The sequence below is a fragment of the Paracidovorax oryzae ATCC 19882 genome (assembly GCF_000687165.1).
In the GTDB taxonomy this organism is placed as follows: Bacteria; Pseudomonadota; Gammaproteobacteria; order Burkholderiales; family Burkholderiaceae_C; genus Paracidovorax; species Paracidovorax oryzae.
Genome location: NZ_JMKU01000029.1, coordinates 1 through 55,386 on the forward strand (window position 1 = coordinate 1; position 55,386 = coordinate 55,386).

At 68.5% G+C, this 55,386-nt stretch carries 49 protein-coding genes and 1 pseudogene; 21 read left to right on the forward strand and 29 right to left on the reverse strand.

The features are described from left to right. The 4 genes from T336_RS0118960 to T336_RS0118975 form a co-directional block, all read right to left on the reverse strand. A partial coding sequence (locus T336_RS0118960; RefSeq protein WP_026433729.1) for an electron transfer flavoprotein subunit beta/FixA family protein occupies window positions 1-281 on the reverse strand: 281 nt, incomplete at its 3' end. Window positions 282-446: 165 nt separating this feature from the next. Then, window positions 447-1,760, reverse strand: coding sequence for a mechanosensitive ion channel family protein (locus T336_RS0118965; RefSeq protein ID WP_026433730.1), 1,314 nt, complete (start codon window positions 1,758-1,760; stop codon window positions 447-449). 165 nt (window positions 1,761-1,925) lie between these two features. Next, window positions 1,926-2,765: an enoyl-CoA hydratase gene (locus T336_RS0118970; RefSeq protein ID WP_026433731.1), complete on the reverse strand. Its 840-nt coding sequence runs from the start codon at window positions 2,763-2,765 to the stop codon at window positions 1,926-1,928. 42 nt (window positions 2,766-2,807) lie between these two features. Further along, on the reverse strand, window positions 2,808-3,764 hold the full coding sequence (locus T336_RS0118975) for a histone deacetylase family protein (protein WP_035226569.1): 957 nt from the start codon (window positions 3,762-3,764) through the stop codon (window positions 2,808-2,810). A gap of 42 nt (window positions 3,765-3,806) precedes the next feature. On the opposite strand from T336_RS0118975, the gene T336_RS0118980 reads away from it, so the two are divergent. The 5 genes from T336_RS0118980 to T336_RS0119000 all read left to right on the forward strand — a co-directional run bounded on the left by T336_RS0118980 (window position 3,807) and on the right by T336_RS0119000 (window position 11,047). After that, window positions 3,807-4,727: an AAA family ATPase gene (locus T336_RS0118980; RefSeq protein ID WP_011795277.1), complete on the forward strand. Its 921-nt coding sequence runs from the start codon at window positions 3,807-3,809 to the stop codon at window positions 4,725-4,727. Window positions 4,728-4,945: 218 nt separating this feature from the next. Then, window positions 4,946-5,965 (forward strand): DUF58 domain-containing protein, encoded by a 1,020-nt coding sequence (locus T336_RS0118985; RefSeq protein ID WP_051647328.1) that lies wholly within the window; start codon window positions 4,946-4,948, stop codon window positions 5,963-5,965. Between the two features lie 52 nt (window positions 5,966-6,017). Beyond that, window positions 6,018-8,072, forward strand: a complete 2,055-nt coding sequence (locus T336_RS0118990) for a transglutaminase TgpA family protein (protein ID WP_026433734.1) — start codon at window positions 6,018-6,020, stop codon at window positions 8,070-8,072. A 42-nt stretch (window positions 8,073-8,114) separates the two neighbouring features. Further along, window positions 8,115-9,212 (forward strand): lytic murein transglycosylase B, encoded by a 1,098-nt coding sequence (gene mltB, locus T336_RS0118995; RefSeq protein ID WP_019701677.1) that lies wholly within the window; start codon window positions 8,115-8,117, stop codon window positions 9,210-9,212. A 410-nt stretch (window positions 9,213-9,622) separates the two neighbouring features. Continuing rightward, window positions 9,623-11,047, forward strand: a complete 1,425-nt coding sequence (locus tag T336_RS0119000; protein WP_026433735.1) for a glycoside hydrolase family 43 protein — start codon at window positions 9,623-9,625, stop codon at window positions 11,045-11,047. Between the two features lie 159 nt (window positions 11,048-11,206). On the opposite strand, the gene T336_RS0119005 is transcribed toward T336_RS0119000, so the two are convergent. After that, window positions 11,207-12,748 (reverse strand): MFS transporter, encoded by a 1,542-nt coding sequence (locus T336_RS0119005; protein WP_026433736.1) that lies wholly within the window; start codon window positions 12,746-12,748, stop codon window positions 11,207-11,209. Window positions 12,749-12,854: 106 nt separating this feature from the next. Between T336_RS0119005 and T336_RS0119010 the strand changes: the two genes are divergently transcribed. Both T336_RS0119010 and T336_RS0119020 read left to right on the forward strand, forming a co-directional pair. Beyond that, window positions 12,855-13,397, forward strand: a complete 543-nt coding sequence (locus T336_RS0119010) for a TetR/AcrR family transcriptional regulator (protein WP_026433737.1) — start codon at window positions 12,855-12,857, stop codon at window positions 13,395-13,397. A 264-nt stretch (window positions 13,398-13,661) separates the two neighbouring features. After that, window positions 13,662-15,245: a choice-of-anchor Q domain-containing protein gene (locus T336_RS0119020; protein WP_026433738.1), complete on the forward strand. Its 1,584-nt coding sequence runs from the start codon at window positions 13,662-13,664 to the stop codon at window positions 15,243-15,245. Between the two features lie 131 nt (window positions 15,246-15,376). On the opposite strand, the gene T336_RS0119025 is transcribed toward T336_RS0119020, so the two are convergent. The 3 genes from T336_RS0119025 to T336_RS0119035 form a co-directional block, all read right to left on the reverse strand. After that, entirely contained in the window at window positions 15,377-16,276 is a 900-nt protein-coding gene (locus tag T336_RS0119025; RefSeq protein WP_244883991.1) for a hypothetical protein, read from the reverse strand. 98 nt (window positions 16,277-16,374) lie between these two features. Then, window positions 16,375-17,727, reverse strand: coding sequence for a branched-chain amino acid ABC transporter substrate-binding protein (locus T336_RS0119030; RefSeq protein ID WP_026433740.1), 1,353 nt, complete (start codon window positions 17,725-17,727; stop codon window positions 16,375-16,377). 83 nt (window positions 17,728-17,810) lie between these two features. Then, on the reverse strand, window positions 17,811-18,689 hold the full coding sequence (locus T336_RS0119035) for a DUF2242 domain-containing protein (protein ID WP_026433741.1): 879 nt from the start codon (window positions 18,687-18,689) through the stop codon (window positions 17,811-17,813). 247 nt (window positions 18,690-18,936) lie between these two features. Between T336_RS0119035 and T336_RS0119040 the strand changes: the two genes are divergently transcribed. Continuing rightward, a complete protein-coding gene (locus T336_RS0119040; RefSeq protein WP_026433742.1) occupies window positions 18,937-19,311 on the forward strand; it encodes an Hsp20/alpha crystallin family protein in 375 nt (124 codons plus the stop codon). 104 nt (window positions 19,312-19,415) lie between these two features. On the opposite strand, the gene tsaD is transcribed toward T336_RS0119040, so the two are convergent. Then, window positions 19,416-20,456, reverse strand: coding sequence for a tRNA (adenosine(37)-N6)-threonylcarbamoyltransferase complex transferase subunit TsaD (gene tsaD / locus T336_RS0119045; RefSeq protein ID WP_026433743.1), 1,041 nt, complete (start codon window positions 20,454-20,456; stop codon window positions 19,416-19,418). 216 nt (window positions 20,457-20,672) lie between these two features. Here tsaD and T336_RS0119050 point away from each other — a divergent pair, with 216 nt between their 5' ends. Continuing rightward, entirely contained in the window at window positions 20,673-23,054 is a 2,382-nt protein-coding gene (locus T336_RS0119050; RefSeq protein WP_244883992.1) for a S53 family peptidase, read from the forward strand. A gap of 40 nt (window positions 23,055-23,094) precedes the next feature. Here the strand turns inward: T336_RS0119050 and T336_RS0119055 are convergent, their stop codons facing one another. Then, window positions 23,095-24,258: a branched-chain amino acid ABC transporter substrate-binding protein gene (locus T336_RS0119055; RefSeq protein ID WP_026433745.1), complete on the reverse strand. Its 1,164-nt coding sequence runs from the start codon at window positions 24,256-24,258 to the stop codon at window positions 23,095-23,097. 188 nt (window positions 24,259-24,446) lie between these two features. On the opposite strand from T336_RS0119055, the gene T336_RS0119060 reads away from it, so the two are divergent. The 8 genes and pseudogenes from T336_RS0119060 (at window position 24,447) to rbp (ending at window position 30,731) form a co-directional block, all read left to right on the forward strand. Continuing rightward, entirely contained in the window at window positions 24,447-25,073 is a 627-nt protein-coding gene (locus T336_RS0119060) for an ANTAR domain-containing response regulator (RefSeq protein WP_019701849.1), read from the forward strand. 366 nt (window positions 25,074-25,439) lie between these two features. Beyond that, a complete protein-coding gene (locus T336_RS0119065; RefSeq protein WP_026433746.1) occupies window positions 25,440-26,684 on the forward strand; it encodes a CmpA/NrtA family ABC transporter substrate-binding protein in 1,245 nt (414 codons plus the stop codon). A gap of 39 nt (window positions 26,685-26,723) precedes the next feature. Next, a complete protein-coding gene (gene ntrB, locus T336_RS0119070; protein WP_026433747.1) occupies window positions 26,724-27,671 on the forward strand; it encodes a nitrate ABC transporter permease in 948 nt (315 codons plus the stop codon). A gap of 38 nt (window positions 27,672-27,709) precedes the next feature. After that, window positions 27,710-28,522, forward strand: a complete 813-nt coding sequence (locus T336_RS0119075) for an ABC transporter ATP-binding protein (protein ID WP_026433748.1) — start codon at window positions 27,710-27,712, stop codon at window positions 28,520-28,522. Window positions 28,523-28,646: 124 nt separating this feature from the next. Further along, window positions 28,647-29,188 (forward strand): annotated as a pseudogene (locus T336_RS25390) (dihydrofolate reductase family protein). A gap of 35 nt (window positions 29,189-29,223) precedes the next feature. Next, window positions 29,224-29,775: a TetR/AcrR family transcriptional regulator gene (locus T336_RS0119085; RefSeq protein WP_244883993.1), complete on the forward strand. Its 552-nt coding sequence runs from the start codon at window positions 29,224-29,226 to the stop codon at window positions 29,773-29,775. Window positions 29,776-30,054: 279 nt separating this feature from the next. Beyond that, a complete protein-coding gene (locus T336_RS0119090; RefSeq protein WP_035208028.1) occupies window positions 30,055-30,264 on the forward strand; it encodes a hypothetical protein in 210 nt (69 codons plus the stop codon). Between the two features lie 116 nt (window positions 30,265-30,380). Then, window positions 30,381-30,731, forward strand: coding sequence for an RNA-binding regulator (gene rbp / locus T336_RS0119095; protein ID WP_019701856.1), 351 nt, complete (start codon window positions 30,381-30,383; stop codon window positions 30,729-30,731). 85 nt (window positions 30,732-30,816) lie between these two features. Here the strand turns inward: rbp and T336_RS25395 are convergent, their stop codons facing one another. Beyond that, a complete protein-coding gene (locus tag T336_RS25395; protein WP_156957902.1) occupies window positions 30,817-31,437 on the reverse strand; it encodes a class I SAM-dependent DNA methyltransferase in 621 nt (206 codons plus the stop codon). Between the two features lie 113 nt (window positions 31,438-31,550). On the opposite strand from T336_RS25395, the gene T336_RS0119105 reads away from it, so the two are divergent. Then, the gene (locus T336_RS0119105) at window positions 31,551-32,741 is read left to right on the forward strand and encodes a PLP-dependent transferase (RefSeq protein WP_026433751.1); all 1,191 of its coding nucleotides are present in this window, start codon (window positions 31,551-31,553) and stop codon (window positions 32,739-32,741) included. Window positions 32,742-32,781: 40 nt separating this feature from the next. Here T336_RS0119105 and T336_RS0119110 read toward each other — a convergent pair whose 3' ends face one another. The 9 genes from T336_RS0119110 to T336_RS25400 form a co-directional block, all read right to left on the reverse strand. After that, window positions 32,782-33,597 carry an EamA family transporter gene (locus T336_RS0119110; protein ID WP_019701859.1) on the reverse strand — a complete coding sequence of 272 codons (816 nt, stop codon included), beginning with the start codon at window positions 33,595-33,597 and terminating at the stop codon, window positions 32,782-32,784. Between the two features lie 63 nt (window positions 33,598-33,660). After that, window positions 33,661-34,410 carry an SDR family oxidoreductase gene (locus T336_RS0119115; protein ID WP_019701860.1) on the reverse strand — a complete coding sequence of 250 codons (750 nt, stop codon included), beginning with the start codon at window positions 34,408-34,410 and terminating at the stop codon, window positions 33,661-33,663. Next, window positions 34,407-35,228 (reverse strand): gamma-glutamyl-gamma-aminobutyrate hydrolase family protein, encoded by an 822-nt coding sequence (locus tag T336_RS0119120; protein WP_035208021.1) that lies wholly within the window; start codon window positions 35,226-35,228, stop codon window positions 34,407-34,409. The genes T336_RS0119115 and T336_RS0119120 overlap by 4 nt, the downstream gene beginning before the upstream one ends. Then, the gene (locus T336_RS0119125) at window positions 35,225-36,256 is read right to left on the reverse strand and encodes a hypothetical protein (protein ID WP_026433753.1); all 1,032 of its coding nucleotides are present in this window, start codon (window positions 36,254-36,256) and stop codon (window positions 35,225-35,227) included. Before T336_RS0119125 ends, T336_RS0119120 begins: the two co-directional genes overlap by 4 nt. After that, window positions 36,246-37,241: a nucleoside-diphosphate kinase gene (locus tag T336_RS0119130; protein WP_026433754.1), complete on the reverse strand. Its 996-nt coding sequence runs from the start codon at window positions 37,239-37,241 to the stop codon at window positions 36,246-36,248. Before T336_RS0119130 ends, T336_RS0119125 begins: the two co-directional genes overlap by 11 nt. Beyond that, on the reverse strand, window positions 37,231-37,992 hold the full coding sequence (locus T336_RS0119135) for a guanylate kinase (RefSeq protein WP_234384306.1): 762 nt from the start codon (window positions 37,990-37,992) through the stop codon (window positions 37,231-37,233). Before T336_RS0119135 ends, T336_RS0119130 begins: the two co-directional genes overlap by 11 nt. Further along, the gene (locus tag T336_RS0119140; RefSeq protein ID WP_026433756.1) at window positions 37,985-38,959 is read right to left on the reverse strand and encodes a transketolase family protein; all 975 of its coding nucleotides are present in this window, start codon (window positions 38,957-38,959) and stop codon (window positions 37,985-37,987) included. Before T336_RS0119140 ends, T336_RS0119135 begins: the two co-directional genes overlap by 8 nt. Continuing rightward, the gene (locus T336_RS26275; RefSeq protein WP_026433757.1) at window positions 38,956-39,756 is read right to left on the reverse strand and encodes a transketolase; all 801 of its coding nucleotides are present in this window, start codon (window positions 39,754-39,756) and stop codon (window positions 38,956-38,958) included. Before T336_RS26275 ends, T336_RS0119140 begins: the two co-directional genes overlap by 4 nt. A gap of 272 nt (window positions 39,757-40,028) precedes the next feature. Beyond that, complete coding sequence (locus T336_RS25400; protein WP_051647332.1) at window positions 40,029-40,460, reverse strand: nuclear transport factor 2 family protein; 432 nt, start codon at window positions 40,458-40,460, stop codon at window positions 40,029-40,031. Between the two features lie 219 nt (window positions 40,461-40,679). Between T336_RS25400 and T336_RS0119155 the strand changes: the two genes are divergently transcribed. Together T336_RS0119155 and T336_RS0119160 are read left to right on the forward strand one after the other, a co-directional pair. Next, a complete protein-coding gene (locus T336_RS0119155; protein WP_026433758.1) occupies window positions 40,680-41,945 on the forward strand; it encodes an MFS transporter in 1,266 nt (421 codons plus the stop codon). 225 nt (window positions 41,946-42,170) lie between these two features. Continuing rightward, complete coding sequence (locus tag T336_RS0119160; RefSeq protein WP_244883995.1) at window positions 42,171-45,011, forward strand: excinuclease ABC subunit UvrA; 2,841 nt, start codon at window positions 42,171-42,173, stop codon at window positions 45,009-45,011. A 26-nt stretch (window positions 45,012-45,037) separates the two neighbouring features. On the opposite strand, the gene xth is transcribed toward T336_RS0119160, so the two are convergent. From xth to T336_RS0119195, 7 genes are all read right to left on the reverse strand, one after another. After that, window positions 45,038-45,823 carry an exodeoxyribonuclease III gene (gene xth / locus T336_RS0119165; RefSeq protein ID WP_026433760.1) on the reverse strand — a complete coding sequence of 262 codons (786 nt, stop codon included), beginning with the start codon at window positions 45,821-45,823 and terminating at the stop codon, window positions 45,038-45,040. A 114-nt stretch (window positions 45,824-45,937) separates the two neighbouring features. After that, the gene (locus T336_RS0119170) at window positions 45,938-46,303 is read right to left on the reverse strand and encodes a response regulator (protein ID WP_013595419.1); all 366 of its coding nucleotides are present in this window, start codon (window positions 46,301-46,303) and stop codon (window positions 45,938-45,940) included. Window positions 46,304-46,366: 63 nt separating this feature from the next. Beyond that, window positions 46,367-47,356 carry a chemotaxis protein CheX gene (locus T336_RS0119175; RefSeq protein ID WP_026433761.1) on the reverse strand — a complete coding sequence of 330 codons (990 nt, stop codon included), beginning with the start codon at window positions 47,354-47,356 and terminating at the stop codon, window positions 46,367-46,369. Between the two features lie 18 nt (window positions 47,357-47,374). Further along, window positions 47,375-47,965, reverse strand: a complete 591-nt coding sequence (locus T336_RS0119180) for a hypothetical protein (protein ID WP_026433762.1) — start codon at window positions 47,963-47,965, stop codon at window positions 47,375-47,377. Continuing rightward, complete coding sequence (locus T336_RS0119185; RefSeq protein WP_404821596.1) at window positions 47,962-48,723, reverse strand: methyl-accepting chemotaxis protein; 762 nt, start codon at window positions 48,721-48,723, stop codon at window positions 47,962-47,964. Before T336_RS0119185 ends, T336_RS0119180 begins: the two co-directional genes overlap by 4 nt. A gap of 33 nt (window positions 48,724-48,756) precedes the next feature. Beyond that, window positions 48,757-51,099, reverse strand: a complete 2,343-nt coding sequence (locus T336_RS0119190) for an ATP-binding protein (protein ID WP_026433764.1) — start codon at window positions 51,097-51,099, stop codon at window positions 48,757-48,759. Window positions 51,100-51,224: 125 nt separating this feature from the next. Further along, window positions 51,225-51,962: an SDR family oxidoreductase gene (locus T336_RS0119195; RefSeq protein ID WP_026433765.1), complete on the reverse strand. Its 738-nt coding sequence runs from the start codon at window positions 51,960-51,962 to the stop codon at window positions 51,225-51,227. Between the two features lie 131 nt (window positions 51,963-52,093). Between T336_RS0119195 and T336_RS0119200 the strand changes: the two genes are divergently transcribed. Then, window positions 52,094-52,993, forward strand: coding sequence for a LysR family transcriptional regulator (locus T336_RS0119200; protein WP_026433766.1), 900 nt, complete (start codon window positions 52,094-52,096; stop codon window positions 52,991-52,993). Between the two features lie 112 nt (window positions 52,994-53,105). Here T336_RS0119200 and treF read toward each other — a convergent pair whose 3' ends face one another. Continuing rightward, window positions 53,106-54,791, reverse strand: a complete 1,686-nt coding sequence (gene treF, locus T336_RS0119205; protein ID WP_244883996.1) for an alpha,alpha-trehalase TreF — start codon at window positions 54,789-54,791, stop codon at window positions 53,106-53,108. Window positions 54,792-54,914: 123 nt separating this feature from the next. After that, the coding region (locus T336_RS25405; RefSeq protein WP_035226582.1) for an IS30 family transposase at window positions 54,915-55,386 on the reverse strand (472 nt) is incomplete at its 5' end.

The window sequence follows — 55,386 nt, forward strand, 5'->3', positions numbered from 1 at the left end:
GGCTGCAGCTCTTCGGCAGTCTCCACCAGGATCGCGCGGTCCGCACCGATCGCCATCGCCGTGCGCAGCGTCTCCTGGCATTGCGTGACGCCGCAGGAAACGGCGATCACTTCCGTGACCACGCCCTTTTCCTTCAGCCGCACCGCCTCCTCCACCGCGATCTCGTCGAACGGATTCATGCTCATCTTCACGTTCGCGATGTCCACACCCGTGTTGTCCGACTTCACGCGGACCTTCACGTTGTAGTCCACCACGCGCTTGACGGGGACCAAGACCTTCATTGCTGCGGCTCCTAAAGGGTTGATTGATTGACGTAACGTAAACCGATCCATTCTATGCCCCGCCCCGTGCGCAGCCTGGCTCGCGGGAGGGGAATTGCGCCGGCGAACCCGCCGCGCACAAAAAAAGAACGATCGTGCTTTTTATCGGAGTATATCCGCGTCCGGTCACGCCGTGGGCGGCGGCGCGGACGCTTGTGCGACATCGGCGGCATACAGGGACCCGGCGGGCGGCGGCCCGCCGGCCTGCAGGCGCACCACGCGCTGGGGATAGGGGATGTCGATGCCCTCGGCGCGCAGGCCTTCGAGGATGGCGATGTTGATCGCCGAGCGCAGATTGACCGTGCCGGCCGAAGGGTCGCTGACCCAGAAATTGAGGCTGAACTCCAGCCCGTCGGGCGCGAAGTTGACCAGGTAGGCCACCGGTACCGGGTCGGCCAGCACGCGCGGCTGGGCGGCTGCGGCACCGCAGAGGATGGCCTGCACGCGCGGCACGTCGCTGTCGTAGCCCACAGTGATGTTGGTGGTGATGTTGAACTTGCGGTCGGCATCCGAGAGGTTCTCCACGCGCTGCGTGATCAGCGTCTCGTTGGGCACGATGGACTCGCGCCCGTTGCCCGCGCGGATCAGGGTGTAGCGGGTCTTGATGTCGGTGATGCGGCCCTCGAAGCCGTCCACGCGCACGTTGTCGCCGATGCGCAGCGAGCGCTCCAGCAGGATCACGAAGCCGCTCACGTAGTTGGAGGCGAGCTTCTGCAAGCCGAAGCCCAGGCCCACGCCGACGGCACCGCCCAGCACCGAGAGTGCCGTCAGGTCCACGCCCACGGCCGAGAGCGCGAACAGCAGGCCCACCAGCAGCAGCCCCGCCCGGGTGGCATTGGCGGCCACCTTGCGCATGGAGAGGTCCACGATCGTGCGGTCCAGAAGGCGTCGCTCCAGCGTGGACGACAGCCACAGCGCCAGCAGCATCACCACGGTGGCCGAGAGCGACCCTTCGATCAGCGTGAGCGCCGTGACCTGCGATTTGCCGAAGTGGATGGCGACACCGGCCAGTTCCGCACGCACCGCGGGCAGCAGGCCCACGATCCAGAGCACTGCCACGCCCCAGGCCAGCCAGGAGACGATGCGCTCCACCAGCCGCATGGCGGCGGATTTCGGGAATGCGTTGGCGAGGATGCGCGCGAAGAACCGGATCAGCACCAGCGAGCTGAGCACCGGCACCGCCACGCGCAGCAGGAACACGGGCTGCAGCAGCACCGTCTCCACGCCCACGCGGGCGGCATAGGCCAGGGCCAGTGCCAGCAGCGGAAACATCAGCCCATCGACCGTGCGGCGGCCGAACCACACCGAATCGGGCGGCTGCTGGCGGCCGAGGATGCGGCTCGCTCCGTAAGCCAGGGCGAGGCAGGCGGCCAGCACGGCCGCCTCCAGCCAGGAGCGCGATTGGCTGAAATCGCGGATCAGCGCGTGGAGGGCTTCCATGGGCGGGAATCGGAGGACATCGTTGGACGGCGGATCCGGAGCGCGGCGGCGAGCCCCGGCAGGAGTGGTCTGGAGCTTACCCTGTCGCCGCGGCGCGGAGCGCCTGCGCGCGCTGGCCGGCGAAAAGCCATGGTCCGGATGCGATCGTGCGCCGCAACTGCGCCGTCAGGTTCCTGCAGGGGGTGGCGGGGGAGCGTCGGCAGCCGCCTTCCAAGCTGGCGCGCGCTTCTCGGCGAACGCACGGGCGCCCTCCTGCGCAGACCCGTCCACCATGTTCGTGGCCATGGCCTGGCCGGCGAGCTGGTAGGCCGCCTCCACGCCGAGTTCGCGCTGCTGGTAGAAGAGCGCCTTGCCCATGGCGACAGCGGCACGGGGCTTGCCGAGGATGGAAAGCACCAGCGATTCGACCTCGGCATCCAGCGCCTCGGGTGGCACCACACGGTTGACCAGGCCCTCGGCCAGCGCGGTGCGTGCGTCGATGAAGTCACCGGTGAGCAGCATCTCCATGGCGCGCTTGGCCGGCACGTTGCGCACCAGCGGCACGCTGGGCGTGGAGCAGAACAGGCCATAGTGGATGCCGCTGGTGGCGAAGCGCGCGCCCTCGGCCGCCACGGCCAGGTCGCACTGCGCGACCAGTTGGCAGCCCGCCGCGGTGGCGATGCCCTGCACGCGCGCGATCACCGGCACCGGCAGGCGCTGGATCGACAGCATCATGCGGCTGCACTGCGCGAAGAGGCGCTTGTACCAGGCCGCATCGGGGTGCGAGGCCATGTCCTTGAGGTCGTGGCCGGCACAGAAGGCCTTGCCCTGCGCGGCCAGCACGACCACACGGGCCTGCGTGTCCTGGGCGACCGCATCGAGTGCCTGCTGCAGCGCGGAGAGCATGCCGTCGCCCAGCGCATTCAATCGCGCAGGGTCGGCCAGCGTGAGGGTCACGACGCCGCGGGCATCGCGCGCGGTGTGGAGCAAGGGGGCGTCGGGAGCGGAGGCGGCAGGTTCGGTCATGGCGGAAGAAAAGGCTCGGGGCTTGTCGGCAGGCGATCCGCATCACAGGTCGGCCAGCACGCGCACATGGGCCTCGACGCTGCGCGCGAGGGCATCCATCACATAGCCGCCCTCCAGGCAGGAGACGATGCGGCCCTTGGCGTAGCGGCGGGCGATGTCCTTGATGCGCTGCGTGATCCAGGCATAGTCCTGCTCGGTGAGGCCGAGCTGGCCCATGTCGTCGTCGCGGTGGCCGTCGAAGCCGGCCGAGACGAAGATCATCTCTGGCTTGAAGGCCTCCAGCCGCGGGATCCAGAGCATCTCGATCAGCTCGCGGATGTCCATGCCGCGCGTGTAGGCGGCCACGGGCACGTTGAGCATGTTGGGCGCCGGGTCCTGGTCGCCGCTGAACGGGTAGAACGGGTGCTGGAAGATGCCGACCATCAGCGCGCGCGGGTCGCCCGCGAGGATGTCCTCGGTGCCGTTGCCGTGGTGCACGTCGAAATCCACCACCGCCACACGCTGGAGCTTGTAGCGCTGCAGTGCGTACTTGGCCGCGATCGCGACGTTGTTGAAGAAGCAAAAGCCCATGGCCTTGCTGCGCGTGGCGTGGTGCCCGGGCGGGCGCACGCAGCAGAAGGCGTTCTCCAGCTCGCCCGCGATGACGGCGTCGGTGGCGGCCAGCGCCGCGCCCGCGGCCCGCAGCGCGGCCGGCCAGGTGTGGGGGTTGATGGAGGTGTCGGGATCGACCTGCGCATGCGTGGGGCCGCCGGCCAGGATCTCTTCCGCGAGCCGGTCGGACATGCCGCGCAACGCTGCCACGTGCATGCGGTCGTGCGCCAGCTCGACATCGGCCAGCGAGGCCTCGGGCGCCTCGAAGCGCTCCAGCGCGTCGGCCACGCCGGTGGCCAGCAGCCGGTCCTCGATGGCGTCCAGCCGTCCCGGGCATTCCGGGTGGCCCGGTCCCATCTCGTGCTTCCAGCATTCGCGGTGCGTGAAATAGCCTGTGCCGCCCACCATGAATCCCTTGTCTCTGGTTTTTTTCGGATAACTTCGGGTCTCATGAACACACAGCACAAGATCCGGTCGCTTCTGGATCAGCTTAACACGGTGATCGTGGGCAAGAAGCCGCAGGTCCAGGACTGCGTGGCCTGCCTGCTGGCCGGCGGACACCTGCTGATCGAGGACGTGCCGGGCGTCGGCAAGACCACCCTGGCCCATGCGCTGGCGCGCACCTTCGGGCTGCAGTTCTCGCGGGTGCAGTTCACGGCCGACCTGATGCCCAGCGACCTGACCGGGGTCTCGGTGTACGAGCGCGGCCGCGAGTCGTTCGTGTTCCATCCCGGTCCGGTGTTCGCCCAGGTGCTGCTGGCCGACGAGATCAACCGCGCCAGTCCCAAGACGCAGAGCGCGCTGCTGGAGGCCATGGAAGAGAAGCAGGTCACGGTGGAGGGCGAGACGCGCGCCCTGCCCCATCCCTTCTTCGTGATCGCCACGCAGAACCCGCACGACCAGCTCGGCACCTTCGCGCTGCCCGAAAGCCAGCTCGACCGTTTCCTCATGCGCATTTCCATCGGCTACCCCGACCGCGCGGCCGAACGCCAGTTGCTGGCCGGCGGCGACCGCCGCGACATGGTGGAGGGCATGCTGCCGCTGCTCTCGCCGGGGGAGCTCGAATCGCTGCAGCAGCAGGTGCTGGCGGTGCATGCGGCCGAGCCGCTGCTCGACTACGTGCAGGACCTGATCGCCGCGACGCGCTCCGGGCGCTGGTTCCTGCAGGGCCTCTCGCCGCGCGCCGGCATCGCGCTCATCCGCGCAGCCAAGGCCCAGGCCCTGATCGCCGGCCGCGACTACGTGGCGCCGGACGACGTGCAGGCCGTGCTGCCGCAGACCATCGCCCACCGCCTCGTGCCCGTGGGGGACGCTGGCCGGGGCGCGGCGGAGCAGGTGGTGGCGATGGTGGAAGCCATTCCGTTGAAGTGATGGGACACCCCCCTGAGCGGCTGCGCCGCTTCCCCCCGCTCTCGCCGTGCTGCGCACGGCGGGCAGGGGGACGACGCCGGTGGCCCGGCGAAGCCGGTTCCACGGCGTCTGCTGGTATGGCCTGCTCCGCGGCCACTCGACGGGTAAGGCCGCGCGATCAACTGTGCCGTGAACATGTCGGGCACCGTGGTTCATAGGCTCATCGTCTAGAAAAATCCATGAGCTTTATGGCTACCGAAGCCCTCTCTCGTACGGTATCGCCGCGGAACCCGATCACCGCACTCCGCCAGCGGCTGCAGCGCTGGTGGCAGGCGCGGCTGCCGCGCACGGACACCACGCTGCTCACGCAGCGCAATGTGTACATCCTGCCGACGGGCGCGGGGTGGATGCTGGCGCTCACGCTGCTGGTGCTGCTGGTGGCGTCGATCAATTTCCAGCTCAACCTGGGTTACCTGCTCACTTTCCTGCTGGCGGGCAGCGCGGTGGCGGGCATGCACGTGTGCCATGCCACGCTGCGCGGGCTGACGCTGCACCTGCTGCCGCCGGAGCCGTGCTTCCTGGGGCAGAGCGCGGCGCTCGGGATCCAGCTGTCGAGCACGCGCAAGTCGCCGCGCCACGGCATCGCGCTGGCGGTAAATGGCGGCGGTGCGCCGCATTGGGCGTGGACGGACGTGCCCGCCCAGGGCACGGCCAGCGTGCAGGTGGCCTTCCAGCCGCAGCGCAGGGGGCTGCACGACGTGCCGCTGCTCACGGCCGAGACGCGCTTCCCGCTGGGCACTTTCCGGGTGTGGACGCTCTGGCGCCCGGCCGCGCAGGTGCTGGTCTATCCGCGCCCCGAACTGCCGCCGCCGCCCCTGCCCGCGGGCGAGCCGGCCCCGGGCGGCGCGGGCAGCGCGCCGGCGCAGGGCATCGGCGAGTTCGATGGCGTGCGCGCCTACCGGCGGGGCGATCCGCTCAAGCTCGTGGTCTGGAAGAAGGCCGCGCGGTCGATCGCCACCGGCACGGACGACCTCGTGAGCCGCGACGCGCAGCAGACGCGGCGGCAGGAGCTGTGGCTCGACCTGGCGCTCACCAGCCTCACCGATCCCGAGGCCCGCATCTCCCGCCTCGCCTCCTGGGTGCTGCAGGCCGAGCGGCAGAACCTGGACTACGGCCTGCGGCTGCCGTCGGGCGAGATCGCCCAGGGCAGCGGCCCGGCCCACGAGCGGCGCTGCCTGGAGGCGCTGGCGCTGTGCTGACCACGACCTGCCCTCCCCTTCGCCCCGGCCGCCCGCCGGAAGGCCCGGCCGCATGACCGCACTGCGCCGGACATTCGCGAACCTGCCGCGCGAGACGCGCGACACGCTCTTCCTGCTCGCCACGGTGGGCTGTGTGGTGCTGCCGCTGGCGCCCTACCTGCCCGCGTGGACCACGGCGCTCGCCGCCGCCGTGCTGGCGTGGCGGGGCGTGCTCGCGCTGCGCGGCCGTCCGCAACCCGGGCGCTGGCAGCTGGGCGTGCTGCTGGCCACATCGGTCGCGCTGACGGTGGTGTCGCACGGCACCATCGTGGGCCGCGATGCGGGCGTCACGCTCATCGTGATGCTGCTGGCGCTCAAGACCATGGAAGTGCACGCGCGGCGCGACGCCATGGTGCTGTTCTTCCTGGGCTTCTTCACGATGCTCAGCAACTTCTTCTTCTCGCAGTCGCTCGCGACGGCCGCCGCGATGCTGGTCGCGCTGCTGGGCCTGCTGACCGCCCTGGTCAATGCCCACATGCCGGTGGGCCGGCCGCCGCTGTCCGTGCCGCTGCGGCTGGCGGGGCGCATGGCGCTGCTGGGCGCACCGGTGATGCTCGCGCTGTTCCTGCTGTTTCCGCGCATGGCACCGCTCTGGGGCATGCCCAGCGAGAATCCGACGGGACGCAGCGGGCTGTCGGGCCGCATGGAGATCGGCAACGTGGCCTCGCTCGCGCTCGACGACGGCATCGCCCTGCGCGTGCGCTTCGACACGCCGGGCGGCGAGCCCCCGCCGCAGAGCGCGCTGTATTTCCGGGGGCCGGTGTTCTCGGCCTTCGATGGGCGCGAATGGTTCGCCTTCGGGCAACCGGGCGCTCCGGCGGCGTCCTGGCGTCCCCCTGCCCCCCCGGCGCTGCAGGTCGAAGGCGAGCCCTTGCGCTACGAAGTCACGCTGGAAGCGCTGCGCGTGCCCTGGCTGCTCACGCTCGATGCCGCGCCCGAGCCGCCCGTACTGCCGCCGGGCCTGCGCGCGTCGATGGCGCCCGAACTCTCCTGGGTCGCGAGCCGCCCCATCAACGAGGTGCTGCGCTACCGGGCCGCCAGCTACACGCGCTTCACGCACGGCCCGCTGGAGGACTCTCCGCGGCTGCGTCCCTACCTGGAACTGCCCGAGGGTTTCGATCCGCGCACGCGCGCCCTGGCCCGGCAGATGCTGGCGGAGCCGGCCGTCGCCGCAGGCGGCGCCGCGGCCTTCGTGCAGGCCGCGCTGGAGCGGCTGCGCACGGGCGGCTACAGCTATACGCTGGAACCGGGCGTCTATGCCGAGCACACGGCCGATGCCTTCTGGTTCGACCAGAAGGCGGGCTTCTGCGAGCACATCGCGTCGGCCTTCGCGGTGCTGCTGCGCGCGGCCGGCATCCCGGTGCGGATCGTTACCGGCTACCAGGGCGGCGAGATGAACGGCGTGGACGGCTACTGGACCGTGCGCCAGGCGGACGCCCATGCCTGGACCGAAGTCTGGCTCGCGGGCCGCGGCTGGGTGCGCGTGGACCCGACCGGGGCTGTCTCGCCGGCCCGCATCGGCAACTTCCAGCGCCTGCAGGCGCCGCGCGGAGTGTTCGGCACGGCGGTGGACACCGTCATCGGCCGCGGCATCGCCGCCCGCGCACGCGCCGTCTGGGAGGCCGTCAACAACCGCTGGAACCAGTGGGTGCTCAACTACACGCAGAGCCAGCAGCTGGACCTGCTCAAGGCCCTGGGCGTCTCGTCGCCCGACGCGCAGGACCTGGCCCGCGTGCTCGGAGCGCTGGCCGCGGCCGCGGCGCTGGCCGGCGTCGGCTGGAACCTGTGGGAGCGCCGCAGGCAGGACCCCTGGCTGCGACTGCTGGACCGGGCGCGCCGCCGGCTCGCGAGGGCGGGCCTGCCCCTGCCCGGCCACCTGCCGCCGCGCGCCATGGCGCAGCAGGTGCGGGACCGTTTCGGGGAGTCCGCCGAGCCGGCCGCGGGCTGGCTGCTGCGCATGGACCAGGCACGTTACGCTCGCCAATCCGATGCCACGCTGGCGCGCCTGCGGCGGGAGCTGCGCGGCCTGCGCTGGCCCGCCTCCGGTGCCCCTTCGACCCGCCGCTGACCGCGGGCCCGGCCCGCCGCCTTTTTCCCTGTCTTCGATTCCATGCCTTTCGCGATGCCTTTCGCCCGCCCCACCGCCCTCCTCGTCCTCGCCTGCGCCGCCGCCCTGGTCCTGCCACCGGCCGCCCTGGCCCAGAAACCCGCCAGGAAAAAGGAGAAACAGGCCGCGCCGGAAGTGCTCTACGCGCAGCGGCCCGAGGCCCTGCGCTTCGCCGACGACCTCGCCGAGCGCCGCGGCCTGGACCGCGAATGGGTGCGGCAGGCCATCGGGCAGGCCCGGTTCCTGCCGCAGGTGCCGCGCCTCATGCTGCCGGCCCCCAGGGGCACCGCCAAGAACTGGACCGCCTACCGCGCGCGGTTCGTGGAGCCCGTGCGCATCCGCGCGGGCGTTCGCTTCTGGAACGAGCATGCCGACACGCTCGCGCGCGCCGAGCGCGAATACGGCGTTCCGGCCGCGATCATCGTCGGCATCCTGGGCGTGGAGACGCTCTACGGGCAGCACATGGGCGGCTTCCGCGTGATGGACGCGCTCGCCACGCTGGCCTTCGATTTTCCCGCCGCGCACCCGCGCGCCACGGAGCGGCAGGCCTTCTTCCGGGGCGAACTGGAGCAGTTCCTGACGCTGGCCGACCGCGTCGGCACCGATCCCTTCGCCCTGCGCGGCAGCTACGCGGGCGCCATGGGCATGGGCCAGTTCATGCCCACCAGCTGGGCGCGCTGGGCGGTGGATTTCGACGGCGACGGCCGCATCGACCTGTTCAACAGCCCGGCCGATGCGATCGGCTCGGTGGCCAACTACTTCCAGGCCCACGGCTGGGTAAGCGGGCTGCCCACGCATTACGCCGTGGCCTTCGACGAAGGCAGCCTGCGCCTGCCCGAGTTGCTCGCGCCCGACATCCTGCCCAGCTTCACCGCCGCCGGAATGCAGGAGCTCGGCGCCCGCCCACTGCCGGCGGAAGGCGCTGCCACCCAGCCCGACGCCGCGGGCCCGATGGCGCTGATCGAGCTGCAGAACGGCAGCGCCCCGGCGGCCTACGTGGCCGGCACGCGCAATTTCTACGTGGTCACGCGCTACAACTGGTCGAGCTATTACGCGATGGCGGTGATCGAGCTCGGACGGGAAGTGGCGGCGGCGCGGTAGCGCGCGGCGCATGGGGCGCCCGCCCCCGGCCCCGGCGGGCGGACCTTCGAGGTGGCGCCTCCTGCCGGCTCGGCATCGCCGGGCCCGGGCCGTTGCGGCCCGGCTGCCGCGTGGGCACCGCGGATCGAGCGAATGCTGCCGGAACGCCCCGGCAGCGCCATCCACACGCCAATCGGTTATCGCACGCCGTCAAAAAACGATTGGTCCCGCCGCAGCAACTTCCCTAGCATGGCTTCGCCAACTCGGCCGCTGATCGAGAAGCAAAGCCCCGCCACGCCGGACCACCTTTCTCCGCGAAGGGTTCCGGGAGCGCGGAACTGCAAGGCAGGTTTTCATCCGGTGCCCCGGAAAGCACCCACCACCGGCCGCCTGCCCTGAAACGACAACACATTGGAGACAGGAGTCCACTCATGCAAAAAGCCCAGAAGTGCCTTCGGGCGCTCTTCGTGGCCACCACGCTGGCCGTGTCCTTCGGCAGCGCGCAGGCCCAGTCCGGCGGCTACCTGCTGGTCCACTTCACCGGCGAGTCGGCATCGGGCGAGCAGACCTACATGGCAGTGAGTTCCGACGGAATGCACTGGACGGACCTGAACAACAGCCAGCCCGTCCTCCTGTCCACCGTGGGGGAAAAGGGCGTGCGCGACCACTCCATCGTGCGCTCTCCCGACGGCACCAAATACTGGATCCTCGCCACGGATCTGCGCATCGCGAGCGGCAAGGGCTGGGACACGGCCATGCACCGGGGCAGCACCAAGCTCGTCATCTGGGAATCCTCCGACCTTGTGCATTGGTCCGCGCCGCGCCTGGCCGACGTGGCCGGCGCCATTCCGAACGCGGGCTGCGCCTGGGCGCCCGAAGCCATCTGGGATCCGGAATCCAACGCCTACATCGTGTACTGGACCACCATCTCGCCGCGCGACGGCAAGGACAAGCCCCGCATCTACTACGCCAGGACCACCGACTTCGTGACCTTCACGCCGCCTCAGCTCTACATCGATCGGCCGGGCGACCAATCCATCATCGACACGCAGATCCTCGAAGTGGCAGGCAGCGTGGGCGGATACAGATACGTGCGCGCCTCCGGCGATGGCCAGATCACGCTGGAAGGCAGCCAGTCGATACTGGGCTCGTGGACGACCATCGGCGATCTGTCGCAGGTGGGCCTGACGGGCCAGATGGTCGAAGGCCCCATCCTCTTCAAGTTCAATGGCGAGACCCAATGGGGCCTGTGGGTCGACCAATATGCATCGGGCAAGGGCTACCTGCCGCTCACCTCGATCAACATGGGCAGCGCGCAGAACTGGCAGATCGCGCCGCAGGGCTCGTACAACCTGGGCGCGAGCCACAAGCGCCACGGCGGCATTCTGCCCCTGAGCGATGCGGAGCTGAATCGCCTGACGACGCAGTGGGGCGGCTCCACCCCCATCAACCGCATCCAGTCCAGCAACTTCCCCGACCGGTACGTGCGCCACGCCAATTTCACGTCGGTACGCATCGACGCCAATGTCTCGCCGCAGGATGATTCGAAATTCCGCATCGTCAAGGGACTCGCCGACAACGCAGGCTACGTGTCCTTCGCTTCGGTCAACCAGCCCGGCTACTACCTGCGCCACAAGAACTTCGGGTTCGAACTCGCTCCTTATGACGGATCGCCCCAGTTCGCCGCCGATGCCACCTTTGCCGAGGAGCCCGGCCTGGCCGACAAGGCGGGCAGTTCCTTCCGGGCCTACAGCCAGCCGAACTACTACGTGCGCCACTACGCCTACCAGTTGCGCCTGGACACCATAGGCGACGCGACAGCGCGCAGCGACGCGACGTTCCGCGTCACCGACTGAGGCCGGGTCCCTGCGGGTCAGCCCGGGCGCCGCGGAACCCGTGGCCCGGGCCCTCCATGCCGAACCGCACGCCCGGCGTGCCCGCGCGCTCCGTCGATTCGGCGCGCGATTCGACTCTGCGTGAGGGGCGGGCGCGTGCTCGGGTCCGGGTACGGCGCCTCAGTGCCCGCCAGTCTTCGTCCCGGCCCCGCCGCGGTAGCCGGCCAGCAGGAAGAACACGGCCACCGCCAGCAGCCCGATCAGCGCCGCGGAGGTGTTCAGCAGCACCCGGTGGGCGACCGAGAAGGCCGCCTGCCCTGCCCCGATCAGCGCCGCCGCCGGGCCCTGTGCCAGTTGCTGCGCGACCACGTAGGCATCGCCGATCGAACGGGCTGCCTGCGCGGCGAGCGGCGGCGCGAGGTCCGGCGGCAGCGCGATCGCATGGCTGAACACCACGGACATGAACACCCCGAACAGGGTGATGCCCAGGCCGCTTCCCAGTTCGTAGCCGGTGGCCTCCAGCGCCCCGGCCGCACCGGCCCGGTCCGGCCCGACCGATCCCATGATCGCGATGGACGACGCCGTCAGCCCCACGCTCAGCGCCAGCCCGAGCAACGCCAGCGCCGCGGCCACGGGCACGCCGCCTTCGTGGAAATCCGCCCGGGCCAGGTAGGCCAGGGCCGCGCCGGACACCGCCAGCGACAGGCTGGCGACCCGGCGCAGGCCGAAGCGGTTCGACAGGGTGCCCGCCAGGGGCCCGCCCACGGCTGCCGCGGCCATGATCGGCACCATGAAGAGGCCGGCCTGCAGCGGGCTCTTTTCCAGCACGTATTGCAGCTCCTGCGCCAGCGTCAGCTCCACGCCGGCCAGGGCGCCGCTCGCGACGACCGCCATGGCGATGCCGGCGAGGATCGCGGGGCGCGAGAACAGCGACAGGTCCAGCATCGGCGCTGCCGAGCGCAGCTGCAGGCGCGCGAACACCGCCAGCAGGGCCGCCCCCGCCGCCAGCGCCGATGCCGCCACGGCCGGCGGCTGCCCGCCCCCGAAGCCCGACTTGAGGCCGTACACCGCGGCAATCATGCCCGCGATCAGCAGCAGCGCCTGCCCGGCAGGCCACCGGCCGGCCGCCGTGCGCTCCGGCCGCGGCAGCAGCAGGAACACGGCCGGGAACACGACCAGCATCACCGGCACGTTGATGAGGAACGCAGCGCCCCACCAGAAATGCTCCAGCAGCGCCCCGCCGACCAGCGGCCCCACGGCGGCCCCGGCCGCGCCCACGGTGCCCCAGAGGCCCAGCGCCATCGCGCGCTCCCGTTCATCCTCGAACGTGCGGCGGATGATGCCGAGCACGCACGGCATGATCATCGAGCCGCCCAGCGCGAGCAGCACGCGCGCCGCGATCAGCAGCGCCGGACTGGGAGCGAACGCCGCCAGCAGGGACGCGAGGCCGAAGACCGCCAAGCCCGCGAGCAGCAGCCGCCGGTGGCCGGTACGGTCCGCCAGCGTCCCCATGGGCACCAGCAGGCCCGCCATGAGCAGCGGATAGATGTCGATGATCCAGAGCACCTGCGTGCCCGATGCGCTCAGTGCCAGCGTCAGCGACGGCACGGCGATGTGCAGGATCGTCATGTCGATCACCACGGGCAGGAAGGCCAGCATCACGGCGGCAAGGACCAGCCACCGCTGCGCGGAGGACGTGGAAGGAGAAGACAACGCGGACATGCACCACCCGGATGAAACGCAATGCCGTGGAATATAAATACATACGTATTTATTTCAACCCAAGCCCCGCGGATTCCAGGGCACAATGCCGTCCGGAACGCCAGCCATGGGCAGAAAACCGACCATCACCCGCGACAGACTGCTCGACCTCGCGCAGCAGATCGTGCGCGCCGAGGGCGCCAGGGGCCTCACCATCGATGCCCTGGCCAGGGCCGCCGGCATTTCCAAGGGGGGCGTGCAATATTCCTTCGCCTCCAAGGAGGATCTCGTCCGCGGGCTGGTCGCGCGCTGGACGCAGGCATTCGATACGGCGATGGCGGCGCAGGACACCGGCACCACAGCCCTCGGCTTCGTGCACGACTACATCGGCGCCATGCGGTCCTCCGACACCGCCACGGACGCGAAGATGGCAGGCCTGCTCATCGCCTACCTGCAGGACCCCGACAACCTGCGCGACATGCGGGCGTGGTACGAGGAAGTCCTCGCCCGCCTGGGCGACAAAACGCCCCAGGCGCGCGCGGCCCGCGTTGCCTTCCTGGCCGTCGAAGGCCTGTTCCTGCTGAGGATCGGCGGCATCGACGACAGCGTGCGGTGGATGTCCCTGCTGGACGATATCGACGCCCTCCTCCGCCAGATCACCGGCACCTGACGGCTTCCCAGCTCTTCTGTAAGCAGCTGTGCGCGGCATGCGGCAGAACCGCCCGGCGATGGGTGTTCCCGCCGGCAGAAGTGCCTGCTGCGGGGAGCGCAAGCGGCGCCACGCGGTCGAGCATGTCCCCGAACACGCGCTTACAAGAGCTCCCGGATCCGGTGCCTATCATCTTCCCGCCTTCCGCGGAGCGGAATCGTGTACACCTTGCCTTTCCGCCGGCGGGCCAGACCCACATCCAACACCCTCGGGGAGAAAAAACACATGCACACATCCTTCCACAAGCCGGGCCTGCGCGGCCTCGCCAGCACCCTGGCGCTCGCCGCGCTGGCGGCCTGCGGCGGAGGCGGCGGCGGCACCCCTGCCGACGCCGCGCGCAGCGAACCCGCCAGCGCCGCGGCGCCGGCGGCACCCACCGATGCGAACGCCACGGTCACCGCCGACACCCGGGCCACGGCAGCGGCCTGCGATGCCCCCACCCCGATGGCCGTGCCGGCCACCGGCACCGTGGTCGGCAACGGCACGCCCCGGAGCTGCACGCTGCAGGCCCTCGCGCAGGCCGTGGAGACCGGCGGCCACGTCACCTTCGCCTGCGGCAGCGCGCCCGTCACCATCGCCGTCACGCGCGAACTGCGCGCGCCGCAGAACACCGTGATCGACGGCGGCAACCTCGTCACCCTGGACGGCGGCGGCAAGAACCGCATCCTCGTGTCCGGCAACAACCGGTCGCTGTCGGTGCGCAACCTGCGCTTCATCAACGGCGCGGCCGCGCAGACCATGGAGGGCGAAGGCATCGGCGGCGCCGTCTCCGGCCCCTACCTGAACCGCATCGAGGTGATCCACAGCACCTTCGAGAACAACAACGCAGGCCGTGGCGGCGGCGCGGTGGGGGTGGGCACTGCCGGCTCGCTGGTGATCTCCGGCAGCACGTTCAAGAACAATGGCGCGTGGTACGGCGGCGCGGTGTACAGCCTGCTGTCGCCGCTCACGGTGGTCAATTCGGTCTTTCAGGGCAACAGCGCCAACACCAGCGGCAAGCTCGGCGACGGCGGCGCCATCGGCACCGACGGGGCCTCCGCCAGCCCGAACGATGCCGAGGGCGGCGAAGTGCGCATCTGCGGCACGCAGATCACCGGCAACACCGGACGCGGCAACGGCGGCGGCGCCTATCTCTGGGTGTACCCGCCCGACAAGATCACCATCGACCGCACCACGGTGGCCAACAACCATGCGGAACCCAACGGCCGCAACAACCCCGGCACCGGCGGCGGCATGCGCGTGAGCAACGGGGCGATCACCATCCGCGACTCGAGCTTCCTCGCCAACGCCAGCGACGGCAACGGCGGCGCGCTCTACCTGGAATGCGCTCCCAGCTGCGCCATCCGCAACAGCACCTTCCAGGGCAACTCCGCCAAGTCCTACGGCGGCGCCATCTTCGGCGACGGCCACCAGGACAGCAACGTCACCTTCGCCGGCAACAGCGCGGGCGGCCATGGCGGCGCGCTCTTCGGCAAGAACTTCACGCTGCGCAATACCGTGTTCGTGGACAACACCGCCGGCAACCCCTGGAAGCAGGCGCTGTCGTGCAGCACCACCGGCACGGGCGACCACGTCGTGCAGTGGCAAGGCGCCACGGCGAATGGCGGGGGCGACCGCTGCATCCAGAACGTGACCGCGGCCAACCCGGTGCTCGCCGCCCCGGCCGACAACGGCGGCCCCACGCCGACCATGCTGCCCGGCTCCGGCAGCGCCCTGCTCAAGGCGGGCGCCGGCTGCGAAGCCACCGACCAGCGCGGCGTGGCGCGCGACACCAGCCGCTGCGATATCGGGGCCGTGGAAGTGCGCTGAGCGCCGCCCTGACGCCCCCCCCCCCCCCCCCCCCTCCGGCCCCCCAGCCGCGCAGCCACAGCCACATCTGCATCGCCGGCCGCTGGCACCCCCCCCCCGCCGCAGCCTCCGGCACCGGCGGGGGGGCGAGTTCAGCGCATCTGAGCGAGCATGCCGGCGTAGCCCTGCTCGTAGCGGCCGAAATGGCCCGACGCCTGGGTACCGTGCAAGGCGTCTTCCTCCGAAGTGATCGCCGGTTGGGCGGTTCCATCGGGGGCGATCCGGCAATTCCACGGGTGCGGGTTGTCGATCCCTTCCTCCTGCAGCGCCGCCCGGGCTTCCAGGTAGGAGGCCTGGCAAGCGCTTATCGTGTTGTATTCGACCCGCTCCATGCCGTCGGCGAATTCACGGGGAGTCATCCGGGTTCTTGCCGCCGCTTCAAAGTGGGCAGCGAATACACCCGCCAGGGAGGCGTTGGTCAATTCGAAGGCGAGAATGGCCACGGCATGGGAGCGGCTGCGCATGTAGATATCGCCCAGGACCACGGCCCGCTGCGAGGTATCGCAATACCCGGTAGCCACCTCGGGATCGATGCGGATGCTCACCGGGCCGCCTGCCTGGACTGCCTGCATGGTCTGGCGAAAGGTCGGCGAATGCGCGAACACGAAGAAGAGATCCTGGACCGCCTTGGTAATCCTCTGGTCATCCGTGTCGTACCGCAGCGACGAGGACACGTCGAGCCATGCGTGGGCCATCTGTGGGGTCACGGTGGAGGAAGGGGCAGCACGCGAGGCCGCGCTCGCGTACATGGTCGCCGGAACGCCCCACGCAGGCGCCATTGCCATCGCCATCGGAGCCTCGTGGTGGTGGCCGCTTGCATGGCGCGGAAGGGACGGCAACGCCTCGCGCAGCGCATGGGTGGAAAACGAAGAAGAGCCCCGGGGCGACGCCGGGGGAGATCCGGCGGAATTGCCGCGCGCAGCGGCCTGGTGCCGGAAAGCGGCATAGGCCGCGGGATCGTAAAGGGCGGGAGAGGTTTGAAAAAAGTCCATCACAGTGAAAGGAGAAAGCTACTTTCACGATCTTCGCACCCCGGCGGGCGGCCCCGGCAGAGCGGCGCGAATGCCTCTTCAGCCGCGCGAATGGCGTCTCACGGCCGCCGCATCTCGCACCGCGAGGGCATTTCGGCCTGCTCCGCCGCGATCCGCCGCACCACGCGGAACCCGTAGCCCGAACCCTCCACGTCGAACGGCACGCCCGGCGTGCCGGCACGCTCCATCACGCCAACCACCAGGGGCTGCTGGAACTGGTGGTCGGCCGCGCGCATCGCGCCCGCCTGCCCGGCCAGTTGCACGCGCGAACTTTCCATCGCTCGCGCAACGGCGGTGGTGTCTGTCGTGCCGGCACGTTCCATCGATTCGGCGAGCGATTCGACCATGAGCTGCATGCGCATGTGCACGTAGTCGTCGGCGGGGCTGGGAAACCGCTGGCGGAACGACCGGTAGAAAGCCTCGCTCTCCTTCGTGGGTACGTTGGGCAGCCAGTCGGCCACGGCCACGACCTTGTCCACCCCGGCGTCGCCCAGGGCCGCGGGCGCCCCCAGGGCATTGCCGTAGAAGGTGTAGAAGGTGCCGGCGTAGCCCACCTCGCGCGCGGCCTTGACCAGCAGCGTGAGGTCGTTGCCCCAGTTACCGGTGACGACGGCCTGGGCACCGCTGGCCTGGATCTTCACCGCATAGGGAGCGAAATCCTTCACGCGGCCCACGGGATGCAGTTCCTCGCCGAGGATCTTCACGTCCGGCCGCTGCGCGGCCAGCTGGCGCCGCGCCTCGCGCAGCACGGCCTGGCCGAAGCTGTAGTCCTGGCCGACCAGGTACACGCCCTGCAGGCCCTTGTCGGCGCGGATGGCCTGCATCAGGGCCGCCATGCGCATGTCGGCATGGGCATCGAATCGGAAGTGCCAGAAGCTGCACTTCTCGTTGGTCAGGATGGGATCGACCGCGGAATAGTTCAGGAACAGCACGCGCCGCGCCGGATCGCGCTCGTTGTGCTTGTTGATGGCCTCGATCAGCACGGCCGCAGTGGCCGACGAATTGCCCTGCAGCACGACGCGCGCGCCGGCATCGATGGCCGCGCGCAGCGCGGACAGCGCCTCCTCGTTCTGGCCCTTGCTGTCGTAGCGCTCCAGCACCAGCGGACGCGCGCCGCCCGCCGCGGCGGGCAGCTTCACGCCGCCACGGGCATTCACCCGCTCGGTGGCCCAGAGCACATTGCGGTACACGGCCTCGCCCGTGTTGGCGAACGGGCCGGACAGGCTTTCGATCAGCGCGATCCTGATGGGCGCGGCCGCAGGCGACTGCGCTGCTGTGGCTGGCGTGGACGCAGAGGCCGCACAGGCCAGCTGGCCTGCGCCCAGCATGGAAATGGCAGCTGCAAGCGCCGCGGCAGCGTGGCGGGCCACGGCGGGTGCCGGGTACGGGAGGCGCGGAATGGAAGCGTTCATGGGAGCGGTGATGGAACGGCGCGAAGGGGCGCCGGTGCCAGGCCCCGGGGCCGGTACGGATGGTGCCGCCCCGGCCGGGACGGTCAGGGAAGGATGGCAGGCGGCCCCGAGGGGATCGCGGGCGCCGAGGCAGCAGGAGCGGCGGGAACCGGCGGCGTCGCGAACACGGGGTACGGCAGCACCTCGGGCAGCGGGTCGGAGGCCGGTGCGCGCTGCGGCGCGACCGGAGAGGTTTTGACAGGGCTTTCGGCCGGATCCTTCACCTCGCCGGACTCGCGCGCCTCGCGCACCATGGCCTCGGTATCGGGCGTCTTCGGCACCTTGGGCGAGGCCTGCCCCACCTCCGTGGGTGCCTCGCGCGGCGGAATGAAGCGGTCGAAGACCTGGAAGAAACGGTCGTAGAAGCGTGCGTCTGTGACGGTTTCGCTGCCCACCTTCACGAGGGTGTCGTCGCTGGCCGTCACGGGCAGCGACAGCGAGCCCAGCGCCCCCACGCCGAGGGAGGCCGAATTGTTGATCTTCTTGATGACGTAGCGGTCCTGCAGGGCACTGGCGAAGACCGCCGTGCGCTGCTTCTCCGGCCCTTCGGAGGCGCAGACGACGCGCATCTCCACCTGGTAGTGGATGTCGGTGGACGGCTGGAAGTACTTGCGGCCGGCCACCACCTCCGCGCTGGCGGTGCCCACGAGGTAGCCCTGGCTCAGCAGCGCGCGGCGCGCGCCCTCGCACACCCTGGCGGGGGGCGCGTCGATGTGGCGCGTGTAGATGCTGGCACTGGTGTTGAAATCGTCGGGATCGAAGCGGGAGGCACGGTCCAGGCCCGGCATGGAGTTGGGCACCCCCGTGCAGCCGGCGAGCACGGCGAGGGCCGCCGCGGCGGCGGCCGCACGCAGCGGGCGGTCACACGGATGGGAGTGCGGGCGGGAATGCGGTCGCAGGATGTCTTGGAGGCAAAAAGGCATGGGCTTGGCGGCAGGATTCCTGACCCCGCATTGTGCTGGTTGCGATTTCGCGCGACTGCGAAGGGGTTGTAACCCCTCGCAACACAGGGGTGCGATTCTGCCGTGGCACGCGGGTTCCCTGTGCAAGAAACCCCTTGAAAAGCGCTGCAGGATGCGCATCTGCATCCCAAGCGGCGAACCCGGGCGCCGCGTCCCACAGTGTTCCTGGCGCCCCGTGCGCCATCCCCTTTTTCCAAGGAGTTCCGACATGTTCTTCGCCCCCGTCATCCGCCGCACCGCCTATGGCAACCGCCCCGCCGCTCCCGCAGATTTCGCGCTGCAGCGCTTCATGCAGAGCACCCTGGCCAGCCAGGGCACCACGGTGTCGCAGGACGACAAGACCGTGACCCTGCAGATCGACGTTCCGGGCCTGGCCCGCGAACAGCTCAACGTGACCATCGAGGGCCAGCAGGTGCGGCTCTCCAGCGTCGAAGGCGCGCCCCGCCAGGTGCAGCGCGCCTGGGAGCTGGCCGACGAGATCGACGCGTCCGCCAGCTCCGCCAGGCTCGAGAACGGCGTGCTCACGCTGGTGCTCGCCAAGGTGGTGCCGCAAAGCCGCGCCACCCAGCTCGCCATCGGCTGATCGGCGCTTCCGGCTCCGCCCTCGGTTGTCGCCCTTGCGCCCGTGCCTTCGCTGGCCCGGGCGCTTTTTTGTGCCCGTGCACCCGCGTACCTGCACAGGGCCCGCTACGCCAGCGCGTCCAGCGGCCAGCGCGGCTTCACGTCGAACGCGTACTCGCGGTTGGGGGCCTCGCGCCCCGCCTGCAGGCGCATGGCGGCGGCCATGGCGATCATGGCGCCGTTGTCGGTGCACAGGTGCAATTCGGGATAGTGCACGCGCACACCCATGCGGGAGCAGGCGGCGTCCAGCTGCGTGCGCAACAGCCGGTTGGCACCCACGCCGCCAGCCACCACCACGCGGCGCAGGCCGGACTGCTGCAGCGCAGCCAGTGTCTTCTTCACGAGCACATCGACGATGGCCGCCTGCGTGCTGGCGGCCAGGTCGGCCTTGCGCGCGGGCAGGTCGTCGCCGAGCTTCTTCGCCTGCGTGAGCACCGCCGTCTTGAGGCCGGCGAACGAGAAATCGAGGTTGCCGCTGTGCAGCAGCGGCCGCGGCAGCTTGAAGGCCGCGTCGTCGCCCAGCTCCGCCAGCCGGGACAGCGCGGGCCCGCCCGGGTATCCCAGGCCCAGCAGCTTGGCGGACTTGTCGAACGCCTCGCCGGCCGCGTCGTCGATGGTCTCGCCCAGCAACTCGTAGCGGCCCACGCCGTCCACGCGCATCAACTGCGTGTGGCCACCCGAGACCAGCAGCGCGACGAAAGGGAATTCCGGCGGGTCGGCGCTCAGGAAGGGCGACAGCAAATGGCCTTCCAGGTGGTGCACGCCCAGCACCGGCCGGTCCAGCGACGCCCCCAGGGCGCAGGCCACGCCTGCCCCCACGAGCAGCGCGCCGGCCAGGCCCGGCCCGCGCGTGTAGGCCACCACGTCCACCTCCGCGAGCCGGCAGCCTGCCTCGGCCAGCACGGTCTCGGTGAGCGGCAGCACGCGCCGGATGTGGTCGCGGCTCGCCAGCTCGGGCACCACGCCCCCGTAGGCCTGGTGCATTTCGATCTGGCTGTGCAGGGCATGGGCGAGCAGCGTGGGCACGCTGCCGTCCGCCGGCGCGCGCACCAGGGCCACGCCGGTTTCGTCGCAGGAGGATTCGATTCCGAGGATCAGCTGGCTCATGGGCCTGCAAGTGTAGTGGGGCCTCTGCTGCCGCACGGAAACTGCCCCCACCGAAGAAATCATTTTCATCATTTTTAATTAGATAAACGTTCTATTTGAAAAATTTGATCACCCCGAAAAGAACAAAGACTTACATTTGGCCGGTCCATCCACCCCTGCCGGCATGCGTGGCCGAAACCCGCTGCTGCCGGCACCGCTCTTCCGGGAGATCCGCCCATGCCCCGTCCCGACACCTACCCGCTCCGTCCCGGCCGCCGAGGGCGCGGCCGCTCCGCGTGGCCGCTGGCCGCGCTGGCGATGCTGCTCGCATCTTGCGGCGGCGGCTCCGGGAGCGACTCCATGGCCGCCCGCGATGGCGACATCGCCGCGAGCGCAACCACCCTGTCCTCGTCCGGTGACCTGCCGGCTCCCGTTCCAGCCGCCCTGGTGGCGCAACCGACGTTCCATGTCGCGCCGGTGCTGCTGCCCGAGCCCGCTTCGCAGGATGCGGCCACGGGCGACCCGATGCAGCCGCGAACGACCCCCATCGATGCCGGCGTGGCGGCGCTGTCCACGCGGCAGCTGACCCCGGACCGCATCGAGGCCGCCATGGCGCAGAGCCTGCGCGCGCCTTCCGGCAGCGGTGCGCAGGAAGCCCGCGCCGCTGGCGTGGTCACCACGTACACACCCGCCCAGGTGCGCGCGGCGTACGGCCTGCCGGCGCTGCCCGCGCCGGGCACTGCGCCGACCGCGCAGCAGGCCGCGCAAATGGGCGCGGGGCAGACGATCTATGTCGTGGCGGCGCGCCACAACCCGAACGTGGCGGCGGAACTGGCCACGTTCAACCAGAAGTTCGGCCTGCCGGCCTGCACGGCGAAAGTGCTGCCCGCCGCCACCTCCCTGCCACTGCCCGCGCCGGCGGCCACCGCCGGCTGCGAGCTGTGGGTGGCCTATGCCACGGCCACGGGCGGACTGGCGGGCACGGCGCCCGCCTACGACGCAGGCTGGGCCACGGAAATCGCGCTGGACGTGCAATGGACCCACGCCATCGCGCCGGCCGCGCGCATCGTGCTCATCGAGGCGCCCGACGCATCGGTCAACGCCCTCACCGCCGCCGTGCGGCTGGCCAACGCCATGGGACCAGGGCAGGTGTCCATGAGCTTCGCCGCACCGGAGGGCAGCTGGAGCAGCGGGCTCGAATCCGCCTTTACCGGGACACGCATGGGCTACCTCGCAGCCACCGGGGATTCGGGCGCGGGCGTGATGTGGCCGGCCGCATCGCCGGGCGTGCTCGGCGTGGGCGGCACCTCGCTGAGCTATTCCGGCACCGGCCCCCGCTCCGAAGCGGCGTGGTCGGGCACGGGCGGAGGCACGAGCGCCTACTTCGCGACCCCCGCCTACCAGCAGTCCGGCCTGCCCGGCGTGGGCTCGGTGCCCCGCCGCACGGTCGCCGACGTGGCCATGAACGCCGACCCCTCCACGGGCCAGTACGTGGCCGTGATCCCGCAGGCCGGCGGCACCGCGCAGTGGCTGAGCGCCGGCGGCACCAGCCTTTCCACGCCGATGTGGTCGGGCCTGATGGCGGTGGCCGGCGCGCTGCGCGCGCAGGCCGGCAAGGAAATGCTGGGCCGGCCCCATGCCGTGCTGTACGGCACGGTGGGCGCCCAGCCTTCCAGCTACGCGGCCGGCTTCCTCGACGTGGCGGCCGGCAGCCACGGCACCTGCGCCACCTGCACCGCCCGCGCCGGCTACGACCAGCTCACCGGCCTGGGCACGCCGCGCGCGGCGGACCTGCTCGGCCTGCTGGCCGGATCCACCGTGGCCGCACCGCCGCCGGTCGTCGGCAGCGCCGCTGTGAGCGGGCTGGCCGGGCAACCGCTGTCCTTCACCGTCTCCGTGGCATCGGCCAATCCGGTCGGCTTCAGCCTGGCCGGCGCCCCTGCCGGCATGGCGGTGTCCGCCACGGGTGTGGTCACCTGGGCCGCACCCGTGGCAGGCAGCTACGCGGTCGCCGTGACGGCGCGCGACACCAAAACGGGCCTGAGCGGCCAGGGCACCTACACGGTCACCATCGCGGCGCCCGTGCCGCCCTCCGTGCCGGGCGGCAGCGTCTCCGGCACCGCGGGCGTGCCGCTGTCGTTCAGTGGCGCCGCCGCCTCCGTCAACCCTCTGCGCTATGCGCTGGGCGGCGCGCCGTCCGGCATGGTGATCGGCACGGACGGCGCCGTGGCCTGGCCGCGCCCCGTGCAGGGCACTTACACAGTGACCGTGGAGGCCACGGACACGCGCACCGGTCTCACCGGCCGCGGCACTTACACGGTGCGGATCGCGGCGGCCGGCAGCAGCACGCCTCCGAGCGGGCTGTCGATCGCCGCCGCGCCCTGGACCGGCACGGCCGGCCAGGCGCTCACCGGCACCATCACGGTCTCCGCCCCCGGAGCCACCTGGGTATCGGTGACGATCACCGGCGCTCCGCTGGGCATGGGCTTCTCGATGCAGGGCACGACGGTGACCGCCCGCTGGCCCGCGCCCGTGGCTGGCAGCTACACGCTGGCCATCGTGGCGCGCGACTCCCTGGGCCGCACCGCACAGGCCGCGGTGCCGGTGTCCATCCGCTGAGCGCCCGGGGCGCCGGCCAGGCGCTGCGGTCCTTCCGCCCTCACCAGCGGTCGGACCGCATGCGCAGCTCCCACTGGCCCGCGCGCATGCCGTACACGCCGACCGCCCCGTAACGCTGCTCCCCCTTCTCGTCCCATTTCATGGTGCCGGTGACGGGGGCGTAGCCGTTGATGGCATGGAGCGCCTTCGTGATCTCGCGCGGGTCGGCCGACTTGGCCTGCTGGATGGCCGCCGAGAGCACGTAGGTGGCGTCGTAGCTGTAATGCCCCCCATAGGCCGGTGCCCGCTTGAAGGCGCGGTCGTAGCGGTCCAGGAACTGCCGGCCCGCGACGAACTCGCGCGCCTCCAGCACGGGCGAGGTGGCGTAGATGGCCGCCAGCTTGCGGTCGCCCTTGAGCATGTCGGTGGTCTTGATGGTGTCGCCGCCCAGGATGCTGACGCGGGTGTAGTTCGCCTGCACCAGCGCATCGATGAGGGCCAGCACCTGGAAGTCGTTGAGGGTGGTGACGATCACGTCCACGCGCTCCTGCTGGAGCTTGCCGGCCAGTGCCTTGAAGTCGGTGGTCTTGTCGTCGAAGGATTCGCGCACCGAGACCTTGCGCTTGTCCTGCGCGATCTGCGCCGCGGCGCCGTCGGCCAGCCCCTTGCCGTACGGCGTGCCGTCGTCGAGCACGGCGTAGCTGGATGCGGACAGCTGCGTGGCCGCGAACGAGCCCATGGCGCGCGCCTGCAGGGCATCGTTCGCCACGAGCCGGAAGGTGCCCGGGAACCCCAGCTCCGTGAAGCGCGGATGGGTGGAGATGGCCAGCTGCGGGATGCCCTGGGCGGCATAGATGGGCGCGGCCTCGATGCTGACGCCGGAATTCAGGTGGCCCACCACGGCCACCACGCCCGATTCGACCAGCTGCTGCGCCACGGTCTTGCCCGTGGCGGCGTCCGCGCGGTCGTCCTGGGCCACCACCTCCAGGGTGACGCGCTTGCCATCCACCATGAAGCCGGACTGGTTCAGTTCGTCCACCGCCAGCTTCACGCCATTGAGCATGTCCTGCCCCAGCGCCGCGAGCGGCCCCGACAGCGGCTGCGCCACGCCGATCTTCACCGTGTCCGGCACGCGGCTGCAGCCCGCCAGCGACAGCGCGGCGCACGCCATTGCCAGCCCTGCCAGCGCCGCGCGCCGGCCGCCCCGCCCCGCCACTCCGTCCATCCCCTGCCTCGTCGTCTTGATCACGGTCGCTCCATCCATTGAGTTCGGTTGATTCCTGGGACGCAAGGTATATAAGAGCCCCGCCCCGTACGCTATCGGGTAACTCCTGCCTGATAGCAAGTTCCAATCCCGGCAACAACGCGGGCCGCTGCACCAATTTGGCGTGTTTCTTGCTGTAGGCTGGGGATATGAACGAGTCGCTGCGCATCGTGGTGGTCGCCCCGGACCTGTCCACGCCCGGGGAGGAAGACGAGCATGCCCGGGAGCAGGCCGAGCGTTCGCGCGCGCTGCGCATCGGCCTGCTGGAAAACGGTTTCAACCTGGTGGCGACGCTGCCGGCGGACGTGTTCCTGAGCGAGCGCATCGCCCAGCTGCAGCCCGACATGGTGATCGTGGACGCGGAAAGCGCCGCCCGCGACGCGCTCGAGCACGTGGTGATGGCCACGCGCGAGGCGCCCCGCCCCATCGTGCTGTTCACCAACGACGAAGACACCTCCCACGTGCGCGATGCCGTGGCCGCGGGCGTGACCGCCTACATCGTGGCCGGGCTCGCGCCGCAGCGCATCCGCCCCATCCTGGACGTGGCGATGGCACGCTTCCAGCACGAGCAGGCCCTGAAGGCCGAACTGGCCGATGCCCGCGGCGCCCTGCAGGACCGCAAGACCATCGACCGCGCCAAGGGCCTGCTCATGCAGCGCCACGGCCTCACGGAGCAGGCCGCCTACGACAAGCTGCGCAAGCTCGCGATGGACAAGGGACTGAAGCTGGCGGAAGTCTCCCAGCGCATGCTCGATGCCTTCGAGCTGCTGGGCTGAGGCGACGAGAGCAGCGGCATCCCCGGCATGCACAGGCGCGTGGCGCGGCGCGCACGAAGAGGGTGCGCCAGGCGTTCGCACTGCACCATTCAGGCCCTGGCGGCACGGCCACCCCGGCCAGCCGCGTCGCGCCATGGGGAGGCTTCCGGTGACGCGCCACTGACAAATCTGCTGGCGGTCCTGCTGGTGGATCTGCTGGCATAGGCCTTGCATGACCCTCGCCAGCACCCATCGATGGGTCTTCGGGCTTTCCATCCAACGGCGGATGGCGTCCCGACCACCGGACAAAGGCGTCCCCACCCCGCGCGGCCAGCGCCGCGCGGAGGTGTGGACGCCTTTTTTATTTCACTCTTCAAGGAAGCCCCGATGACCGATCTCTCGAAAACCAGCCTCCACCGTCGCACCGTGCTGCAGGCCGCCGCGGTGGGCGCCGCGGGCGTGAGCCCGGCGCTGCGCTCCCTGGTGCATGCCGCGGGCTCCGATGCGCCCGAGAAGAAGGAAGTGAGGATCGGCTTCATCCCGCTCACGGACTGCGCCAGCGTGGTCATGGCCTCGGTGCTGGGCATCGACCAGAAGTACGGCGTGAAGATCATCCCCAGCAAGGAAGCCAGCTGGGCGGGCGTGCGCGACAAGCTGGTGAACGGCGAACTGGATTTCGCCCACGTGCTCTACGGCCTCGTCTATGGCGTGCACCTGGGCGTGGGCGGCCCCAAGAAGGACATGGCCGTGCTCATGACCCTCAACAACAACGGCCAGGCGATCACGCTTTCCAAAAAGCTCGCAGAGAAGGGTGCCGTCAACGGCGCGAGCCTGGCCAAGCTGATGGCCACGGAAAAACGCGAATACACCTTCGCGCAGACCTTCCCCACCGGCACGCACGCGATGTGGCTCTACTACTGGCTGGCCGCCAACGGCATCGACCCGATGAAGGGCGCCAAGGTGATCACCGTGCCGCCGCCGCAGATGGTGGCCAACATGCGCGTGGGCAACATGGACGGCTTCTGCGTGGGCGAGCCCTGGAACCACCGCGCCATCATGGACGGCATCGGCATCACGGCCACCACCACGCAGGCCATCTGGAAGGACCATCCCGAAAAGGTGCTGGGCACCACCTCGGAGTTCGTGCAGAAATACCCCAACACGGCCCGCGCCGTGACGGCCGCCATCCTGGAGGCCGGCCGCTGGATCGACGAAAGCCTGGCCAACAAGAACAAGATGGCCGAGACCATCGCCGGCAAGGCGTATGTGAACACCGGCGTGGACGCGATCAACCAGCGCATCCTGGGCCGCTACCAGGACGGCCTGGGCAAGACCTGGGACGACCCGGACTACATGAAGTTCTACAACGACGGCGCGGTGAACTTCCCGTACCTGTCGGACGGCATGTGGTTCCTCACCCAGCACAAGCGCTGGGGGCTGATCAAGGACCACCCCGACTACCTCGGCGTCGCGAAGTCCATCAACCGCATCGACCTCTACAAGCAGGCCGCCGCGGCCGCCAAGGCCCCGCTGCCGAAGAGCGACATGCGCACCAGCAAGCTGGTGGACGGCATCGTCTGGGACGGCAAGGACCCCGCGAAATACGCGGACGGTTTCAAGATCAAGGCCTGAGCGCCGGCCCCCACCCCGATCACCGCGAAGGAGCCCACCATGGTCAGCGCCGTCTTCCATGCTCCCCCGGAGCCCGCCACCGCAGCCACCGCCGCGCATTCCGCCCCGGCCCCCTCCTCCACCGCAAACACGATGAAGACCGCATCCCCGCCCGCCTCCGCAGCACCCGCCGCTGCCGTCCCGGCACCGCGCGACACCGCCGCCGCCCTGCGCCGCTTCTGGCTCGCGGTGCTGCCGCCCGCCTGCGGCCTGGGCCTGCTGCTCGTGGTGTGGACCATCGTCTCCACCACCACGGGCGGGAGCATTCCCAACCCGGCCGACACCTGGAAGCAGGCCGTGGAGATCTTCAGCGACCCGTTCTACCGCAACGGCCCCAACGACCAGGGCGTGGGCTGGAACGTGCTGGCTTCGCTGGAGCGCGTGGCCGTCGGTTTCGGCCTCGCCGCGGTGGTGGGCATTCCGGCCGGCTTCGTGATCGGGCGCTTCACGTTCCTCTCGCGCATGTTCAACCCGCTCATCAGCCTGCTGCGCCCGGTCTCGCCCCTGGCCTGGCTGCCGATCGGCCTGCTGGTCTTCAAGGGCGCCAACCCCGCGGCCATCTGGACCATCTTCATCTGCTCCATCTGGCCGATGATCATCAACACCGCCGTGGGCGTGCAGCGCGTGCCGCAGGACTACATGAACGTGGCCCGCGTGCTCAACCTCTCCGAATGGAAGATCGCCACCACCATCCTGTTCCCCTCCGTGCTGCCCTACATGCTGACCGGCGTGCGCCTGGCCGTGGGCACGGCCTGGCTGGTGATCGTGGCGGCCGAGATGCTGACCGGCGGCGTGGGCATCGGCTTCTGGGTGTGGGACGAGTGGAACAACCTGAACGTCAAGAACATCCTGATCGCGATCTTCGTGATCGGCATCGTCGGCCTGCTGCTCGAATACGCCCTGGTCAAGCTCGCCACGGCCTTCTCGTTCGAAGAGGTCAAGGCCTGATCCGGTCCGACCCGATCCACCCCACACCGGAGTTCCCCATGCATGCCTCCCTCAACACCAAGTTCATCGAAATCCAGGGCGTGGAGCAGACCTTCAAGACCACCAAGGGCCTGTTCCCCGCGCTGCGCGGCATCGACCTGACGATCGCCAAGGGCGAGTTCGTGTCGCTCATCGGGCACTCGGGCTGCGGCAAATCCACTCTGCTGAACCTGATCGCGGGCCTGACCACGCCCACGGCCGGCGCGCTCATCTGCGCCAACAAGGAAATCAAGGGCCCCGGACCGGACCGCGCCGTGGTCTTCCAGAACCACTCCCTGCTGCCCTGGCTGACCTGCGAAGGCAACGTGTACCTGGCCGTGGAGCGCGTCTTCGGCGCCACCGAATCCAAGGCGCGCCTGAAGGAGCGCACTGCTGCAGCCCTGGCGCTGGTGGGCCTCACCCACGCCGCGCACAAGCGCCCCGGCGAGATCTCCGGCGGCATGAAGCAGCGCGTGGGCATCGCCCGGGCGTTGTCGATGGAGCCCCAGGTGCTGCTGATGGACGAACCTTTCGGCGCCCTGGACGCCCTCACCCGCGCCAAGCTGCAGGACGAGCTGCTGGAGATCGTGGCGCGCACGCAGAGCACCGTGGTGATGGTGACCCACGACGTGGACGAAGCCGTGCTGCTCTCCGACAAGATCGTGATGCTGACCAACGGGCCGGCCGCGACGATCGGCGAAGTGCTGGCGGTGGAGATTCCGCGGCCGAGGAGCCGGGTGCAACTGGCGGAGGATGCGGTGTACCTGCAGTGCCGGAAGGCGGTGATCGATTTTCTGTACACGCGGCAGGGGCATGTGGAGAAGGCGGCTTGAGGAGATGCCCGCCGCGGGGGCACGGCCAACATCGAGCGCGGCCGAATGGAGGCAGTCCGGCCGCTCCACCTCGACCTGGGATGCCCCGGGCCCGTCAAATATATACATCGTATATATTTAAGGGATGCCAACGATCACCGCACATGTTTTCATAGCCGTCAGCCTGGACGGCTACATCGCCCGGAACGATGGAGACATCGACTGGCTGTTGCAGCGCGATGATCCGGAAGAGGACCATGGCTACCTGGAGTTCATTGCCGACAAAGGCGCGATCGTGATGGGTCGCGGCTGTTATGAGAAAGCATCGACCCTGGACCCGTGGCCTTACGACCGACCTGTCGTGGTGCTGTCCAGGCAGTTGGTCGATGCCCCTGTTCCCGAGGCGTTGGAGGGCAAGGTCCGCTTCTCCAGCCGCCACCCAGGGAAGAGATGCAGGAGCTGGCTCGGCAGGGCGTGCGCCGGGTGTACGTCGATGGAGGCCAGGTGGTCCAGTCGTTTCTGCGCGACGGGTTGATTGCCGACATGGTGATCACCACCATCCCCGTGTTGATCGGCTCGGGCAGGCCACTGTTCGGTGCGCTGTCCCGCGACATCGATCTGAAGCTGGAGTCCAGCCGCAGCTTTCCTTCGGGCTTGGTTCAATCCACCTATCAGTTTGCGCCATGACCCGCCCGCGCGGGCGCCCGACGCACGGGAAGGGAATGACGCGAGACGATATCCTCGCCGCCGCCCTGAAGCTGCTGGATGAAAGTGGAGGTCACGGCTTGACGCTTCGCACCCTGGCCGCACGACTGGGCGTCACGCCGATGAGCCTTTATCACCACGTTGGCGACCATGCCGGGTTGCTGCGCGCGCTGTCGGACCGGGTGTACGCGGAAGTCATGGAGGCGGTGGACGAGTTGCCGGACCGTCGGGCAGAAATCCAGGAACTACTCTTTCGCTACTACCGTGCCGTGGGCCGCCATCCGCAGCTCACACTGGCGATCTTCACGACGCCGGAAGCCTTTGCAGGGGTGACCCGCCAGATCACCGACCGGCTGACCACCTTGCTTGCAGGGCTCACGGCCGAGCCCGTCCTGTGGCGTGACATTCTGGTCGACCATGCCCATGGCAGTGGCCTGGCCCTGGCCTCCGTAAGACGTGAGCAGGCTGAGGCACTGCAGACGCAATATCGACAGGCCCTCGATCGCTTGCTGGACCACCTGGCGGAAAAAGGATACGACGACACATCTGCGCGTGCCGCCGTTGCCTAGAGCGTGAATAGAGCTTCCGGGTTTTCAAAACCAACAGGAATATTGACCACCAACAAAATTCCTGGGTGGTATGATGGACCTTGTTCTGGTCTGGCGGCCACTCCACCGTACCGCCACCAGAAAGCTCTGTGCGGAGGCACACCACCTCGCAGAGATATGGCGACTTCCGTCGCACGGCGGATCTGCTGAGCTGCAGATCCCCCGACTGTCCAGAAGCTCACGCGGGCCAGTTTCGACCCGCGTCATTGAATGCTCCAGATCCCAAATACCGCCATTTCCATGGGCAAGTACGTCGTTTCGCCCGCGACACATCCGACCGACTGCGGTCGCTTCCGAGCCTCCTTCGCCGTCCATCGTGCCCAGAGCAGCGGCAGCTACTGCCGGGTGTTCCGTTTCGACAAGACGTTCGCCTCGCGCGAAGCCGCCCGGCTCTTTGCAGTCACGCAGGGCTGGCTGCAAACATGCATGGCGCACCCTCCGGTCTGTTGACCTCAGCTGCCGCAGACGCCCCCTCGCCCTGACGCTCGAGGGATCATCGCGCGGCTCACCAGGCTCGACATTCCACCTGCGGGCTCCTCGCCCGCCCTCCTTCAGAAAGGCTCCTCATGAGCTGCAAAATCTATGTGGGCAACCTGCCCTATTCCGTGACCGATGAAAGCCTGCGCAGCAATTTCGCGGAATTCGGCGGCGTCACTTCGTCCAAGATCATGACGGACCGCGAAACCGGTCGCTCCAAGGGTTTCGGTTTCGTGGAAATGTCCTCGGCCGAAGACGCGCAGTCGGCGATCACCGGCCTGAACGGCCTGTCCGTCGATGGACGCTCCATCGTCGTCAACCTGGCCCGCCCGCGTGAGGCAAACGGCGGCCCGGGTGGCTACAGCCCGGTGGGCTACGCGGTGAACAAGCGCTCCGACGTGGGCTATGGCAATGGCGGCTACGGCGGCGGCCGTTACTGAGCCCTCCCGCTTTTTCGCGGAAGAACCGGCTTCATTGAGCCGGTTTTTTTTCGTGCGGGGCCTTCCACCATCCCGGCCCACAGGCTCAACCAGCGCGGCGCGCAACGATTTCCCAGGCGACCTTGGGCAGCGCATAGCGCTGTATCGTTTTTTCCTGAACACTGACGACATCCCAGCCTTCGCCGCAGAGGGAACGGGCCGCCGCTTCATCGAAAAAGCGCTTCAATTCGCCATGCACGAGGTACTGGCCCTCTCCCACCGGGCGATTACCGACCGCGCCGAAATGAACATCCTGCGTTGAATTCACCCGGCAAAGAAAGATGCCTCCAGGGGCAAGACAACTCCGTATGCGGTGCATCACTTCCTGCGTCTGTTCAACGGAGAAATAGTGCAGCGAGAGGCTTGCGATCACGGCGCTCGCATGGTGGGCAGCCATCGGAAACTCATCGCGGAGGTCCTGACAATACAGGAACTGCGGGGCAATCCTTTTCCCCGCTTCGGCGATCGCAGCCGGTGACCGATCCACGCCGATCACTGAAAACCCTTCGGCAACCAGCATCGCGAGATCTGCTCCATTGCCGCAGCCGAGTTCGATGATCACCCCCTCACCTACACTCTGGCGAAGCAGGGGAAGCCATCGCCGCAGCCACTCGTCGTGCGCCGGCCCCCAACGCCGACCACCAAGAAACGAGGCCAGGCCCAACATGGAGAATTTGAGGGAATCCGCCCACTTGCCCGGGAGCACCGGGTAATTTTTAGCTATCGTGAATCGCCTCAAGTCTCGTCACCCTTCCACGTGAATACCAATTTCGCTCCTGGATGCAACACCATACACCCCGGACATTGCTGTCACAGCCGATTGCCGGCACGGAATCCGATGATCCTGCCTCGGCGCTTCCCCCGGTCCACCGCGCGTCCACCATTTTCCTGCCCACCCTCGCGCAGCTGAAGAGTGCCGATTGGCGCAATCGCAGCCAACCACCCTACGGCAGAGACGGCTGCCGGGCAGCGTGCGAATTGGAAACCAGGCTCGCGCGGATCGAAGGCGCCCAACAGGCGCTCGTGGTGTCTTCCGGACTTGCGGCCTATGCACTGATCTGCATGTCCCTGCTGTCTCCTGGCGACGTCGTCGCGATGCCGGCGAACGGCTATGGAACCGCTCAGCAAATGCTGCGGAACGTGTTTCATCGCTTCGGCATCGGAATTGCGCTGTATGACCCCATGGTGCCGGATACGTGGAGCGACGCCATTCCAGCATCCACCCGCCTGTTGTGCGTCGAGGCACCGGGTTCGGTCACCATGGAAGTTCCGGATCTTCGACGCCTCGCCAGGTTCGCAGGTGAACGGGGATGCATTGCCGCGATCGACAATACGTACAGCGCAGGACTGCACTTGCGCGCGTTTGAACTCGGCTTTCATGTATCCATCCAGGCGCTCACGAAGCTGCAGTCCGGCGGCGCGGATCTGGTGATGGGAAGCGTGGCCAGCGCACGCGAGGACATCTCCCGCAGCCTGTACGAGACGCGCCATTTTCTCGGCATGCACGTCTCGCCGGATGACATCTACCTGGTACTGAGGGGCCTGCCCACGCTGAGCCTTCGGTACGCGGCCAATACGGAAGCGTCCTTGCGCCTCGCGGAGTGGTTTTCGGAGAAGCAGGAAATCGCGGCCGTCATGCATCCGGCTTTCTGCGGCAGCCAGGGACACGATCATTGGAAGCAATATTTCACCAGTTCCACCAGCCTGTTCAGCATTGCCTTCGACGCAGCGGTCGAAGCCGAAAAAATAGAGGCGTTTCTCGAAGCCTTGACGCTCTTTCACTTTGGCTTCTCGTGGGGAGGTCCGACAAGCCTGGTCATGTTCTACGGCAAGGAGAACGCATCCACGCGGCAGTTTGCAGAAAGACATCCCGGGGCTGGCTGCATTGCGCGGTTCTGGCTCGGCCTGGAAGACGGGACCGATCTGGCGGCCGACATATTCAACGCCTGGTCATCGGCCTTCGGCGCGTAGCGGTCCGGCCATCGAGCTGCATCGCCACCGCGCCACGGGCTCAGCCGAGCACACTCAGCACGAGGCCGGCCGTCACGAACAACGTGCAGGCCAGCCGCATGCCGGCCACTTTCTCCTTCAGGAAGATGGCACCGAAGAGGGCTCCGAATACGACGCTTGTCTCGCGCAATGCCGAAACCAGCGCGGGCTGGCTCCGTGACAGCGCGAGGATCACGAGTCCGTGGGCTGCCGACATCACAAAGCCGTTGACCAGGCAGTTGGCACCATTTCTCGCGACATAGGATTGCAGCTTCCTGAAGCCGGCCGCTGCCGCGAACACGAGCATCAATATTCCCTCAAGGACGAACAACCACAGCACGTAGGTGACTGCGTGCCCGCTGACACGCGCCCCCTCGCTGTCCAGCAAGGTGAACACCGCGATGAATGCCGAAGTGCCCAGTGCGAACGCTATGGCCCGGCCTTCATTTCCTCTCGGAAGCCCACGGGCAAACGACAGGCCCATGATGCCTACCCCGATGACGGCGATTCCCACGTATTTCCAGGGCGCCAGCACGGTCCCCAGCAACAGGACCGAGATCGCCGTCACCATCAGCGGCGTGGCACCGCGGGCAATGGGATACACCTGGCTCATGTCTCCGTGCTTGTAGCCTGCGCTGAGACAGATCCGGTAACCGGCATGCAATGGCGCGGAGATCGCCAGCCATTTCCATGCCGCCGGGTCCATGCCGGGGAAAAATGGCAGCATCGCCAGGCAAATGCCGCCGGAGGTAGCCGCCATCACGGTCAGCGAAAGAAACTTGTCCTCATCTTTCTTGACGAAGAGATTCCATGCCGCATGCATCACCGCAGAGAGCATGACGAGGCCTAGTGATACGGTGTCCAAAATGAAGTTCTTCGGAAAGAGCGTTGCGAAATTCCGTCAGATCGGATGATCCTGGGGAAGCACGATGAGTTGAGGTACGTTGATGTGGGGAGGCTGCAGCATGAGCCAGACAATCCTCTCTGCAACGTCATCCGGCTGGAGCGGCCGGGCAATGTTCCGTGCGACTGCCGGCCTGACTGCCGCGTCGCGGTGCAGCTCCGTTTCCACGAGTCCCGGGGCGACGCACGACACCTTGATCCGGCTTCGGGCAAGCTCCATGCGCAGGGCTTCGCAAAGCGCCTCGATGGCATGTTTGGTACCTGCATAGGCCCCCGCGGTCTCCCGCACCTTGTGGCCCATGATGCTGGTGGTATGTATCAGGTGGCCATGCTCCTGGCCGCGGAAGTGCTTCAGCAAGGTGTATGTGAATCGATAGGCTGCCTCGACATTGATGCGCGACATGGCGCAGACCTGCTCGATATCGATCTGCTCGATGGTCCCGGTATGGTTGACGCCCGCATTGTTGACGGCGAAATCGACCCGGCCGAAACAACTTACCGCTCGCTCGACCAATCGCGAGCATGTGTCGCCATCGGTCAGGTCACCGGCGATCCACTCGATGCCGGCGAATCGGGATGCAAGCGATTTCAAACGGCTTTCGCGGCGACCATGCAGAACGAGCTGCATTCCCATGTGTGCCAGCTTGCCCGCCAGCGCCATGCCGATGCCGCTGGACGCCCCTGTGATGATCGCGACCCGGCCGGTCAGGCCCTGGTCTTCAGCGCCAGGAATACACCCGTTGCTCATGGCACCACCTTGCGATACGTGCGCCGGGCCCGGCCAACGCAAGCTGCCCGGAATGCGCTGGAAATGACCTTGTCCAGATCCCCCGCGCTCGCTCCCCACTCGATGTGCCACTGAACGCCCATCGCGAATTCGCGCGCACCGGTCAGGACGATCGCCTCGGTCACGCCGTCCTCGCTGGTAGCTTGAACGGCGACCCCATCCCCCAGGTCCGACACCGCCTGCGAATGAAGGGAGTTGACCTTTTGCTCCAGGCCCATGCGGCCCGACCGCTCGATCAAGCCGCTCAGATAACTTCCCTTGTTGATGCGAATCGGATGGCGCGCCTTGTATCTTTCCTGATAGGGAAGCGATTTGTCGGACCGATGGTCCTCGAAACCTCCAAGCTCGTGGACCTGTTCATGCAATCCTCCGCCACAAGCCACGTTCATCTCCTGCATTCCACGGCAAATTCCCAACATGGGTACTCCCTGCGCGAGACAATGCCGGATCAACCAGTGCGTTGTCTCATCGCGCGCCCTGTCCGGCTGGCCGACAGGTTCGATCTCGATCAGTTCATCGCCCCGGCGCCGAAGACCCACGTTGCTCGGCGAACCCGTGAACAATATGCCGTCCAGGCGATCGGCGAGAAGTGACAGCGCACCGGTCGGCCCGCCCAGCGATGGCGTAGCGGCAATCAGGACCGGTACGGCCTGCAGTTCATTGAGAACGTAGTCCACGTATTTGTGGAACACGGTGTGATGGGGCGTCGGAGGATAGTCGCCAAACGCGATGCCACGCAAACAGCAGGACACGCCCACGAGAGGCCGCTCATCCCTCATGCGAACCACGCCCGCGTGGCGCTGCCGCTGGGCTCGTACACCCTCATGCGGTATTGCATTTCCATGTCTGAGTACTCCTCCGTCTCATGCTGGAAGAAAGCGGCGATACGCTCCTTCGCCAGGGCTCCGGATGGAAACAATGGTTCGGCCTGAAGCAACAGGCGGCTGGCCTCGAAAAGTTCATCGATGAAATCGATGGTGGCGAGTATGTAGGCTTTCGTCTCCCCGGCATCCCGGCCACAGCCCGCCAGCAGCAGATGCAGGTAGCGCTCGTAGAGCCGCGCGTCCACGCCCTCCCTCGCGCCATACCGGACAATCCACTTCCTGTGGTAGTTGGTGTTTCCACACAAATGCGTGTATGCGTGGAACTGGGTGACCATGTTCTCGCGCGCAAGGTCGGCGCAGCGGGCCCATTCGCCCTCATTCCACGCGCCGACGATGTCGAGCAGCACCGAGAAATCGGAGGCTTTCCACCGGTACATCAGGTACTGGAATACCTTGAGACCTATGCGGTCGCGCAGGCCTTCGAGATAGGCCGCGCCGGCCAAGCCATGCGAATTGAAGAGCCGATGCACGAAGGCCATGTCGCGAGCGCTCATGTACTTCGTGAGCAGCACCAGGGACCGGGTGGCGTAATCGAAGGTGCTGCGGACCTGGGACACGAGTGCGTCCATTTCGGCCTTCGAGCGGTATTCGATGTCCACCTTGATGTGCGTGGACGGCACGACGGTGTGTATCAGGAAGACCTCCGCCATCGGCGCCGTCCCCGTCAGGATCGAGCGGTCCGTGCTGAGAGTCCTGTAGTGCATATCCAGTGCGATGTCCCGCTCCCGCCGAAGCTCGTCGGTCACCACGTGGACATCCACGTCGGACATGGCATTGCCGATGCCCTCGATCAAGGATCCGCCGACGAAGGCGGCATCACCGTCACGCAGATAGGCATTGTCCAGAATGAAGTCACTGGACAGATGCACGCTGCCGCCAAGCAGGCTGTAGACCTGCCCGCGTTCCTCATCCTTAGAAGGCATGGATTGATTCATCGAGTGCGTTTTTCAGGACCTCGCCGTGTTCGACCCACCGCGAAGTGACTTCGCCGACCGCGCGGGCATCGATCAGGGGCTTGATGCCGGGCCTGTCGTGCTGGATCAATTCGGACGCGATGGTGAGCACATCCCATGGCTGCGCCTGCCCGCCAGCGACCGCGTCAAGAACCATGTCGAGAGGTATCCTGGCATGGCTTTGCATGGCGTCCGCGAGCACGCGAAACCCGGTCGACCCCTTGCCCAAGGCATCCTCGAGCCGCGCCATGGAACCGACGGGATCGATTTCGTTCTTTCGCGATGCAGCCTCGATGCGCTGCACCTGGGTGCATACGCTGGCGGAAAGATCGACGGCAGGCCTCAACGGAGCGGCGGCGCAGTCGCGCATCAGTGCAACCAGTACCGGACCACCGAGCAGAATCGACAGGTCGCGAACAAGATCCGCCGGCTCGTCGGGCGTGTGGACGAAACCGAGCATCCGGTTGTGCATGCGGAGCAAGGTGCGCAGATGCTGCTCATTGCGCCGATCGGCATGGGCCGACCCTTTCATGCCCCAGAGCCTGACCGACGCGGGAACCACTCCAGGGTCGGCGTCACGCACCAGAACCAGGATGGAATCGCTTTGCGCGTTGACCATGTTGGTCAATCGCACCCGGTCCACCGTCGCTGCATTCCATTGGAAACGCCATATGAGGTGCGCAGCGTTCCGGTCAACGGGTACCCGTGCCACCGCAACAGGGACCAGCCGCTTTTTGTGCAGGAATGACAGCACGGACTGGCTGCAACGCCTGGCAAGGGCCTCGGGCTTGATCAGTACGAATGAATGGCCATAGATGAACTCGCCGACCCGATCGCCCCAGACCCGGCACAGGATTTCCCACGCCTCCTCCGGAACGAAATCGTTCCGATAGGCCTGAATCTTCGCATCCTGCACCGTGAGCAGCGAGAGCAATTCCGCATATTCATTCTGCATCGGCATTTTCTGGTTGCAGTTGTGCAATGCGATTGACACGCTCGAACAATGGATCGTAGTAGAACATCATCGACCGGGGCGACAGCTTCTTGCAGGTCGGCCCCACGTTGCTCAATCGGGTGAGCCTGTGCCTTTCGGCGATTTGTATGGCCTTGAGAACCTCCAGACTGCAATCCAGGTCCTTGTTCACGAGGTGGTATTCATGTTCATCGACATAGCTGAGGTCCTGCAATGCCATCTGCTGCTTGATATAGAGCTCCTCGCCCCGCTCCGTGCCCCGTCTTTCCAGGCGCGAAAGCAGTTCCTCGAATGTCGGGGGAATGACGAATATCCCGACGACCTGTTCCCTGAATTGGCGGCGGAGGTTGATGTACAGCTGCGGCGTGTAGTCGAACACCAGGTCCTTTCCTGCCACGATCGCCTCCTGCAAGGGTTTGATCGGCGTGCCGTAGTACTTCCCTTCCGAAGGATTCACCCATTGCGCAAAGGCCTCTGCCTTGACCATTTCCTGGAATTCCTGTCTCGATACGAATTCGTAGAATCCGGACTCATCGACGGCAGAGGAGGAGCGCGGCGCGCGCGTCGTGACATTGGGCACATAACCCAGGTCGGGAGAATCGCGGAGCCAACGTTTGATCAAGGTGGTTTTTCCCGTGCCACCGGGACCCGAGACCACGAAGAAAGTGCTGGTGGGCTTGTCGTCGAAACTGACCTTGGGCGCAGCCTCCGGCAATAGTGGTTGCTTATGCACTGACCATTTCCTTTTTTTCTCGATTCATCGCAGCCAGCCAATGCCGCACACGCGAGGCCATCTGCGCGGGTTCCAGCCCGAAATGCCTGAGCAGGTCGCTGCTGTCGCCTACCGGCGCGAATACACCCGGCACGCCGAGCGCCAGCATCGGAGTCGGCGTGCGGCTGACGACCACCTCCGCGACGGCACCGAACAGCCCTCCCCCGACCTGGTGCTCCTCGGCGCACACGATGCCCCTCGTATCCCGGCACGCCTGGACAATGGCGGCCGTATCGAGCGGGGCGATGCTGGAGAAATTCAGGACCCGGCACGTGATGCCGCCATCCTCCAGCAGCCGCGCGGCCTGGACCAGGTTGTGCACCATCGAGCCGGTACCCAGCAGGGCGACGTCGCTTCCGTCACGCAGTTGCTCGGCGCTACCAAACTGATACTCGTCCCGGCTGGTGATGTTTCGCCGTCCGCCTCGCGCCAGGCGAACGAATGCCGGCCCCTCATGCGCATGCAGGGCCCTGGCGACGGCCCTCGCTTCGCGAGCGTCGCATGGCGCGGTAAAGCGGACATTCGGGAGCACCCGGATCCATGCGATGTCCTCGATCGCGTGGTGCGTCGCCCCGAGCGAGCCGTAGGTGAAACCGCTGCTGAACCCGCACAGCTTCACGTTGGCCTTCGACATGGCGATGTCCACCTTGATCTGCTCCAGCGCTCTCCCCGAAAGAAAGCATGACGCCGCGCAGACGAACGGGATCATCCCGCCGCTGGCCAGACCTGCCGCCACCCCCACCATGTTCTGCTCGGCAATGCCGACGTCGAAGACCCGATCCGGAAACTCCTCCAGAAAGAACCTGGCATTCGTCGAAGACAGGCAATCGTTGATGACCAGGCACACCCTGGGGTCGTGCCTGGCGAGATTCAACACTTCAGCGGCGAAGGCGTCCTTCGGATCTTCCAATCCCTCATCGACGTTCATCGGCTCAGCTCTTCGAGCGCCTGCGCGGCCTCCGCTGGCGAAGGCAATTTGTGGTGCCATGCTGCATTCCCCTCCATGAAAGAAACACCCCTGCCCTTTCTTGTCATCGCGATCAGGCACCGCGGCCGCGTTGAGCGCTCGCCCCGGGCAAGAGCGTCGAAAATGGCAATGTGGTCATGACCGTCGATTTCCTCGACGTCCCATCCGAAGGCCCGCCATTTGTCTGCCAAGGGCCCCAGCGGATTGACCTGTTCCGTTTCTCGTCCTTGCTGCAGTCCGTTGCGATCCACAATGGCCGTCAGATTGCCGAGGCAGCGTGCGCTCGCAAACATCGCCGCCTCCCAATTGCTGCCTTCCTGCAACTCGCCATCTCCGAGAAGGACAAATGTCCTGTGCCTGCTGCCACTGGCCGATGCAGCGGCAGCCGCCCCCGCAGCGAAAGGCAATCCATGACCGAGGGCACCGGTACAGGTTTCGATGCCGCAAATGGAGGAAGAAGGATGGCCGCCGAGCAATCCCCCCGAACGGCCATAGTCCAGCAGCATGTCTTCGTCCCAAAGCCCCAATTCGATCAATACCGAATAAAGGGCCAAGGCAGCATGTCCCTTGCTGAGGACGAAACGGTCTCGCAACGGGTCGTTGAAAGAACGGGATGCCATGACCGATCCGTAGAGGACCGTCAGAATATCTATGGCGGAGAAATCGGGGCCCAGGTGGCCGAAGTGGCTTTCGGCCGTGACCGTCAGGCACCGGATTCGGGCGCGTTGCGCGATCCTTTTGGAATGATCGACATCCAACCGGGAGCGCTCCTGCGTGCCCCTGCCCACTGCCAGACCGTGTGCCCCATTTCCATGGGTTCTCATGGTATCTCCCCCTCCCTAAGAAATATTCCAACGATCCGCGGTCCTGTCCCGGGATCGATGCAGGAACGTGGCCTGCGTTGTGGCTTCACTGAGAGCCGGTTTTGATGAAAGTATAACGACAGGAAATAAGCAAATTCCAAATTCTTGTATCGCAATGTTTCCACCCGTCCGGGTCACCCCCAGGAATCACATGGCACCCAGTTGCGTCAGGAACCGCCTGGCGGCAGAAATTGCGACAGACAGGCGAAGCTGCCCACCGAAGCTGGGGCAGGGGTTCCCTGGTGGAACCGCATGCGCCACTGCCCTCCCGATCTTTCCCAGATGGACGCGCGCAGGGTCAGCCGCTGCAACATCCCGTCCTCCATCCGATGCGCCGAACGGTAGGTGAGCAGCGCAACCGCCTCGCCCAGCCGCCTCAGCTCAAACCCGCCTGCGACGACGTCGGCATGCGCCGCCTCCAGGGGCAACTGCGCCAGCACGTCGGCCTTGGTGTAGGCCACGCCGGATCGCCCGATCTCCCCGAAATCCCCGTGCAGCAGTGCGTCGAGACGCGCGGCATCCCTGCGGGTCGCCGGCCGTTGCAGTTCTGTTTCGAGGGCTTGCAGATGCGCGAGCAGCGCGGTGTCATCGCCATGCATGCGGCGAGCCTACATCCAACGCGCTGACCCGCCATGCCTTGCTATTGGCGTTCGGCACCATGCGCAATGGCAGGATCACGACAGACATTGGCAGATCCACGCGAACCTGCCATGGACAGACGGCGTACGCTCACCGCTTCTTGCCTCTATCGCCGCTCCTGCACTCTTCGCCAAGGAGGGCAGCGGCTGCCGGCCTCCAGAGCCTTTCCCCACCCTACGATGACCGCCACGACCGCAGACCCCGCGCAACCCGCGCCTCTCGCCCCGCCCACCTTTGCGGCCCCTGCCACCCCAGCCACGCAGGACACCACGCCCCAGGGCTTCCTGCTCCCCATCGTCGGCGGCGCGGCCTTCGCGCACCTGCTCAACGACATGATCCAGGCGATGCTGCCCTCGATCTTCCCGATGCTGAAGGCGAATTTCTCGCTGAGCTTCGGGCAGATCGGGATCATCGCGCTGGTCTACCAGGTGACGGCGTCGCTGCTGCAGCCCTGGATCGGGTTCTACACCGACAAGCATCCCAAGCCCTACCTGCTGCCGGCGGGCATGTGCATGACGCTGCTGGGCATCGCGCTGCTGGCCGTGGCGCACAGCTATCCGATGCTGCTGGTCGCCGCCGCGGTGGTGGGCGTGGGTTCGGCCACGTTCCACCCTGAGGCGTCGCGGATCGCGCGGCTGGCCTCGGGCGGGCGCTTCGGCACGGCGCAGTCCACGTTCCAGGTGGGCGGCAACACGGGCACGGCGATCGGGCCGCTGCTGACGGCGGCGATCGTGATTCCGCACGGGCAGCCGGCGGTCGCGTGGTTCATGGTGGCGGCGTTGCTGGCGATCTTCGTGCTGTACCGCCTCACGGTGTGGGTGCGGCACCATGGGGCGGCGAAGGCCCGGGGGCTGGCGCGGGGCGGCAGCGAGGGCCTGGACCGGGCCGGCGTGGTGCGGGCCGTGGCCGTGATCTGCGTGCTGATGTTCGCGAAGTTCGTCTATATCGCTTCGTTCACCAACTACTTCACGTTCTACCTGATCGAGCGCTTCCACGTGGGCGTGCAGACCAGCCAGCTGTTCCTTTTCCTGTTCCTCGCGGCGGTGGCGGCGGGCACGTTCGCAGGCGGGCCGGTGGGCGACCGCATCGGCCGCAAGGCGGTGATCTGGATCTCGTTCCTGGGCGTGGCGCCGTTCGCGCTGGCGCTGCCGCATGTGGGCCTCGCGTGGACGGCAGTGCTCGCCGTCGTGATCGGGCTGGTGATGTCTTCCGCCTTCGCCGCGCTCGTGGTGTATGCGCAGGAGGCGGTGCCGGGCCGCGTGGGGCTGGTGTCGGGCCTGATGTTCGGGTTGATGTTCGGCATCGGCGGGATCGGCGCCGCGGGGCTGGGTGACCTGGCGGACATCCACGGCATCGTGTGGGTGTACGGCGTGACGTCGTTCCTGCCACTGCTGGGGCTGGCGACGGCCCTGCTGCCCGATACGCGCAAGAAGGCCCGGACCTGACCTGGCACGGGCCGGCGCCATGGACGCCGGCCCGGCGCCCGGGTGCCCTCGTCCTACGCGACGACGGGCCGCGCCGCTGGCGCGGATGCCGGGCGGGCGGTGCTAGCTTCGAGCTTCGGTGGCTGCCGCCCCGGTGTCGGCGCCCGGGCCGGCCGCGCTGATGAGCCATCGCGGCGCAGGCCGGGCGGGTGGCAGCGGCCCGAGCCCCGAGGAAGAAAGGCCTCCATGCCCTCCCAGTCCAAGCCCCAGTCCCCATCCAGATCCCGGCGCACATCGCGCAGCGAACCCCGGCCCGCTGTGGAGCCATCGCCATCGCTGCAACCCGCGCCCCAGGCCACAACGCCTGCCACGCCCGCCATCGACGGCTTCGTGCGCGTGCGCGGCGCGCGGGAGCACAACCTCAGGAACGTGGACGTGGACATCCCGCGCGATGCGCTGGTGGTGTTCACGGGCGTGTCGGGCTCGGGCAAGTCGTCCCTGGCCTTCGGCACGCTGTATGCCGAGGCGCAACGCCGCTACCTGGAGTCGGTGGCGCCCTATGCGCGGCGCCTGATCGACCAGGCCGGCACGCCCGAGGTGGATGCCATCGACGGGCTGCCGCCCGCGGTGGCCCTGCAGCAGCAGCGCGGCACGCCGACGGCGCGCTCCTCGGTCGGCAGCGCGACGACGATTTCCAGCCTGCTGCGGCTGCTGTATTCGCGCGCCGGGCAGTATCCGGCGCGCCAGCCCATGTTGTACGCGGAAGACTTCTCGCCGAACACGCCCGAGGGCGCCTGCCCGCACTGCCACGGCATGGGGCGTGTGTACGAGGTGACGGAACGGTCTTTGGTGCCGGACGACCGCCTCACCATCCGCGAGCGCGCCGTGGCGGCCTGGCCGACCGCCTGGGGCGGGCAGAACCTGCGCGACATCCTCGTCATGCTGGGCCACGACGTGGACGTGCCCTGGCGCGACCTGCCGCGCAAGACGCGCGACTGGATCCTGTTCACCGACGAGCAGCCGGTGGTGCCCGTCTATGCGGGCCTGGACCGCAAGGCCGCGCAGGCGGCGCGCAAGGCCGGCACGCCGCCCAGCTACATGGGCACCTTCAGCAGCGCGCGGCGCCATGTGCTGCACAGCTTCGCGCACAGCCAGAGCGCCCGCATGCGCGAGCGCGCGGCGGCCTTCCTGGTGGGCAGCCCCTGCCCGGCCTGCGGCGGCAAACGCCTCAAGCCCGAGGCGCTGTCCGTCACCTTCGCGGGCCACGACATCGCCGAACTGGGGCGCCTGCCGCTCGGCGAACTGGCCCGCCTGCTGCAGCCCGCGGCGGAAGGCCGGCTGGGCGACAGCCTGCGCCCGTCCGGCGGATCGCGCGCGCCGGCCCGCCCGGGTGGCGACAGCCACCGGGCCCATATCGCGCGCCGCGTGGCCGCGGGCGGCTCGGCCCATGCGGCAGCGCCGGACGTGCGCCGCACGCCGGACCTGTCGGAAGAAAAGGTGCTGGCCGCCCAGCGGCTGGCCCAGGAGATCGGCGCGCGCATCGCCGCACTGTCGCAGCTGGGGCTGCATTACCTGACGCTCGACCGCTCCACGCCCTCGCTGTCGTCCGGCGAACTGCAGCGCCTGCGGCTGGCCACGCAACTGGGCTCGCAGTTGTTCGGCGTGGTGTACGTGCTCGACGAGCCCTCCGCCGGGCTGCACCCCGCAGACGGCGAGGCACTGCGGGCCGCGCTGCACCGGCTCAAGCGCGCGGGCAATTCCCTGTTCGTGGTGGAGCACGACCTGGCCACGATGCGGGCTGCCGACTGGCTGGTGGATGTAGGGCCCGGCGCGGGCATGCACGGCGGTGAAGTGCTCTACAGCGGCCCGCCGGACGGGCTGGCCACGGTGCAGCCATCACAGACGCGGCGCTACCTGTTTCCCGGACGGGACGGGCCGGCACCGGTGCAGCGCACGCCACGCACGCCTCCTGAGGTGGCGGGCTGGCTGCGGCTCGAAGGCATCGAGCGCCACAACCTGAAGGGCATCGATGCGGCCTTCCCCGCGGGCTGCCTCACGGCGGTGACGGGCGTATCGGGCTCGGGCAAATCCAGCCTGGTGAGCCGCGCGCTGGTGGAGCTCGTGGCGCAGGCGCTGGGCTCGCCGCTGGCGGACGCGCGGAACGACGAGGATTCCGCCGCGGAGGGAAGCCAGGGCGGGCAACCCCACAACGCACCGCAGGATGACGACCCCGGGGCTGCAGACGATCCCATGGGCGCGACGGCCGGGCGGATCGTGGAGCTGGCGGGCATCCGCCGCCTGGTGCGCGTGGACCAGAAGCCCATCGGCCGCACGCCACGCTCCAACCTCGCCACCTACACGGGTCTGTTCGACGGGGTGCGCAAGCTGTTCGCCGCCACCCCCGCCGCGCGGCGGCGGCGCTACGGGCCGGGGCGGTTTTCGTTCAACGTGGCGGCGGGGCGCTGCCCGACCTGCGAGGGCGAGGGTTCGGTGAGCGTGGAACTGCTCTTCCTGCCGAGCGTGTATGCGCCCTGCCCCGACTGCCATGGCGCGCGCTACAACCCGGCGACGCTGGAGGTGCGCTGGAGAGGCCTGGACATCGCCGACGTGCTGCGCCTGACGGTGGACGCGGCCTGCGAGGCTTTCGCGCAAGAGCCCGCGGTGCAGCGGCCGCTGGCGCTGCTGCGCGATATCGGGCTGGGCTACCTGCGCCTGGGCCAGCCGGCCACGGAGCTGAGCGGCGGCGAGGCCCAGCGCATCAAGCTCGCCACCGAGCTGCAGCGCCCGCAGCGTGGCGACACGCTGTATGTGCTCGACGAGCCCACCACCGGACTGCACCCGGGGGACGTGGATCGGCTGCTGGTGCAGCTCGACGGGCTGGCCGCGGCGGGCAACACGGTCGTCGTGGTGGAGCACGACATGCGCGTGGTGGCGGCGTGCGACTGGGTGATCGACATGGGCCCCGGCGCGGGCGGCGACGGCGGCCGCATCGTGGCGGCGGGCACGCCGGCCGAGGTGGCGCGCCAGGACGGCAGCCGCACCGCGCCCTACCTGGCGCGGGCGCTGGCCGGAGAGCCGGACGCCTGACGCTAGATGTCCCGGAGGGCGGCGGCTCAGGCCCCGCCCTGTCCCGCCAGCTGCACCCAGGCCGGGGCATGGTCGCTGGGCCGGGGCCGGCCGCGCACGTCGCGGTCCACGCCGGCATCCTGCAGGCAGAGGGCCGCCGCGGGGTTGAGCAGCAGGTGGTCGATGCGCAGGCCGGCGTTGCGCTGGAAGCGCTGGCGCAGGTAGTCCCAGAAGGTATAGACCGTCTCGTCGGGATGCACCGCGCGCAGCGCGTCGGTCCAGCCGCTGTCCACCAGGGCGCGGAAGGCCTCACGCACCTCGGTGCGGAACAGGGCGTCATCCACCCATGCATCGGGCTTGTACACGTCGCGTTCGGTGGGAATGATGTTGAAGTCCCCCGCCAGCACCACCGGCTCGGGGCGGTCGCGCAGCACGCCGGCCCGCCGCGCGAGGCGGTCGAGCCAGCCGAGCTTGTAGTCGAACTTCGGGCCGGGGGCCGGGTTGCCGTTGGGCAGGTAGAGGCAGGCGATGAGCACGCCGCCCGCGGCGGCTTCCAGGTAGCGGCTCTGGCTGTCGGACTCATCGCCGGGCAGACCGCGCTGCACCTCGATGGGATCGGCACCCCGCGCGAGGATGGCCACGCCGTTCCAGGCCTTCTGGCCGTGCCAGATCGCGCCATAGCCGGCCTCGCGGAGGGCCTCGGCCGGAAAGGCGTCGTCGGTGCACTTGAGTTCCTGCAGGCAGGCGACGTCGGGGCGGGACTCCTCCAGCCACTGGAGCAGCGCGGGCAGCCGGGCGCGGACGCTGTTGACGTTGAAGGTGGCGATTTTCATGGCGGGCGGATGGGGCTCTTTCGAGGCCCCAAGCCTACGCCGCGCCCGCGCTGTGGCGGTAGGTGGTCGCCGTGTTCTTTCGCCAGCCCTGCACGGCGTGGTGGAAAGGCGCTCTCAGGCCGCCAGCTTCTGGAACGACCCCAGCACCGCCGGCCCGTTGAACGGCTTCACGATCCAGCCCTTCACGCCCGCGGCCTTGCCGCGTTCCTTCATGGCGGGGGAGCTTTCGGTGGTAAGCATGACGATGTTCACGCGCTGGTTGCCGAGTTCGCTGCGCACGCGCTCGGCCATGGTGAGGCCGTCCATGTTGGGCATGTTGACGTCGCACACGATGAGCTTGATGCCGCTGTGCTGCTTGAGCTTGGCGAGCCCGTCGCGGCCGTCGACGGCCAGCGCGACCTGGAAGCCGTTGCTGCCCAGGAAGTTGCCCACTTCGCTGCGCACGGTGCTCGAATCGTCGACGACAAGAACGTTGGCCATGGTGGAATGCTCCTCGAAAAAACAGGGGAAAGACAAAGGAAAGAGAAAGGAAAACGACGCCGCTCAGAACATCTCCAGTTCGCCCGATTCGACGAACCCGCTCAGCAGCGTCTCGCTCTCGCGGTAGAGCTCGGGTGCCCAGCTCAGGCTGAAGGCGAAGCGCTGGTAGATCGTGACGGTGGTGCCTTCCGGGTCGTCCGGCGACCAGGCCTGGCACTTGAAGCAGAGCTGGGGGCTCTCGGTGCCGAAGCTGATGTAACGGTGCAGGTGGTTGACGATGATGGGCACCTGCACGCCGAAGGTGCCGCCCGCGCCTTCGGTGCCGTAGCGGTTGCGGAAGCCGCCCCAGATGAGGTTGGTGAGTTCGCCCAGCAGGGCGTTCAGGTTGCGGAAGTCCGCGCCGTCTTCGGCGGAGAACACCGTGTGCCCCGCGGAGACGACGCGGCGCAGCGATTCGGCATCGGTCTGCAGCGTCATGAAGCCGCGGCACCAGGGCGTTTCCATCGGGATCAGGGTGAACATCTCGCCATGGATGAGGCGGTCGCGCACCACGTAGGGCGGGTCCATGCGCACGTCCATGCCCTTGAACTGGCTGGCGAGGGCCGACTGCGTCATCTCGCCGAGTGCGCGCACCAGCGAGGTCGGATAGACGCGGTCGAAGATCTTGCGGTCGAGTTCGCTGCGCAGCGCGCCGATGTCCGCCAGGGTATAGGGCACGATGGAGGGAAGCGCACCGAGGTCGGGCAGCGGCTCCACCCCGTCGGTGCGCAGGAAGAGCGGCAGTTCGGGGCGCAGGCGGGCGATCTCGCGGGCGAGTTCGACGCCGTCGCTGACGGCGCCCTGCAGCCGGCCGCCGACGAAGACCGCACCCAGGTCGATGCGCGAGCGCAGCACGCCGGCCACGTTGAGGGGATGCACGCGGTGCCCCTGCAGGGCGTTGCCGCCGCAGAAGGCGCGGATGGTGTCGAGTACGGCGGCATCGGTCTCTATGACCAGCACCTTGCTTTCCAGTGCGGCCGGCGCGGTGGCTTCGGAAGGGTCGCGGGTGGTCATGGGATGGTCTTTCGTCGCTTAGAACATTTCGAGTTCGCCGGACTCCACCGCTTCCGGCTCGGGGCCGGCCCAGTGGAAGTCCAGCGGCGCATAGGCGCGCGCGCAGAGCGAGGCGTGCATGGCCAGGTCCGGCCGCACGTCCATGCGGAAATGCCGCACATGCTCGAAACCGGCGCGCGTGAAGTACGGCGCGCAGCGCGCGTCCAGGATCTGCGGGGTGGAGAGGCCGAGGAACGCCTGGAAGCCGCCCAGGTCGCGGTTGATGGCGCCGCTGCAGAGGTTGCCCATCTCGCAGACGCGGTCGAGGAACGCCTGGTCGCTCAAGGCACCGGCCTCCTGCCCGCTCATCCCGGCGACCCAGCCGCGCCATGCCGGGCCGTGGTCGAAGTGCAGCGCGGCGACGACGCGGAACGAGAACGAGGCGATGGAGAGCACCGCCATGTGCGTGGCGCCGGTGGCCGGCAGCGCATCCACGGGCTGCACGGCGACGGCGTCGCTGCGCACCACGCTCTGGCGCAGGGCGGAAACCATCATGCGGTCGAGGCTACCCTGTGCCCGCGCGCTGATGAACCCGCCCGGAAGGACTGCGGAAGGGGCTGGTGCCGTCATGCGGTCTCCAGCATGCCGCCCTGCCCGTCGCCGCCACCGCCACCAAGAGCGGCCTGGATGCGGCGGTTGGCCAGCTCCAGCCCCATGGCGGCGTTGATCACCATCTTGCCGCCGGCCTGCATGTCCTGGAAGGTCGTGGTGGCGATCAGGTCGTTCTCGTAGAGGCTGGTGCGGTAGTCGCGCGAGAGGCGCTCGGCGCTGGCCGAGAGTTCGCGCATCTCCATCGCCACCACGTCGAAGCCGCGGCCCGCCACGCCGGCGCGTGCGGCCTCGATGGAGGCGTTGAGCGCCACGATCACCATCTTGCGCACGATCTGCGAGAAGGCGTCGTTCTTGTCATGCAGGCTGCGGTTGTGGGCCACGAGGGTGCTCATGTCGGCATGCCATCGCTCGAAGGTCTTGCCGATGCCCTGCAGTTCGCGCAGTGCCTCGGCCTGCGCGAGCGCATGGCCGAGCGTGTGGCCGGCGCGCTCCCGCAGGCGGTGTTCGCAGGCGTGTCCCTCGTCCTCCAGCCGGCGCTGCCATTCGGCGGCAGCATCGTCGAACTGCCGCCGGGCCTGGGCCAGTTCGGCCTCCAGCCGGGCGCTGCGCGCCTCCAGCGCCCGGGCCGTCTCGCGCGCCGCGGCATCCCCTGCCGCCGCACTGTCCGCGGCCTGCCGCCGTGCCTGCTCCAGCACCGACCGGCGGCGCGCGGTCAGCCAGGCGGCCACGGCCGCCACACATCCACCACCCAGCACGCAGCCTGCCAGGAGTTGCATCCAGCCATCCATCATGTCGCTCCTGCTCCCACGTCAGGCCGCCACCGCCCAGCGGGCGGGCAGGCGCAGCACGGTCTCGAACGGCGTGGCCGCGCGCGGGGCGCCGCCGGCCAGCACCAGCTGGATGCGGCCTCCCAGCGATTCCACGAATGCCTTGACCGCATCCATCCCCACGCCGCGGCCGGACACGGCCGTCACCTCGTCGGCCGTGGAAAATCCCGGCGCGAAGATCAGGTGGGCGACGTCCCCGGGCGCGGGCGCGGCGTCTTCCGCGATCAGGCCCTGGGCGCGGGCCCGGGCCTGGATGCGGTCCAGGTCCAGGCCCCGGCCGTCGTCGGCGAGCCGGATTTCCAGTTCCTCCTCATCCAGCGCGGCGCCGATGCGGATGCGGCCCGCGGCGGGCTTGCCGCGCGCTGTGCGCTCGGCCGCGGGCTCGATGCCATGGTCCAGCGCATTGCGCAGCAGGTGCATGAAGGCATTGCGCAGTGCGTCCGCGGCCTGCGGCTTCACGGCCACGGGCACGCCGGACTGCAGGACGACCTCCGGGGCCTCCTTGCCCAGGTCCTGGGCCAGCGCCGGCAGGGAGGCGGCCACGCCACCCACCACCTCGTCCAGGCCGGCCGCGTCGGCATCGGCGAGCGCGGCGGCGATGCGCTCCAGAGCTGCGCGGTGGGCCGGCGTGCAGCCGGGGTCCTGCGCCAGGGTGCCGATGCGCGCGCACAACGCCTCGATGCGGGCGCGTGGCAGGCGCACCGCCTGCGCATCACCCACCGCGTGGCCCGCGCCGCGCCCCAGGGTGTCGTCGTTCACGCGCACATAGGCTTGCAGGGCCCCGGCCACTGCCTCCAGTTCGGACTCCAGCCTGGACGGCAGGGCGGCATCGTCCCAGCCGGCGGGGTCGTCCCGCAGCGCGGCGTAGCGCTGCTCGGCCACGTGCGCCGCGTCGGCGATGCGCAGCAGGCCGTAGGTGCGGGCATTGCCCTTGACGGTATGCATGTGGCGGAACAGCGCCGCCAGGGCATCCGGGCGCGCATCGGGCTGCGATGCCGCGGTCTCCAGCAGCGCCCGGTTGTCCTGCAGCAGGCGCGCGGAGCTGTGGGCGAACTGCCGGAACTTGTCCGCCGCCACGCCCAGCAACTCGCCGACCATGGCCAGTTCCTCCTTGCGCGCCTGGGCATCCCGCGCCAGCTCGCGCAACTCCGTCACGTCGCGCAGGCTCAGCAGCAGCCGCTCCACGGTGCCGTCGGCGGCGGTGATGGGCGACCAGCCCAGCTCGATCATCTTCACGCGGTCGCCATCGAAGCGCACCTGCAACTCCTGCGGCAGCAGGTGGGCGTTGAACGAGAAGTTGAGTTCGTCCTCGCCGATGCAGGCATCGATCGCGGCGAGGGCCTGGGCGCGCGCATCGGCGCTCAGGCCGGAGCGGTCGAACAGCAGTGCATCGAGCGTGCGGCCGGCGATTGCGTCCTCTTCCAGGATGCGCGCGAGGTGGTCCGAGTATTCGGGGTGGATGGTGCGCCCGGCCTGCAGGGTCAGGATGCCCTGGGGAATGGTGTGCAGCATGGCCTGGATGTCGGCGGTCTTGCGGCGCACCAGCTCGGAGCTTTCCTGGATCTTCTCCACCATCGCGTTGAAGGCGGTGAGCGAGCGGCCGATTTCGTCCATGCGGGTGACGGGCACGCGGTGCGAGAAATCCTGGCTGGTGGCGATCTCGGTCATCTTGAGTTCCATCTCGCGGATGGGGCGCACGATCTGGCGGTAGAGCAGGTAGCCCGCGGCGGCCAGGCCGAGGATGGCGACGGCGGCCACGGCCAGCAGCGTGGTCGTGGTGTGCTCCAGCTGCGCGTTCAGCGAGCCGATGGCCTCGTCCTTGCTGCGGCGCTTCTCCACCTGGATGGCCTCGATCATCTGGCCCTGCTCGCGCAGGTACTGGTCCACCGTGGCGGCCATGAAGGCCTCGGCCGCGTCCTGCTGGCCGGCGAGCTTGAAGCGCGCCGTGTCGTCGATGGCCGCGAAGTAGTTCTCCAGGCTCATGGCGGCCTCCTTCACCAGGCCGCGCTGCGCATCGCTGTCGGCCTCCCGCAGTTGCTGGTCCAGCGCCTTCTGCAGTACCGCCTTGCGCTCCACCAGTTGCTCGTGCAGTTTCTGCGCGGCCTCCGCGTCGTTCGCGGACACCATGCCCAGCGCGGCCATCTGCACGTCCTTGAGCTGGCCCATGAGCTCCACGGAATGGATGGCGCTGGGCACGACGCCCTCCGTCACCCGCTTGACCTGCCGGGCCCCCTGGGCCGACTGGTAGAGCGCGAAGCCCCCGACGGAGCACAAGGCGAGAAAGGCGAGAACGATCAGCAGGGTGATGCGCAAGCGGACGGTCATGGCAGCAGCGATCCACGCATGTAACAAGATGCATCCAGTATGGAATCTCCATATGGCGCGGGGATGACAAAGCCCCGCAGATGTGCCGTCTGCCCGCCCGGTGCGCGCCGGTGACCGCCGTTGCGTCAGTGCGCGCTGGCCGTGGGCCTCATGACGATCTCGCTGGTGTCCACGTCCTCCGGCTGCCCGATGGCGAAACGGATCGCACGGGCGATGGCGTCCGCGCCGATGGCCACCCGGCGGAACGCCTTCATTTCCTCGCGCCCCTTCTCGTCGGAGATGCTTTCGGCCAGTTCCGACTCGGTCACGCCCGGGCTGATCGTGGTGACGCGGATGTCCGAGTGCTCCTGGCGCAGGCCTTCGGAAATGGCCCAGACCGCGTACTTGGTAGCGCAGTACACGGCGGCGGTGGGCGATACCGCATGGGCGCCGATGGAGGCGACGTTCACCACGTGGCCCGAGCGCTGTGCCTGCATGGCCGGCAGCACGGCGGCGATGCCATGCAGCACGCCGCGGATGTTGACGTCGATCATGCGGTCCCATTCGTCCACCCGCAGGGAGGCCATCGGGGACAGCGGCATCACGCCGGCGTTGTTGACGATCACGTCGATGCGCCCGAAGCGCCCGAGCGCATGGGCGGCAAAGGCCTCGACGTCCGCGCGGCGCGTCACGTCCAGCGCGCGAGCCTCGGCGGTGCCACCGCGCGCCGTGATGTCGGCCACGATGCGCTCGAGCCGGTCGGTGCGGCGGGCGCCCAGCAGCACCGTGGCGCCGCTGTCCGCGAGCAGCCGCGCCGTGGCTTCGCCGATGCCGCTGCTGGCGCCGGTGATGAGGATGACTTTGGAGAGTTGGTTGTCTTGCATGGGAAGTTCCTTGGGTCCTTGCAGGTGGAGGGAGGGAAGGAGCCGCGGGCGGCCCTGCACGGAATCTAGGGACGCGCCGCGGCGGCCGGAACTCCCCGGGCACTGACCGGGGTGTTTAGAATTTTTTGCCAATGCCCGCCGACCTCCAACTGCTGCGCTTCTTCCTCGCCGTTGCGAAGGAGCAGAACTTCCGTGCGGCCGCCGACCACCTGGGCGTCACACGCTCGGCCGTGAGCCAGGGCATACGGCGGCTGGAAGACGGACTTGGCGTCGCGCTCGTGCAGCGTTCCACGCGCCACGTGCGCCTCACCGAAGCGGGGGAACGGCTGCACGGGCAGATCGCCGGTCCGCTCTCGGCCGTCCACGCGGCGCTGGAAGAAGCCGTCGCCGACGGACCGGCCCGCGGACTGCTGCGCGTGGCTGCCACCTCGATCGCGGAACGCTTCGTCTCCGGACCGCTGATCGCCTCGTTCGCGCAGGCGCATCCCGGCGTCACGCTGGACATCACCGTGACGGATGAAGAGTCCGACATCGTCGCGGCGGGCTTCGATGCGGGCGTGCGGCTGGGTGAGGTGATCGAACAGGACATGGTGGCCGTGCCGCTCACCGGGCCGCAGCGGCAGATGGTGGTCGCCACCCCGCAGTACCTCGCGGCCCATGGCCGGCCCCGGCACCCGCGCGACCTGCTCGCGCATGCCTGCATCGGCTGGCGCCCCGCGCCGGGCGTGGCCCCCTACCGGTGGGAGTTCCGCGAGGACGGCCGGGATTTCGACCTGGCGGTGGAGCCGCGGATCACGACGAACGACATGCTGCTGATGATCCGCACCGCACTGGCTGGCGCGGGCATCACCATCGGCATGGAAGAAACCTTCGCGCCCTACATCGCGCGCGGCGAGCTGGAACCGGTGCTGGAGGAGTTCCTGCCCCGCTTTCCGGGCTTCTACCTCTACTTCCCGAGCCGCAGGAACACGCCGCGCAAATTGCGGGCGCTGGTGGAGCACGTGCGGGCGTGGGCGGACAAGGCGGGCTGACTGAAGCGGGCCTCGCGCAAGCCTACCGGGGACTGCCGCGCTCCGGCTCCGCCTCCCACATCATTCCACCAGCCAATCAACGGCACCTGCCATGCAGCACAAGTGATGGAGCTCAGCCCTTCCACGCCGGATCATCGAGCCAGGCCCGCACCACGCCGTTCGTCCAGCCGAAACCGTCCTGCAGCGGATATTCGCCCCCGTCGCCCCCCGCGGAAGCATCGCAGTCGTTCTCGCACAGCGCGTATTTCTCCACCAGCCGGCCTTCCTGGTCGTACACGTGGCGCACGGTGGCGAGCCAGCGCTCGCGGATGTCGTCGGCCAACTGGCGGCAGCCCTCGTCCCGGTCGCCATAGCGCGCGAAACCTTGCGAGCCCATCCATTGCATCGGGGCCCAGCCATTGGGCCGGTCCCACTGTTCGCCGCTCGAGATCTCGGTGGTGGCGAGGCCGCCGCGCACCAGCAGGCGCCGCCGCACCGTCGCCGCGAGCGCGCGCGCCTGGTCCAGCGTGGCGGTACCGGTGAACAGCGGCGCCACCGTCGCGGCCGTGAGGGCGGGCCGCGGCACGCGGTTCTGCCAGTCGTAGTCGAGGAAAGCCCCGGCCTCGTCGTTCCAGAGGAAACGGGTGATCGCCCCGGCCCGGCGCGCGGCGCGGCCCTCGAAATCCTCCGCAGTGGCGGTATCACCGGCCTCGCGGCTCACGCGGGCGATCATCGTCTCGCTCGCGTGCAGCAGCGCGTTCAGGTCCACGGGCAGGATGCGCGTGGTGCAGATGCCGGCCAGGCAGGCGGTGCGCGTGGCGGCGGCGTCCAGGTCGTCCAGCCAGCGCGAACTGAAATCCCATCCCGACTCTGCCGCCGCACGCAGGTTGCGGAACACCTCGTTCGCCGGACGGGTGCAGGCGGCGGCAGTTTCCATGTCCTCGCGCCAGGATTCTTCCCGCGGGGTGTCGCGGTCGTCCCAGTAGCGGTTGAGCACGCTGCCGTCGGGCAGGACCACCACGCGCCGGTGCGTGCCCCCGGGCTCCAGCCCGTCGGCGCCGTCCATCCAGAAAGCGTATTCGCGCAGCATCTGCGGCAGGTAGCGGTGGGCGCCCTGCCCCCGCGTGGATTCGCAAAGGCCTGCCATCAGCGCGAACACCGGCGGCTGGGATCGGCTCAGGTAATAGGTACGCGTGCCGTTGGGCACATGGCCGTAGGTGTCGATCAGGTAGGCGAAGTTGTCCGTCATCGCATGCAGCAGCCTCGGGCGCCCGCTGGGCACCAGGCCCAGCATGGTGAAGTACGAATCCCAGTAGTACATCTCCACGAAGCGGCCGCCGGGCACGACGTAGGCATGTGGGAGTTCCAGCAGGGAACCGCGCCGGGGATGGTGGGCTGGATGCCGCGCCAGTTCGTTCCAGAGCGCGTCGATGTGCGCCGCCAGCGGCAGGCCCGGCGGCGCGGTGGAGCGCTCGCAGCCGCTGCGTGGCGGCGCGAAATGCCGGTGCACGAAGGCGGCCAGGTCGAACCCGGGCTGGCCCTGTTCGGCGCGGTAGGCGGTCAGGATGTCTTCGGGCGGCATGCGCGGCGCGCAGTCCACGAAGGTCTTGGAATCCTCGAAGACGCGCTGGCGCTGCACTTGCACGAACAGCTCTTCGTAGCGGTCGGCCGGGGAGCGCGTGTCCGGCGGCGGAACGCTGCGGGCGGCCGCGGCGCGGGCGGCTGGCGTGGCGTCGATGGGGGCGGTGCCCTCGATGGGCGCCCCCGCATGGTTCGCACGGGGCTCTGGTGTGCAGGTGTTTGAGGGCAATGCGGACATGCAGCGGGTCAGGTGCGGGTGGATGAAGCCTTCGGGCAACGCGACGGCGGACGGGCCACGGCCGAGTTCTGGGGCGGTCTCAAACCTGAAGTGCAACACCTCGATTGAGAGGGAGTTTCTGTTTCAGTGAATGGTAGCGTCCTGCCGCTGCGCAATGGCCTGCATGAACTGCTGGAACGCTTGATAGGGAGAGCGCCATCCCAAGGTCTCGCGAGGGCGGTTGTTCATGAGGTCAGCAATCGAATCGAGCGCGGCCTGATCGTGAACGCCCAGGTCGGTACCCTTGGGCAGGAACTGGCGCAGCAACCCGTTGGTGTTCTCGCAGCTGCCGCGCTGCCATGGGCTGTGCGGATCGCAGAAGTACACGCGCACGCCCGTGGCTTGGGCGAGTTCGCGGTGGCGTGCCATCTCCTTGCCCTGGTCATAGGTGAGCGTCTGGCGCATGGGCCGGGCCACCTGGTTGAGCTTGGCCGTGAATGCCGCCAGGGCCGATTCTGCGGTGGCATCGGGCATGCGGCACAGCAGGACCAGGCGCGTGCTGCGCTCGACGAGTACGCCCACCGCGGAGCGGTTGTTGGCGCCCTTGATGAGGTCG

Excerpts from the sequence above, each read along its gene's own strand:
- mltB (WP_019701677.1), top strand. The coding sequence starts at position 8,115 with ATGCCTTTCGCGATGCCTTTCGCCCGCCCCACCGCCCTCCTCGTCCTC.
- xth (WP_026433760.1), bottom strand. The coding sequence starts at position 45,823 with ATGAAAATCGCCACCTTCAACGTCAACAGCGTCCGCGCCCGGCTGCCC.
- T336_RS0119195 (WP_026433765.1), bottom strand. The coding sequence starts at position 51,962 with ATGCAAGACAACCAACTCTCCAAAGTCATCCTCATCACCGGCGCCAGC.
- T336_RS0119090 (WP_035208028.1), top strand. The coding sequence starts at position 30,055 with ATGGGCAAGTACGTCGTTTCGCCCGCGACACATCCGACCGACTGCGGT.
- T336_RS0119160 (WP_244883995.1), top strand. The coding sequence starts at position 42,171 with ATGCCCTCCCAGTCCAAGCCCCAGTCCCCATCCAGATCCCGGCGCACA.
- T336_RS0119200 (WP_026433766.1), top strand. The coding sequence starts at position 52,094 with ATGCCCGCCGACCTCCAACTGCTGCGCTTCTTCCTCGCCGTTGCGAAG.
- T336_RS0119085 (WP_244883993.1), top strand. The coding sequence starts at position 29,224 with ATGACGCGAGACGATATCCTCGCCGCCGCCCTGAAGCTGCTGGATGAA.
- T336_RS0119040 (WP_026433742.1), top strand. The coding sequence starts at position 18,937 with ATGTTCTTCGCCCCCGTCATCCGCCGCACCGCCTATGGCAACCGCCCC.
- T336_RS0119170 (WP_013595419.1), bottom strand. The coding sequence starts at position 46,303 with ATGGCCAACGTTCTTGTCGTCGACGATTCGAGCACCGTGCGCAGCGAA.
- T336_RS0119020 (WP_026433738.1), top strand. The coding sequence starts at position 13,662 with ATGCACACATCCTTCCACAAGCCGGGCCTGCGCGGCCTCGCCAGCACC.
- T336_RS0119005 (WP_026433736.1), bottom strand. The coding sequence starts at position 12,748 with ATGTCCGCGTTGTCTTCTCCTTCCACGTCCTCCGCGCAGCGGTGGCTG.
- T336_RS0119055 (WP_026433745.1), bottom strand. The coding sequence starts at position 24,258 with ATGGACGGAGTGGCGGGGCGGGGCGGCCGGCGCGCGGCGCTGGCAGGG.
- T336_RS0119120 (WP_035208021.1), bottom strand. The coding sequence starts at position 35,228 with ATGAGGGATGAGCGGCCTCTCGTGGGCGTGTCCTGCTGTTTGCGTGGC.
- T336_RS0119010 (WP_026433737.1), top strand. The coding sequence starts at position 12,855 with ATGGGCAGAAAACCGACCATCACCCGCGACAGACTGCTCGACCTCGCG.
- T336_RS0119125 (WP_026433753.1), bottom strand. The coding sequence starts at position 36,256 with ATGCCTTCTAAGGATGAGGAACGCGGGCAGGTCTACAGCCTGCTTGGC.
- rbp (WP_019701856.1), top strand. The coding sequence starts at position 30,381 with ATGAGCTGCAAAATCTATGTGGGCAACCTGCCCTATTCCGTGACCGAT.
- T336_RS0119065 (WP_026433746.1), top strand. The coding sequence starts at position 25,440 with ATGACCGATCTCTCGAAAACCAGCCTCCACCGTCGCACCGTGCTGCAG.
- T336_RS0118980 (WP_011795277.1), top strand. The coding sequence starts at position 3,807 with ATGAACACACAGCACAAGATCCGGTCGCTTCTGGATCAGCTTAACACG.
- T336_RS0119115 (WP_019701860.1), bottom strand. The coding sequence starts at position 34,410 with ATGAGCAACGGGTGTATTCCTGGCGCTGAAGACCAGGGCCTGACCGGC.
- T336_RS0119050 (WP_244883992.1), top strand. The coding sequence starts at position 20,673 with ATGCCCCGTCCCGACACCTACCCGCTCCGTCCCGGCCGCCGAGGGCGC.
- T336_RS0119075 (WP_026433748.1), top strand. The coding sequence starts at position 27,710 with ATGCATGCCTCCCTCAACACCAAGTTCATCGAAATCCAGGGCGTGGAG.
- T336_RS0118990 (WP_026433734.1), top strand. The coding sequence starts at position 6,018 with ATGACCGCACTGCGCCGGACATTCGCGAACCTGCCGCGCGAGACGCGC.
- T336_RS0119105 (WP_026433751.1), top strand. The coding sequence starts at position 31,551 with ATGCAACACCATACACCCCGGACATTGCTGTCACAGCCGATTGCCGGC.
- T336_RS0119130 (WP_026433754.1), bottom strand. The coding sequence starts at position 37,241 with ATGCAGAATGAATATGCGGAATTGCTCTCGCTGCTCACGGTGCAGGAT.
- T336_RS0119060 (WP_019701849.1), top strand. The coding sequence starts at position 24,447 with ATGAACGAGTCGCTGCGCATCGTGGTGGTCGCCCCGGACCTGTCCACG.
- T336_RS0119035 (WP_026433741.1), bottom strand. The coding sequence starts at position 18,689 with ATGCCTTTTTGCCTCCAAGACATCCTGCGACCGCATTCCCGCCCGCAC.
- T336_RS25395 (WP_156957902.1), bottom strand. The coding sequence starts at position 31,437 with ATGTTGGGCCTGGCCTCGTTTCTTGGTGGTCGGCGTTGGGGGCCGGCG.
- T336_RS0119190 (WP_026433764.1), bottom strand. The coding sequence starts at position 51,099 with ATGACCGTCCGCTTGCGCATCACCCTGCTGATCGTTCTCGCCTTTCTC.
- T336_RS0119185 (WP_404821596.1), bottom strand. The coding sequence starts at position 48,723 with ATGCAACTCCTGGCAGGCTGCGTGCTGGGTGGTGGATGTGTGGCGGCC.
- T336_RS0118965 (WP_026433730.1), bottom strand. The coding sequence starts at position 1,760 with ATGGAAGCCCTCCACGCGCTGATCCGCGATTTCAGCCAATCGCGCTCC.
- T336_RS0119180 (WP_026433762.1), bottom strand. The coding sequence starts at position 47,965 with ATGACGGCACCAGCCCCTTCCGCAGTCCTTCCGGGCGGGTTCATCAGC.
- T336_RS0119030 (WP_026433740.1), bottom strand. The coding sequence starts at position 17,727 with ATGAACGCTTCCATTCCGCGCCTCCCGTACCCGGCACCCGCCGTGGCC.
- tsaD (WP_026433743.1), bottom strand. The coding sequence starts at position 20,456 with ATGAGCCAGCTGATCCTCGGAATCGAATCCTCCTGCGACGAAACCGGC.
- T336_RS0119155 (WP_026433758.1), top strand. The coding sequence starts at position 40,680 with ATGACCGCCACGACCGCAGACCCCGCGCAACCCGCGCCTCTCGCCCCG.
- ntrB (WP_026433747.1), top strand. The coding sequence starts at position 26,724 with ATGGTCAGCGCCGTCTTCCATGCTCCCCCGGAGCCCGCCACCGCAGCC.
- T336_RS0119110 (WP_019701859.1), bottom strand. The coding sequence starts at position 33,597 with ATGCTCTCTGCGGTGATGCATGCGGCATGGAATCTCTTCGTCAAGAAA.
- treF (WP_244883996.1), bottom strand. The coding sequence starts at position 54,791 with ATGTCCGCATTGCCCTCAAACACCTGCACACCAGAGCCCCGTGCGAAC.
- T336_RS0119175 (WP_026433761.1), bottom strand. The coding sequence starts at position 47,356 with ATGACCACCCGCGACCCTTCCGAAGCCACCGCGCCGGCCGCACTGGAA.
- T336_RS0119025 (WP_244883991.1), bottom strand. The coding sequence starts at position 16,276 with ATGGACTTTTTTCAAACCTCTCCCGCCCTTTACGATCCCGCGGCCTAT.
- T336_RS0118970 (WP_026433731.1), bottom strand. The coding sequence starts at position 2,765 with ATGACCGAACCTGCCGCCTCCGCTCCCGACGCCCCCTTGCTCCACACC.
- T336_RS0119140 (WP_026433756.1), bottom strand. The coding sequence starts at position 38,959 with ATGAACGTCGATGAGGGATTGGAAGATCCGAAGGACGCCTTCGCCGCT.
- T336_RS0118985 (WP_051647328.1), top strand. The coding sequence starts at position 4,946 with ATGAGCTTTATGGCTACCGAAGCCCTCTCTCGTACGGTATCGCCGCGG.
- T336_RS25400 (WP_051647332.1), bottom strand. The coding sequence starts at position 40,460 with ATGCATGGCGATGACACCGCGCTGCTCGCGCATCTGCAAGCCCTCGAA.
- T336_RS0118975 (WP_035226569.1), bottom strand. The coding sequence starts at position 3,764 with ATGGTGGGCGGCACAGGCTATTTCACGCACCGCGAATGCTGGAAGCAC.
- T336_RS0119000 (WP_026433735.1), top strand. The coding sequence starts at position 9,623 with ATGCAAAAAGCCCAGAAGTGCCTTCGGGCGCTCTTCGTGGCCACCACG.